The sequence below is a fragment of the Jiangella aurantiaca genome, from assembly GCF_004349105.1.
GTDB lineage: Bacteria > Actinomycetota > Actinomycetes > Jiangellales > Jiangellaceae > Jiangella > Jiangella aurantiaca.
The window spans coordinates 1-57,671 of the sequence record NZ_SMLB01000008.1; the positions used below are offsets into that span (position 1 = coordinate 1).

Sequence of the window (57,671 nt, forward strand, 5' to 3'; positions counted from 1 at the left end):
CGAGAGGCACGCCATCTTCAGGGGGTGAGCGGCGATGCCCACATTCATCAGCTTGATCAGCTGGACCGATCAAGGAGTCCGCAAGTCCAAGGAGTCGCTCGACCGAGCCAAGGCCGCCAGCGAGTTGGCGGAGCGCATGGGCGGCAACCTCAAGGAGGTCTACTGGACCGTGGGCCCGTACGACATCGTCTCGATCGCTGAGTTCCCCGACGACGAGACCGGGACCGCCTTCCTGCTGGCCATCGCCGCGCAAGGCAATATCCGGACGACGACCCTTCGCGCTTTCAACGCCGAGGAGATGAACGGCATCGTCGGAAAGCTCAGCTGACCTCGGGACGTCGTCGGTGTCACGTCTCAGGACGCGCCGCCCGTAGGCGCGGGCCTGATGTTGTGGTTGCCGCGGAAGAGGTTGTCCGGGTCGTAGCGTGTCTTGATCGTCGTAAGGCGCTCGTACTTGTGCTCGCCGAACGCCGCTCGCACGCCTGACTCGCCTTCGTCCTCGGCGACGAAGTTCAGGTAGAGCCCGCCGGAGGCGTGGCGACGGATGTCGTCGCGGAAGCCGCGCGCCCAGGCGACGGCCCCATCGACCTCGTCCTCGTTCGCCACAGAGGCGTAGGGGTGCACCACCCAGGATGCGTCACGCTGCGTCATCGGGGTGTCGTCCTCGCCCACGCGGGCGACCGCGCCACCCCAGGGCACCATGAACGACATCGAGGGGGTCGGGGTCGGGGCCTTGAGCGACCAGGTGTGGAGGACGTCGATGGCCTCGTCGGAGACGACGTGCAGGTACTCCGCCGTCCACCAGTTGCGATAGCCGGGCGGATCGTCCAGCGCGCACTGCCAGTCCGCGTAAGCGACCGGCCCCACGAGATCGGCCACCGGGCCGAGGTCGCGGAATGGCTCGATCAGCTTCTCTCCCTCGGCCGCCGGCCCCGTGTGGCACAGAGCGATCGCCGAGACGAATTTGCCGTGTAGCTCGGTCGGCAGCTCGTCGTCCGCCGGAACCGTGAGGTAGGCGAGGGCGGGCCCGAACTCGTCGGGGGCATCGACCATGAAGTCTCGCGTCAGCCGCAGAAGCTCGCGACCCTGCTCAGGCTCGTACAGCAGGAGTCCGGCCAGCACCTCGGGCCCGACCGGGTGGAGCCGGAAGGTGAGCGCCGTCGCGACCCCGAAGTTGCCGCCGCCGCCGTGGAGCGCCCAGAAGAGGTCGGGGTGCTCGTCATCGCTCGCAGTGATCAGCCGACCATCGGCGGTCACCAGCTCGACCGAAATCAGGTTGTCGCAGGCGAGCCCGTGCATGCGCTCGAGCCAGCCCGAGCCACCGCCGAGAGTCAGACCGGGGACGCCGGTCGTCGACACTCGCCCCCCGGTTGTCGCGAGGCCATGCTCCTGCGTGGCGCGATCGAGCTCGCTCCAGGTGCAGCCCGCGCCCACCCGCACGGTTCGGCGCTCGGGGTCGACCTCGATGTGCTTCATCGGCCTCACGTCGATCACGAGTCCGTCGTCGCAGAGCGAGACGCCCGAGACCGAGTGGCCACCGGAGCGCACGGCGATCTCGAGACCGCGCTCGCGGCCGAAGCGCAGGGCCGCGGCCACATCGTCGGGCGTGGAGCATTGGGCGATCAGCGCCGGCCGCTTGTCGATCATCCCGTTGAAGATCGTGCGAGCCTGGTCGTACTGGCGATCAGTTGGCCGGATCACCTCGCCGGCGAACGAGCCGTCGAACTCGCGAATCGCCTCGTCGAGGCTCACATCGAGCGTGCCAGTCATCGGAAGCCTCCTCCTCGCGGACAGCTCAACTGTGACCGGCGGTCGCCGGCGTCACTTCGCCCTTTCCCGCCAACTTTCGTCGCGGCAGGCGAATGGCGTGATCCCGCCATCCGCACGAGCGACCGCTAGATCAGTTCGCGCCGGAGCGCCTCCGCGACCGCGGCCGACCTCGACGCGGAACCGAGCTTGGCGAGGATGTTGGTCACATGCCGGTTCACCGTGTGCTCGCTGAGCACGAGCCGCGCGGCGATCTCCCGGTTGGTCCTTCCCTCAGCAACCATGAGCAGGACCTCGCGCTCTCGCTTCGTGAGCGCCGAGGCTCCAGTGACGGATCTTCCCCGGAGCTCGCTCGCCAACGCGTCAGCGCGCCCGGCCTCCCTCTTGGCACCGAGCCGACGCAGTGAAGCCTCCGAGCCGCTCGCCTCCCGGACCGCATCCGTGGTGCGGCCGAGTCCCGCAAGCGCCCGCGCCAGTTCCATGCGGGCCCGCGCCGCCTCGAACGGCGCGCCGCTGCGGTTGTAGAGCCGCGTCGCATCCTCGAACGCCGTCCGTGCCCGCTCCCCATCGCCGGCGGCCGTCGCAACGATTCCCGCCGCGGAGCTGGCGGCGGCTCGCAGCGGATCCGTCGCCACGCTGCTCGCCATCGACTCGAGTTCCTCCAATGTGGAGGTCGTCTCGTCACCGTGACCGAGCGCCACCTGCGCTCGAACCAACAGCTCGAGCGCCGCGGCACGCAGCGTGCCGGCATCGGCCGGCACCTCGCGCAGGTACTGCTCGGCGCGGTCGCGGGCGCCAGCGGGCTCCCCTCGGTCGAGGCAGAGCTCACCGAGGCCGAGCAGTGCCAGCGGGTGCTCGACGACTCGCCCGAACAGCTCGGCCGCCTTGTCGAGGCGGCCTTGGCGGCGCCGCAGCTCGGCCAGGCGCACGATGGCTTCCGCCGCTACCGGTGGCCTGATCTCGGCAAGACGCTGCGCGGATTCGGTGAGCTCCTTCTCGGCTTCCGTCCAGGTGCCGCGCCAGACCAGCACACCGGCATAGTGTGCGCGGCAGACGGGCGCCATCAGCGCCATGTGCCTGTGCTCGGCCCACTCCTCGGCCCGTTTGCACCACTGTCCCGCGCGCTCGTAGTCGCGCACGCGCTCGCAGGCGTAGATCATGTAGCACAAGCACCACCCGCTGGCCCACACATCGCCGAACTCCCCGCCAAGAGCAGCGGCGGCGGCCTCGTCGAGTCGTGCTATCCCTGCGTCCACTTTGCCCCGTGTCACCTGTGCCAGGCCCTCGGTTGCGAGGCCCATCATCTGCAGATCGACGACGCCGAGGCGGCGCCCGAGCACCGAAGCTCGCTTCGCCAACTGGAGGGCGCGCTCGATGTCGTTCGAATAGAGCAGCAGCTTCTCGGCCTCGTGGACCCATAGCCAGCCGTGCTCGAGACCGGGCTCGAGATCCTTCAACAGCCGCCTGGCGCGTCCGAGCCAACCCTGGCACACCGCCGGCTCGCCGCGGAAGTCGACGTGGTCAGTGCCGAGCCAGGTGGCCATCCGTGCGGCGCCCGGCAGATCTCCTACCGAGCGGTACTTGATGTAGGCGCGCTTGCGCGCATCGAACAACGCCTCAGCATCGTTGAGCCACCAGGCCGCCCAGCTCAGGCCCTCCAGCGCCTCCGGCGTCTCCTGGGCCGACAGGGCGGCCTCGAACGTCGCACGAGCATCTCCCCAGGCACCACGCGTCAGGGCTGCCCATCCGGCCTCGATCAGCTCTGTGACCGCCGCATCGCTGTTAGCGGACATGCGCATATCGCCATCATCGACGATCCGCGGCCATCCGGACGGCCACGAGCGCCCGTGAACCTGATGATCTCTCTGTCAGGATCCTGCGTGCCGGGGTGCTGCTCGACGGAGTGGTGTCCGGGTCGTCAAGATCCAGGAAGTACTGCCGACACACGTCGACCCGACGGAACTGGGACCGTGAGACGGCCGCCGCGCGCTACCGGCGATGCGCAGCCCGTACTGGTCGACGACGTAGGTCGTGTAGTCCTTGTCGTCGCGCGGTGAGGCGCTCGAAAACCTGTGGAGCAGCGCCGCGGCGCGCCATTATCGTGCTGCCGAACCAAGTCGTCTAGTCAAGGACGTGCCGTTGTACACCCTGTGAGACCTCCCGAGCGCTGACTTGTTGCGCGTCGCGCATGTGCGCCGCGCTCCTTTTTGCTGCGGACTTCTCACGGAAACCGGTGTACTTCTGTGCTCAAAAACTGGGTGGTCGTGCCCACCTGCCTGCCGCTCGTTCACCGCCGTTGCCACGCGTGCGCGTCCGAGCGCTTCGGGGCAAGTGGCAAATTCCGCGTCAATGCAAACCACAAGCTCATCGACGCCTGGCTCCTCGCGCTCTGTACCGGTTGCGGGGATACTGCAAAGCTCACGGTCCTGGAGCGGATGAATGTGCGCTCCATACGACCTGAGCTGCTGGACCGGCTGCACGAGAACGACCCTGGCCTGACAGCTGAGCTGCTCCAGGATCCGGTCGTGCAGCGCCGTAATCGCATCGCCCTCGACTGGCACAACGCCTGGCGCCTCGATACCGGCGGATCGAATCACCTGGACCGCGAGGTGATCGACGTCGCGGTCCGCTTTGCGGCGCGGATCCCTGTCCGGCCGGTGCGATTGATCGCTGAAGGTTGCGGTCTTTCGCGGGCCGAGGTCGAGAGACTGATCACGGAGGGGAAGCTCGTCTCGGCAGTCCGGCTGAGCGGCAAGCTCTCAGGCGACTTCACCTTCACGCTCAAGCGCTGAGCCAACCTCGGGACCTAGGGCCTGTCCGGCGTGATCCGCCGGACAGGCCCTAGGGCTCCAGTCGTAGATCGTTATGTGCCTTGGACTTGGGGCTGTCTGCGGCTGGCGGAAACCAATTGGCCTACGCTGAGACGCTGCTCAGCCGTCGTACCGTCAAAGCTGGGAGGCGACCGATGATCACCGCTCCGACTCCGGAGATGCTCTGGGAGAGTTCGGATCCGGACGCGGAGCTGCGCCGCCGGTTCGGCTTCGATAGCGCGGCCGCGGCGGTCGGCTGGACAGCCGACTTGATCGCCGGCGAGTACGGGATCGAGGTCCGCGCCGTCGATCGGGTGGTGATCAGCGCGCAGAACCTGATGGTCTGGGTGACCACCCCCGACCAGCCGTTGATGATCAAGGTCTGCCGGCTCGCGGTGGCGCACGACTGGCTCACATCCCGCGCTGCCTTGGTCGACTGGCTCGCCGATCGCGGCCAGCCAGTGGCCCGTCCGCTGGTGTCCGTCGGTGGTCATCGACAACTGCTGCGGGACGACAAATCCGTCGGGATCCAGCCGGTATTGTCCGGAAACCTGCTGGACGCGACCGACCATGACCAGGTCCGGGCCGCCGGTCACACCCTGGCGGCACTGCACGAAGATCTCGCGGCTTGGCCGGACGCGTCCTGGCTCGAGAACGTCGGACCGGTGGCCGGCGGACGGGGCAAGCCGTGGGTCCTGCCGGACGGGCGAGACGAGACCGTACCGCGGGAGCTGCTCGATCGCCTCGACCGGCGGATCACCGAGCTGCCCGAGCTGCCCGACCGGCAGCCGGTGCACACCGACTTCCGCGGCGCCAACCTGCTCTGGCAGGGCACGGAGATCAGCGGCGTGCTCGATTTCGAAGAGGCCCGCCTCGACCCGGCGGTGGTCGACCTGGCCCACACCGTCTGCCTGCTCGGCACCTGGTATCACAACTGGCAGCCGATCTCGCCCCAGGCGCAGCAACTCCTGATCGACACCTACACCGATCGCCGCCCCCTCACCGATGCCGAGCAAGCCTGGCTCCCGCCCCTGATCGCCTGGGGCATGCTCGGCTTCGGCTGGCATGTGAGCCGCCATTGAAACTGCCGATGATGGCGTCACTGATCATGAGGATCTGGCGGTCACGGGCGAGGCCGGGTGATCGGCACGGCGTCGGCCGCGCCCGCGCGCCTGGCCGACCCGGCCAGGGCACCGAACACGACCCGGGCGTGTTGACACCAGCGCCAACAATTGGCGCTCATGTCACCACCCGCGACCATGACCGGCCCCCGGGCACGGACACCCGGCCGCCGCAGCGGGCAGCACCTGGATGAACCACCCCCATGGCGGCTCACACCGCCGCCACCGAGTTGATCATGGAAGAGGGTCGGGTTTCCCGCGACTGCAGAGCCGACCTTCTCCATGATCAAGCCGTACCCGGTCGTCGTTGCCGTGCGCGCCAGCCCCGTACGACGCCACGCTGACGGCGCAGACGACTCACCGACAACGGCGGCTAACACTGGCACCCCGAAGCCGACCGCTGGCTCTGAGACTCACGCGCAGCCGAGGTCCCGCACGGGGCCATCGGCTGGAGGTAACTGAGGAGACCGGCCGCGACGCGGTGGTCGAACGCCTACTGGGCGTGGACTCGAGGGTGATTCCGGAACACAGGACCGGGATGTCGACGTCACGGCTACTCGCACACTTCTATTGGCGCAGCGGGAGTATGAACCGCCGCGGGATGTCCAAAGTGTCCGGAAATCCCGGGATGCTTCTGTTCGGCGATCGCCGTGTTCGAAACGCCCTCACCGGCCAGCAACACGATCCGGGCCCGCTGCGCCAGCCAGGCCGGCACGCTCGGCGAACGCGTCAGCGCCGCAGCTCGGCCCGACCCGCATCGGCAATCCAGGAGCAGGACGATTTGCCACACGCCAATATGCAAGCCCACCAACCGTCAAATCAAATAATCACGCAGGGCGCTAGTTCATCGTCTCGCTTGTACGGTTGCCGCACGTACGGTCAGCGGTCCTGGGGTAGCTGGAGCGAAGCGACTATGTGGAGGAACAGGGGTATGCGATGCCACTTGTCCGCTGTGTCGGCACTGGTCTGTTCGCGGAGCCGGTTGATCACAAGGCCAGCGTCGGACAGAGCCTCCGTATAAGCCTGGAGTGGCCGGTGTTCGCCGTGGTACGTCATCGTCAGGCCTTTGCGGGAGCGCATGGTGACGTAGTGCTTGGAGTGCGTGTAAGACTCGTCGATGACGAACGGTCGGGTCGCGTCGTCTTTGTCCCCGACGAAGTGGCCTGCCGAATTGATCGGGTGCACGATCGCCATAACCAGATGCCCGCCGATGGTGAGGATTCGTGCGATTTCCTTGACGGCCGCCGGCATGTTGTCGATGTCCTGCAACGACAGGAACGCCACCGCGCAATCAGCGGCACCGGTGGCCAGCGGGAGCTCGGTGGCATCGGCGACGATGGCCGGGACCGGGTCGACCGGGTCTGCCGCAGCTGAGCGGCTCATGGCGAACGAGGTGTATATCGGCGCGTGAGCTGCATGTGTTTTACACGCCGGCGGGGCGTCGGCGATGCTGTGGGCGTGGAGTACGTGTCCAGAGTGCCGCGACCGCCGCTGGACGGGCTGATCGACGACCTTTACTACCTGGAGGGTGCGTCGCCGTACGCCCGGCTGACGCTGCCGCCGGCGCCGGCGGCGTTGCTCATCGTCAACCTCGGGGCGCCGTTCCGCATCCGCGCCGGCACCGACATCGAGACGGCCGAGTACGCCGACGGCTGCGTGGTCACCATGCCCACCCGCGCGTGGGAGTTCGGCTACCCACTCCGCACCCGGTCCGTTGGCGTGCACTTCAAGCCGTGGGGGCTGGCGCCGTTCCTGCCGATGCCCGCGGCCGAGCTGTGTGACCGGCCGGTGACGGTAGAGCAGGTTTGGGGCCGGCCCGCGATTGCTGAGCTGCGGGACCGGCTGGCCACGGCGGACGGACCGCACGAGATGCTGACGCTGCTCGAGGAAGAGCTGACGCGACGGCTGTGCGAGACCGCCGGCCTGGGGCTGGTCCGCCATACGAGCAGCGTCATCGCGGCGACCAGCGGCGCGGTGGCGATCGGCGACCTGAGGGTGGCAGCCGGTGTCAGCAGCACTCATCTGGCACAGCGGTTCAAGGAGCTCATCGGCGTCACGCCGAAGCGGCTGGCCCGCACCTACCGCTTCGCCGCCACGGTGTTCGCGATCAACCCCGCCGAACCGATCGACTGGGGCGACCTCGCCGGTGCCGCAGGCTATTTCGACCAGGCCCACTTCGGCCACGAGTTCCGGGCGTTCACCGGGCTCACGCCGACCCGGTACGTCGAGGTCCGGCGGCAGTTCCTGCGCGAGTATCCCGGCCACGTGCTGGACGGCTGGCCGTTGCCGGCCGATTGATTTCTTACAAGAGCGACAGCTCACGAAAACGCTAATTTTGGGGCACCCCAGAGCAGAGGAGCGCCCCATGGGCAAGGTAGTCATGTACGGCTCGGTGTCGGTGGACGGCTTCATCGCGGACGAGAACGACCAGCCCGGACCCCTGTTCGACTGGTTGTCCAGCGGTGACGTCCCGTTGGACGAGAGTGGCGAGCTGAACGTGTCGCAGACGTCCTACGACTACACCCGGCCGTACTGGGACCAGATCGGGGCGACAATCGCCGGTCGCCACGTCTTCGACATGACGGACGGCTGGGACGGGAAGCCTCCGAGCGGGATCGACCACGTCGTCGTCGTGACCCACCGGGACAGGCCCGAGGGCTGGCACCCCGAGGCGCCGTTTCACTTCGTCGACGGCGTCGAGGCAGCCGTGGCCAAGGCGCAGGAGCTTGCGGGTGACCGCATGGTCGAGGTCGCCGCTGGCGACGTCGGTGGCCAGGTGCTTGCCGCGGGCCTGATCGACGAGGTGCGCATGGACGTCGTACCCGTCGTGTTCGGGTCCGGCAAGCGCTACTTCGGGTCGGTCCACGAGCAGCACCTGTTGGAGGATCCTGACGTGGTGCTTCAGGGCAACCGGGTGCTTCACCTGCGCTATCGGGTGCGCCGTTCACCGATCTGAGCGGGTACGCGAAGAAGTCCACTGCGAACGGTGACACAAGATCGGGCCTCCGGCTGCGTTTGCGCATCGCTGTCCCTGGTCGGGCAGCCGACGCCGAGCCGCCCCGGCACCTCACCTGCGGCAAGTTCAACTCAAGATCGATTTTGCTCGGGAGTGCGCCCACTTCACGCCACCTCGCCGAGGACCATCCACAGGTTTTGATCATTGCTCCCAAGAGGCGTGCTCGGTGAGCTGTCGCATGAGTCCGGTCATGTGATGAGTGGGTGCGATGTCGAGCTCGCGACGTAGGAGCGCCCGGAACCGCTCATACTCGCGTACCGCGTCGGCAGTGTTGCCCTCGGCCAGATGCACCCGGATCACCGAGCGACGGGCGCTTTCCCTGAGCGGATCGATCTCCACGGCCGTCAGCGCCACCTGTAAGGCGTCAGCATAGGCGCCACGCTCGACGAGAGAGCTGGCCAGTGCTTCGAGAACATGCAGGCGCGTCTGCTGGATTCGCTCACGCTCGACGAGCACCCAGTCGTCGTACCACCCGGGAAGCAGTTCGCCACCGACAACCGTGGGCTGGTTGATGGTCACCGACAAGTCCGAATGGTGCCGTGACAGTACCTGACGCGCATGGGTGCGGAACTCGTCTACGTCGACGCACACCCCGTCGGCCAGCTGTACTTCGCCGTGGTCCTTCTCGACCAGTCCCATGACCCTACGATGGAGCACCGAGACAGCTGCGCGCAGGCTCACCAATGCCCGCTGCTCGTCCACGTCCGGCCACAGGGTTCCAGCGAGCGACCAGCGTGTCTGGCGGCCGCGAAGTGCGAGCAGCGCGACCAGCCGCTGGCTGCGGGCCGGCACATACACCACCTGCCGGCCTGCGACAAGCCGCCAGCGATCGAACAACATCAACCGCAGGGCTGCGGTCTCCTGCGGCCCGGCACTTCCATGCATGGCCACAGCTCAGGTAGACGACTGCGGGCAGTTGCCCAGGGAATAAGGACCTTTTGTGACCTATTACCCAATATGGTGCGAAGGAAACGCTCCAACGTTCGGCCGGCGTTGTCGTACGCTCACGACCAGGGGGCCGCGCGTATCGCGCGCCAAACGTCCGGGTCCTCGCCGCCCAGCCGCCACACGAAGGCGCCGCCGAGACCGTACCGCGAGACGAGCTCCAGTTTCTCGCCGGCGCTCTTGGCGTCCTCGTACCACACCTCGTGGCGGTTGCCCGATGGGTCCCGATAGCGGTACCACGGTGTCCCGTCGTCGGATCGTCGGATGGTGGCTCCATGCGCCTGCGCCGTGGATCGTGCTTGCTCATAGTCGACGGTGACACCTCCTCCGTCCGTCCAGTCGTAACCGAGCACGACGACGCCGAGGATGACCTTGTCGGGCGGCACCTGGCTCACCGTCCAAGCGATCACCTGCTCGACCCAACGGGCGGGGGCCTGGGGTCCAGCTGGCGATGACTCCCATGAGTAGTCGTAGGTCATCACCCGAACCTGGTCGGCCGCTGCACCGATGGCCCGGTAGTCCTGGGCGAGGTTGCGCTCGTCGTAGCCGGCATCGGATGTCTTGGGGTGGACAGCCACTGTGAGCAGCTTGCCTTCAGCGCGAAGAGCCGCGCCGAGTTCGGCCACGAACCTCGAGAAGGCGGACCGGTCGGCCGCACGCAGATCCTCGTAGTCGATGTCGATGCCGTCGTAGCCTTCGGTGACAGCCAGCTCCACGAGCGCGTTGACATGGGTGGTCATGGCCGTGGGATCGTGCAGCACGGTCCGCACCACCAGGGGATCCCACTCCCCGTCGCGCAGGTTGGTGACGGTGGGGATGACCCGAATGCCGTGCTCCCGCAGAGCTTGCACCGTCGACCGGTCGACGGTGGTGTTCTCCGCGTCTGCCAGAACAACGTGGCCTCTGGAGTCGAGGGAGTACCAGACCGGGCTGACCTCGTCGAGCAGGTCGAGGTTCTGCCGAACGACCTCGAAGGCTCGGTCCTGGTCCCAGTAGGGCACGTAGGCGATCCGCCTGGGCATCGGCACCTCCGTGGGTGAGGGACTGTCGTGACCGGGCGGGTCCCCGCCGGACAGGGCCGCGACCAGCGCCATGACGACGATCGCGAGCGACGCCCCGACGCCGGCGGCGCCGGCGGCGCGCCAGCGCCTCAGCAGTCGTCGTCGGCGTTGCGCCGCCGGTTGGGTCATGGGCGCCGACCTCGCTCGGATGATGAAGGAGCTCCAGCTGCCGGGCGTCTGGTGGGGCTGGTCCAGCGGCCATCGGAGCGTGTGTGCCAGGCCTGCGGAATCGCACGCAGGACTGCGGTGGCGTCGACGAACCGGAGGGCGAGGAAGCCGACGCCGTAGAGCAGCATGCTCGGACGCCGGAGGGCCAGCGCTGTAAGGCAGGTGAGGAGGTAGTCCAGTGCGGCGACGAGCAGCAGCACGCCACTCAGTAGGAGATAGAGGTCGAGCAGGCCTGACATCTCGGCGGGCCGACCGGCCGCCGGCACGGCTTGCGCACTGACGATGACCGGGGTGAGAAACACGAGCATCCCCACCAGCAGGACGATTCCGACCGAGGCGGTGAGCACCTCGATGAGGAACAGTATGAGCGCAGCGGAGAAGCCGCTGGGCCAGAAGCCGTGCCTGCGGAGGGTCTGCCAGAACCCGAGGTGCCACCGCAGCACCTGGCGGTAGTAGTCGCGAAAGTTGTCCGGATCCTGGGTCGTCGCGTACACACCCGGCCGGAAGGCGATCTTCCCGAGACGCTTGCGGTGGAGCTCGAATGTCATGTTGAAGTCTTCGATCACCAGGCCAGGCGGGTTGAGTTCCATCCGTTCGAGGATGCTGGTCCGATACATGCTGGCGAACCCGGGGACGATCGACGTGACGTTGGTCCAGCGCCAGGTCTGCCCGTACTTGAGCCATTGCATGACCGCGTAGAGCCGGGCGCGGTAGGAGACGAGGAACCGGCCGACCGGCGACAGTTGCGCTGGATACCAGCCCGCCCTCGCGTACCCGGCGAGAGCGACGACTCCAGGCTGTTCGAGCAGTGGCAGCCCGCGCGTCAGGTACTCCTGGTCGAGTTCCGTGTCGGCATCGACGATGAGCAGCACGGCGAGCCGGCGCGGGATGTCGAAGTGCTCGACGGCGGCTTCGATGCCGCCCGCCTTCCCGCGCCCGGGATTCAGCTCGAGTGTGTGCACCCCGGTCGATCGGGCGATCTCGGCGGTGCGGTCGTCGCACCCGTCCGCGATGACATGGACGTTCGTGACGGGTACCAGGCGGAGAGCTGACCTGATCGTCGCGGCGATGACGGGTTCTTCGTTGTGGGCGGGGATCAGCACGGCTACGTCGGCCGGTGAGAGGCGCTCCGACGATTCCACGCTCGTCCGGCCCATGTTCGCGACACTCTCGGAGGTGAGCCGGAGCCCTCCGATCAGCGTCCAGATCGTGAAGTTGACGCCCAGGACGATGACGACCAGCACCGCTTCCATCGACGGTGGACCTATCCGTGTGGCGCGTCCTCGAGAACCGGGCTGACGGGGACCAGCCGCCGGCGGCTCGCCAGGATCTCGCGAGTCTCGCGCCCGCAGGAGAACAGCATGTCGACCGCCGCAAGGCCGGCAATGAAGCCAGCGCCGATCTGGTCGTACGTCGGATGTTCGAACTGCTGCGAGCGTACGGCCAGCCCAGCGTGGTGGAACCGCCACCAGTCGACGTCCTGGTGATCTGCGCCGAACGTGCTCGTCAGGTGTTCGGAACCGCCGGCGTTCCTGACCAGCTGGGCCAACCGATCGGTCCGGTCGCCTTCGTGCGCCAGCGTGGTGGCCCGGACGATCCGTACGGAGACCTCCAGGTACGAGCAGAGCGACGCGATCAGGTCCACGTTCAGGTCCACCAGGCGCTCGTGGCCGCGCGCGTATGTCTGCTCGAGGATCGCGTACACCTCATCGAAGTAGGTCGCGCCGCCATAGGACATGTGCAGCACTTTGAGATGCCGGCGCCGGAACGGCTGGCTGTTGTCGATGCGGATGTCTTTGATGAGCTGGTGGGTGCCGCGCACGTGGCGCACCGGCACCGTCAGCCAGACGGGCCCGGAGTGGGTCTTGACCTTCTGGCGGGCGTGGTACTCGGTCTTGGTGAACTGCACTGTGTCGTAGGCGACGTACACGTCACTGGCGAGGATCTTGTCCAGCAGCTTGAGCCAGGGCAGGAAGTTCGGCTGATGCACCGATACCGTGAGCTCGCTCATTGCGGCAGATCCTTACAGCAGGGCACGGAGGACCTCGAAGCCCTCCGCGGCTTCTACACTCACCTCGCGTCCGCGAAGCCTGGTCGCCAGCTCCAGGGACTCTGGGCTGCCGTGGTAGATCGGCGGACGCACCTGTGATGCGTGTAGGCGCATCGCCTGGATCTTGAGGTCCAGGTACGCGGAGATGTCGATGTAGCAGGTGGGACGGAAACGGTCCTGACCGAACGACCAGAACAGCGACGTGTTGTCGTAGGTCAGCACCAGCGGGACGAGATGTCGCTGGCTGGGGACGCCGGGTCGGGTGGCCGTGACGCACGCCCGGAACAGCGCCTCGTGATCTTGGTTGTAGCTGGGCGCGGGGATCATCACCATGGTCGGGCGGACACGGTCGATCGACAGTCTTCCGTCGGCCTCCAAGACCCGGACGAGCTCTTTGCGCGGCATCATGTCGAGTGTGAGATGCGTCTTGGCATCTGTGAACAACACCTCCCAGTCGTCGACTTTCAGCAACCGCATCACAGACTCGAACTCGCCGAGCCTGGTTTCGTGGGTGACCAGCTTGGTGGCGCCGTCCTCGTAGTGGGCCAGGTCACCCGCGGTGACAAGCACGACGTACACCTCTCCACCGAGCGCCTTGATGCGCGCAATGCTGCCCGCGCAGCCATAGGTCTCGTCGTCGGCATGAGGGGTGATGACCAGCAGCCGCTGCGTAGAAAGGAACTCGTCACCGAACACGTTCAGCCTCCTTTGCGCGCACTCCAGTCCGCACCCGCGACCGTGGCCCTGGCGAGCCGGTCCTCGATGACGCTCAGGATGATGTCGTCGAGGCCGAGCTTCGGGTCGAAACCAGTCAACGCTCGAGCCCGCGCGATGTCAGGGACACGCCGCCGGGTGTCTTCATAGCCGTCGCCGTATGCTCCGTCATAGGAAATGTGCCGAATCTCGCTGGTCGAGCCCGACAGTGCGATCACTCGTTCGGCCAGCTGCCGGATGGATATCTCCTCGGGTCGCCCGATGTTGAAGACGCTGCCGTACGCAGCGGGATGGTCCACCAGGGCGATGATGCCGTCCACCGCGTCCCGGACGTGGCAGAAGCAGCGGGTCTGCTGCCCGTCACCGAAGACTGTCAGCGGCTCTCCGCGCAGCGCCTGATCCACGAACCTGGGTATCACCATGCCGTAGCGACCGGTCTGCCGCGGCCCAGCGACATTGAACAGACGGGTGATCACGGTGGGCACGGCCCAATCACGCCAGTAGAGATACGCGAGTGTCTCGTCCAGAGCCTTCGCCTCCGCGTAGGACCAGCGCGTGGTCAGCGGCGAACCGACGACGCGATCCTCATCCTCGGCAAGCGGGGCGGCGGGACTCTTGCCGTACACCTCGCTGGTGGAGGCGAAAAGTGCGCGGGCACCGTGGCGATAGACGCAGTCGAGAACGATCTCGGCCCCGTGGACATTGGTACGGAGACCGTCGAGAGACCGGTCCAGAATGTGCCGAACGCCGACCGCAGCAGCCAGGTGGAAGACCGTGTCCACCCGCCCCACTAGATCGTCCATCAGAGCCGCGTCGAGCACCGAACCAGCTACGAACTCGTAACCCCGGCTCCCGATCAAGTGCGCCACGTTGTCCAGGTCGCCGGTCGACAGATTGTCGACGGCGAGAATCTCGTGCCCCCTCGCGAGCAGCGACTCCGACAGATGTCCCCCGATGAACCCGGCGCCGCCAGTCACGAGCGCCTTCATCACCACCACCTCGGCCGGCGGCGGAGGCTTACAACACGTGCACGCCCGACGGTCGGTCGAGGAGCAACCCCTGGCTCGTCGTCGCCCAGAAGCGTCAACCCATGGGTGTCCATGGAGCCAGTAAGCCAGTTCCAACGTGACGACGCCGTGACCGTGGCGTGACCGGCGCGCACCGGGTCCTCCCGAGCGCCCTCGAGCGCGGGCCGCGGACCTCGGCACGGCGGACGAGGTCCGCGATGTCGGAGTAGGGCCGGCCGTCGGCGATGCGCTCGGCGACGTCGGCACACCCCCGGCATCAGCCGATCGCGCAGGTTCGCGATGATGAGCGCGATCTCGACGACGAGGTCGAGAAGGTCCGTGGACGCAATCGGGGCAGGGCGGCCATCTGAGCGCTGGACTCGATCTGGAATGTTCCGACGGTGTGCAGGGCCATCACGACGTCGTGATGATCCCGTAGCAGGTCGAATGATCCGCGCAGTGCGCTGAGCATCCCGAGGCCCAGAAGGTCGAACTTCACCAGGCAGCGGCTGCGAAGGCTGAGAGAACTGCAGCGGATCGAGCGCAGAGCATTTCCATCGTCGCTTCCCGGTCGTAGCGTGGGAATTGTTGCCGTGCCCCGGACGACGACTCTCGAGAGGCACGCCATCTTCAGGGGGTGAGCGGCGATGCCCACATTCATCAGCTTGATCAGCTGGACCGATCAAGGAGTCCGCAAGTCCAAGGAGTCGCTCGACCGAGCCAAGGCCGCCAGCGAGTTGGCGGAGCGCATGGGCGGCAACCTCAAGGAGGTCTACTGGACCGTGGGCCCGTACGACATCGTCTCGATCGCTGAGTTCCCCGACGACGAGACCGGGACCGCCTTCCTGCTGGCCATCGCCGCGCAAGGCAATATCCGTACGACGACCCTTCGCGCTTTCAACGCCGAGGAGATGAACGGCATCGTCGGAAAGCTCAGCTGACCTCTCTGACGACGCGATCAGCGCGGGCGAGTCGCTCGGCGCGCTGTGGGATGCCTGACTTCGGATCCGGTGTCAGGCGCCGTTGACGATGCCGGGGATGGCGGTAACGATGTCGCTCGACTCCTGAACGTCTCGCCAGCCACCGGCGGCGGCGACTCGCCGCGCTCAGCGATCCCGAGGCGGTCGGAGGTGCCCTTGGCATGGGCATGTCGTATTCGGCTGCGCCGGCGTCGTGGCCTTCTTCTTCGTCGCCCTGACGGCCGGCCGATCTCGTGGCCTGGGTATGGGCCACCTCGGCGCGAAATGGCTGTGCGCGACTGGGATCCTCTTCGTGCCGGCGTCGGTCTTGGGGTCAGGTTCCGCTGCCGTAGGCGCGGGTGATGAGCTCCAGGAGGCGGCCGCTGAGTCTTCACGGCACACGCCGCGGCCACCGTCGTTGGTATTGATCTCGCCCTGGTGGCGCCGGAACGGGTCCACCCGGTGGATCAGGCCGCGTTCGCGGATGCGACGGAAGATCTCGTCGAACCGGTCCTCGTCAGTCCGGTCAACTCGAACGCGGCGGGTGGGCGCGGCAGAATTTCCGCACGGCCTCATTCACCTGCTCGGGCCGCTCGAGGTTGCTGACGTGGCCGGCGCCCTCGATCACGACGAGCTCGGCGCCCGGGATCGCCTCCTCGAACTGGTGCGCGACGCTCAGCGGCGAGCGCACGTCCAGCTCCCCCCAGATCAGCAGGGTCGGGACGGCGATGCGAGGTAGCAGGTCGCGCTGGTCGGCCTCAGCCATGATGGTGAGCTGGTGCCCGAGGGTCGCGGGGCGGACGTCGGCGGCGATGGCGGCGAGCAGCGGGACGAACTTCGTCGGCGGGTCGCTGGCGAAGAGGCCGGGAAGTGTGGGATCGAAGTCCTCGGGCGGCGCGGCGAGCATCTGGCGGGCGCCGGCGACCCGCTTTCGCACCTCGTCTGCGGGCAGGGAGCCCTTCCAGCCGGCGTAGGTGTCGATCATGATCAGGGTCGCAACCAGCCCGGGATGACGGCGGTAGAGCTCAAGCACCACGGTGCCGCCCCAGGAGAGGCCGGCGATGTGCGCGGGCCCGAGATCAAGCGTCTCGATCAGCGCCGCGAGGCAGTCGGCGAAGTCTGTGAGGCCGAAGCCCTCGGGCAGATCGGAGGACCGGCCAGCCCCCGGCTCGTCCCAGGCGACAACCGTCAACTCGTCGGCCAGGCCAGCAAGCTGGGGTTGCCAAATGCGGCTGTCCTCGGCCGCACCGTGGACAAAGACCACGGGCGGCCCCTCCCCGGCCCGCTCGTAGGCGATATCGAGCCCTCTGGCCTCGATGACCTCCACCGTCGCAGCCTACTCGAGTCAAGCCCCGAGCCCCCTTCTTGCACCCGCCGAGGTCATGCCCGGCCCCGTCACGGCTACACCACCCGACCGGACAACCCTGACCGCCACAATGGCCGCGCGCCGCCGGTCACTGCAGCGGGATCTCGCGGCCGAATTCGTCCTCTGCGCGTGGGCCGAACCAGCGGCGCTCATCCTCGGTGATGGCGAGGTCGTTGATCGAGGCCTCGCGGCGCCGCATGAGGCCGTTCTCGTCGAACTCCCACAGTTCGTTGCCGTAACTTCGGAACCACTCTCCGCCGGCGTTGTGCCATTCGTACTGGAAGCGGACGGCGATGCGATTGCGGCGGAAGCCCCAGAGGCTCTTGCGCAGTACGTAGTCCAGCTCGCGCTCCCACTTGGCCGTGAGGAAGTCGACGATCTGCTCGCGGCCGGTGACGAAGGTGTCACGGTTACGCCACGCCGAGTCGGGTGTGTACGCGAGGCTCACGCGGTGCGGGTCGCGTGTGTTCCACGTGTCCTCGGCGGCCTGTACCTTCTGCGGCGCCGATTCTTCATCGAAGGGCGGGAACGGTGGGCGGCTCTCAGCCATCTCTTATTCCATTAGCCCTAGTGGTGCGTGCTGTGTGCTGGTCGAGCCGTAGGCGGGTTGCGGGGGAGTAGCCCAGGGTTCGCGGGCGCGTAGGGGAAAGCGTGCGCCGGTCTTAGCGTCGAGGTGGAATCGGACGCGCCGGCCGGTGTGGCCGTCGTCGCCGGCGACGCCCGACGCGGTCGTCTCCAGGACGGCCTGTCCGGCCAGGTGCAGGGTGCGGCCGGTGGTGAAGTCGACGAAGAGGAGCGCGGCGGCGGGGTCGACGGCGAGGTTGCCGAGGCTGTTGAACATATTGTTGCCCGGGAAGTCGGGCCACCACAGTGTCTGGTGGTCGTCGACGCGTACGAAGCCCGCCGGACCGCCGCGGTGGGAGGCGTCGTTGCCGCGGCTGGGGTGGGTGGTGCCGAGGAAGAAGGTGTCTGCCGACCGGATCTGGGTGATGTCCTCCTCGGAGAGACGATCCGTGACGGTGCGAGTGCCGGGATCGGGCGTCGCCTCGTCACCATCCTCGCCGGCGGCTGCAGGCGCCGCGAGGATGCGCTGCTGGATGTGCTGAGGGCAGTTGCCGTAGGCCTGCTCGACCTCGACGTTCAGGTCCGTGCGTCCGGCGCCGGCCAGATGGCCGTTGAGGCGGCAGCGGCGTCGTTTGGCGAAGTCGATGGTGATGAGTCCGATGTCCTGTCCGGCGGGCAGACCGAAGAGCGGATCACCGGGCTGCGGCCCTGCGGCGATGTGCAGGTCGCTGCGTCCGGTGACCTCGAGGAACCCTTCGGGACCGGTCACCGGCGTGACCCACAAGTTGCCGATGGCATCGCGGGCGGTCATGACGAGAAACGTCCGCTGTGCGAGGAAGCCGACGATCCCGCCGACGAGTTCGACCGGTTCAAGCATCCGGACCAGGTGACGAGCCTCGGCTCGGACGCCTGCTTGCTGCTGAACCGCGACCTCGCCCTCGTGGTAGCCCGGCGCCGGGCGGCCATCGGTCCGACGTGGCATGCGCCCCTCCTTGACGTTGAGATGAGACGTGCAGAGTGCTCGTCGGGTACTGAGCGGACCTGTCCGAGCGGCCCGGTGACGAACGCGACCCCGTTGTCTGTTGTGTCGGTTCGTCGCCGGACCGTCTCGGGGCCGGGTTGTCTGCTCAGGCGGCGAGGGTGCGCGGGGTCACGACCGGCCAGTCGTTGTCGACCTGGGACAGGATGTTGAAGTAGTTCGTCAGGACGTTGAGCGCGATGTGGCCCACGACCTCACCGATCTCGGCATCGGTGACGCCGGCAGCGCGGGCGGCGGTAAGGGCGGCATCGTCGACGTCGCCCGCGTTCTGCAGGATCGCGTTGGACAGGGCAAGCAGGGCCGCGGTGTGCGGGTCGGCCGACTCCGCCGAGCGGGCTCGGTCGAGCTCGTCGGCGTCGACCTTCGCGATGTTGGCGCCGACGTAGGTGTGGGCCGAGAGGCAGTACTCACAGCCGTTGGCCTCGGCGGTCGCCAGGGCGAGGCGCTCACGCACCGGCGCGGGAATCACGCCACCCCCAAGCGCGCCGTACAGGGCGAGGTAGCCCTGAAGCAATGCCGGGCTGCTGGCCATCACCTTGGTCATGTTCGGCGTCACGCCAAGTGCCCTCTGGACCTCGGCGAGCAGGCCGGCGGCGGCACCGGTGGCGTTCTCGGGCTCGATCTGGGCAATGCGGGGCATGGCTACCTCTCCTCTGACTCTAACGGTTAGAAGCACTTGCTTCCGTTAGACATAGTGCAAGGTGCACTCCGCGATGTCAAACGGCTGAATGAGGCTCGTTCCGTTAGAAGCGGTAGGATGCGGGCATGCCGACCGACACCGCTACGCGCGCGCCGCTCCTGGGCGAGCCCCTGGCGGTGGAGTTCATGAACACCATCTGGGCCGACCGTTCCGGGGTCCACGACGCCCTCACCACCGCCGACGAGGTCGCCGCCTGGCTTCGCGCCTCCCCACAGATTCCCGGTTGCGCGGATGGCGAGCTGCGCCACTGGCTGGCGGCTGCGTCGACACGCGACCTGGAGGAGACCGGGGAACGTCTGCGCGAGCTGCGCGACTCCGTACGGCGCCTCGCCGCGGCCCAAACCTCGGATCGGCGAGAGCGTGCCGCATCGCCAATCGCGGACATCCTTCGAGCCGTCAGCATCGTCAACCACGCCACGGCGCAAGCCCCTCACTGGAGCCGACTCGACTGGCACGACGGCGTCGAGCCCAGTCACGACATCCAGACCGGGTCGAAGACCAGCACGGCGATCACAGCCGGTATCGCAGAGCAGGCGATCCACCTGTTCACCAGCGAGCAGCGTCACGACCTGCGCGCATGCATGGCCCCAGGCTGCGTCCTCTACTTCATCAAGCAGCACCCGCGACGGGAGTGGTGCTCAGCAGCGTGCGGCAACCGCGCCAGAGCCGCACGCCACTACCAACGACACAAGGCAGGCGACCGCACACATTGACACCTCATGCGAGGTCCGCCTTCGGCAGGCCTCCCCACGTGCCGGTCGCCAAGGGTTGGTGGGGCGCGGCGCGCCGAACGCCGCACCCCACAGGTCGTCAGAACCGCTGCCAGGTCTCGCTGGGGTCGCGCTGTCCCACGCCGGGTTTCGAGTAGTCGCACACCCCTAGGTCGAAGGTCTCGAGCAGCCTTGCCCATTGCTCGTCCGACCAGTCCACGTCGTAGTCGTCGCGGCGTGGGAGGGCCAGCCGGCACTTGATCACGTCTGCCGCCACTGACTCGCCGGCCACCTCGCGGGGGAAGGCGGCCGTCGGGTAGAGCTGTTCGCATCGGCTGGCCGGATCTCGGTCCAGTTCCTGGGCGATGAACGCCGGCTGCTGATCACGCGTCCGGCATCCCTCCCGCAACGCGGCGGGCCGGGCGTCCTCGATCTGCTCGATGCGCGAACGACGGGCTTCGGGCAGTCCTGCGAGGTTGGTCAGCCAGTGGTCCATCTGGACGACCGCGTGGCGCACCAACGGGCTGTCGGTGCTGAACAGCCCGTACCGTGCGTCCTCCAGCAGGCTGACGTGGTTGGCCGCCGTCCCGTTCGCCTTCAGCAGCCGCTCCCGCATGGAGAACGTGTGGTAGCGGACGTGGATGTCGCCCCACGAGACGTCGTCGTAGTAGGCGCGGTAGTCGATGATCGGGATGTCGGCCAGACCATCTCCGCCGTTCGTGAGCCGGCCGGTGCGATAGGCGGTCCTGATCGCTCGCAGGTCGCCCTCGGTGCGCTCTGGCACCGCGTTCGCGTCGGCGTCCAGGCCACCGATGCGTTCGTTGAGGTCGAGGAACTGCTCGGGCGTGATGGCGCCGTCGTTCAACGCGTCCAGGCCGTACTGGATGCCGACGTTGTCAAGCGGCCTGCGCGCGAAGCCGGTCGCGGAGTCGGTGCCGTAGACGTTGACGGCGTGGTCGAAGACGCCGCACCGCACGCCCGCCGGGTTGTCCTCCGGGTGGTAACGCAGCGCCGCCGGCACGATGTCACAGTTCTGCCGGGGGTCGATGCGAGCCGCGCCCCGTGACATCGCGGAAACCATCGCGTAGGTCGCGAAGCCGGATGCCGCCCGCTTTTGCTCCTGCGTCCACTCGACGGTGGCGTTCCTCGTGAAGTAGGTCTCCAGTAGTCGGGCGTCGGTGAGGAAGCTGACAGTCGCGAAGCCGACCTCCGGGAACGAGCAGCCGACGACGACGCCGTCGAAGATGCCCGGGTAGTTGTCGGCGATCTGGTGCGCCTGGTAGGAGCCACCCGAGCAGCCGTACCCGATGGTGTGGTCGACCGGGCCGTAGCGCTCGACGAACGTCTCCTTCGTCATCATCGCCGACTCCGCGGCGAGGACGTCGTTGCAGTTGTTCCCGAACACGTTGAGCGACGACGACATGAGCGCGAAACCCCGGCCGAGCAGGAAGTCGTTCGTCACCGTGCCGGTGCTGCTTCCCGAGCGGTACCACCCGCCCGCACACCCGCCGCCCAGCGTGAAGATCGCCCGGCCGTTCCAACCCGCGGGTTGGGCGGTCGGCGCCGGCTCCGGCTCGACCAGCGGGTCGTGCAGGATGGTCGTCTGCACGACAGCCCGGTTGGCGCTCGTCGTCTCCATCCTCACGATGAACGGCACGTCGACTCCCAGCGACGTCGTCGTCCTGGCAAGATCGGACGGGTAGGCGGTAGCGCCGGCAACCCAGCGCCGGTACGTGCCCGTGGTGGTGCGGTAGAAGTAGTCGACCCGCGGTTCGATGGTGCAGTTCTCGTCCAAGGGCTCACCCAACGTGCCGCCGACGACCGGCATGGTGAACGACGCGGTCTCGCACACGAACGGCTGCTGGTGCGGTCCCGAGAGCACCGGCCCTTCCTGCGGGTGGTTCACCAGCGTAAGTGCGGCGCGGGGCCGGTCAGGGACGTCGGCCAGGACCTCGATCTGGTTCTCGCCCAGCTCCAGGTTGCTGACCAGGCCGACGAGTTGCCGCTCGTCGGTCGCCCCGAAAGCGGCGGTGACGTCCTGCTTCTGGTTGAGCCGGACGGTGAGCCGGTCCGGCGGGACGTCCGCGGGTACACCGATGCGTAGGAGGACATCGCCGCCGGTCACCGTGTCGGCGCGGGTGGAGACCGCGCTGATCTCCAGCTCGTCCGGCCCGGCCAGGTCGGGTGCTGCCTCGACAGTGAGGGTCGCGGTCGCCGCACTGCTGCGTTCGCCGTCGCTGACGACGTAGGTGAATGTGTCGACGCCGACGTAGCTCGCCTCGGGCGTGTAGACGAACGAGCCGTCCGGCTCCACCACCACCGTTCCGCGCGCCGGTGGCGCCACAAGACTCGCCGTCAGCGCGCGGCCGCCGGCCGAGGTGTCGTTGGCCAGCAGCCCGGGCGCCTCGACCGGCAAGGCCGTGTCCTGTTCCAGCGTGTAGAAGTCGTCCGTCGCCTCGGGCGCCGGCATCGGCGGACCCTCACCGGGTGCTCGCACGGCCACTTCGTACACCCGGGCCACGTCGAGGCTGTGCTGAGACTTGCCGGTGATGACCAGCCGCACCTTGCTCGCCAGCACGCCACCGTCGGCGGCGACGGCGACGACGGCGTCGGTGTTGCCCGTCACGGCGCCGACCTCGATCCAGGCGTCGTCGGTGTACGCCTCCACGGTGAAGTCGACCAGCACGGTGCCGGCGTAGGGCGTGGGCCAACCGGACCCGCTGTACACGTAGACGGTGCCGATCTCGGTCGGCTCGCCGAAATCGATCGTCAGCGTGGGCGTCTCATCACCGGCCGCCGAGAGCCAACGCGAGCTCTCCGAACACTCACCGTCCACGGCGTTCCCGGCCGCGTAATGCGCCGCGTACGTCGACGATGCCGCCACCGTCGCGCCGACCGCGAGGTGCCCCGTGCACTCGGCGGCCGTGAGAGCCGCCGCCTCGGCGACCGGCGGGGTCACCGGGGTGAGGACCGTCGCGGCCAGGGCTCCGGCGCACACGGCGGCAAGAGAGGGCCTTCGCACATGTTCTCCTTTCATCGTCGGACGGCGAGGACGGCCGCTTGCGTCCTGCGGGGCGCGCCCGCGGACGGCCCGCAGGACGCAGGCGGGTCACGGTCCGGCGGGGTAGGCCAGGTGGACCCTGATGTTGGTCCAGTTGTGCGGACAGGTGGCGTCCTGGCACGTCGACGGGTCATGGGTCCCGACGAGCACCGGGCTCAGATGCCAGGTCTCCCCGTAGTCGTAAGACACCTCGAAGTACGTCGATTCGTCGAGGTTGTCGGCGTCGAACGTGGTCCGGGCGTACATGCCGAAGACGGGCGCGATCGCCTCCCAGCCCGGGCTGAACGACAGCTCGCCGTCGATGATGTACCGCCGGTCATACAGCACCGACGGGTCGGCGCCGACCGGGCCGACGATCAACCACTGAGGGCGCCCGATGAACGAGTTCTGCCCGAGGTCGTTGCTGAGGAACTTCACGTGGTTGGCGGGAACGATTTGGAAGCCGCCGCGGAGGTTCTGGTCCCAGGTGAAGCCCACGTAGGGAGACGTGGAGAAGGTCAGCGCGCCCGGGTGGTTGGTGTCCATCTGCCCGACCTGAGCGAACTCGGTCCCGCCGAATCGGCCGGCGCCCGCCACCCGCTGTACGACGTCCGCGACGTGGCGGGGGGCGCCGTTCTCGTACCCGACCAGGATGCGCCCGTTGCGGGTGTGGGTACGACCGGCGACCGTGTCCCCCGCGGCCCAGTTCTCGAACTCCAGGTAGCTCGGTGATTCTTCGCCGCGGGACACCGGCCGGTTGGCGGTGAAGCGCAGCCGCTGGGGAGGCGCCTTCGTGGGGTCGTCGCGGAAGTGCTCGGCGATCGGTCGCCAACTGCCCTGCTCCTCGTCGTAATACGAGAGCGGGGAGCCGGTGGGCAGAGCGCTGTCACCACCGAAGATCGCAGAACCGCCGGGGATGTCGGTGTAGATCGTGTCGGCCAGCCAATGGCCGTGATCGGCGCCGAGATACCGGTCGGGGCGGATGTTGAGCAGGCTGGTCGTCCAGTCGCGCTGGTCCTCGGCCGGGTCGAAGTCCTCGTAATACGACGGATCGTAGGACTCTTCGGGCCACACCTTGGAGCGCAGGACGTAGACGGAGGTGGCGAGGAGGTGGCCGGCCGTTCCGTCGACAGCGCGCGAGTACCTCGAGGCCCAGAACCCGTCGTTCGCCGCGACGGTGGACGTCGCCGCCCGCTGGACGTTGCCCAGATGGGTGCGAGTGCCGTCGAGCGCCACGTGCTCGATCGCTCCGCCGGTGACGTTCTCGATCTCCACATGGAACTGTTCGATCAGCCTGGGGTGGTTCTCCGGCCAGGCGTGCGGCGGGATGGGGGAGCCGACGACGTTGCTGATGCCAGCCGAGACCCGGCCGGACTGCGCCGGAGCCGCTTCGTCGGCTGGCGACGCCTGTGCCGCGGCCATCGGCACGAGCAACCCGGCGACGGCCGGTGCGATCCACCACCGCCGCGGCCGCCGATGTAGCAGCTGTCTGCCCATAGGATCCTCCTCGATAATGCGCATTATCGCGCGGGCGAATGTCGCCAGTGTTCCGGGGCGAGCAGAAACCTGTCAATAGGTCGGGCTTGACAAATAATGCGCATGACCACGATGGTGTTGCGCATTATCAGCGCCCAGACCCCTCCCGGCGCCATCGACGAACGGAGAAGAGCATGAGGCGACGCGTCACCCTGTGCGTGATGAGCGGTATCGCCGCAGCCACCATGGTGCTGACCGCCTGTGGGTCCGGCGACGGCGCGGCCGGCGGCAATGCGCCCGGCGGTGAGACACTGCGAGTCTGGTTCCCGGGCAACCTCAGCAACGAGATCGAATGGGTGGAGAACGAGCTCGTGCCCGCCTTCGAGGGCGAGCACGACATCGACGTTCAGGTCGAGTTCGTCGACTGGGGCGACCTGTCCACCCGCCTCTCGACCGCGTTCGCCGGTGGGACCGCTCCCGACGTGTTCGGTCACGGCACCGCCGCCACAGCGGGCTTCGCGGCCAACGGCCGGGTGATCGCGCTCGACGACTACCTCGCCGACCTGCCCGCCGAGGACATCGCCGACATGACCTTCCTCGACCACGGGAAGATCGACGGCCAGCAGTTCATCATGCCGCTGCGCGGGTTCGGGTACCTCCTGGCCTACCGCACCGACCTGTTCGAGGAGGCGGGGCTCGATCCGTTCGCCTCCCCGCAGACATGGGACGACCTGCGAGCCGCCGCCGAGCAGCTGACCGTCCGCGACGGCGACCGCATCGAGCGGGCCGGAGTGATCCTGCCGGCCGACAACCCCACGAGCATGACCCAGGCGTTCGCCACCTTCCTGTTCCAGGCCGGCGGCAGCTTTCTCGACGAGAGCGGCGCGAAGGTCACCTGGAACTCCCCGGAAGGCAAGGAGGCGCTGAACTTCCTCACGGAACTCTATGCGGGACCGGACGCCGTCGCCGACGGGCTCGGCGAGCCGACCAGCGGCGCGGGCGCGCAGCATCCCCTGGTCACCGGCCGCGCGGCGATGTCCCTGATCGACGACGCGACCCTCAAGAGCATCTACGAGCAGGCGCCTGACGTCGCCGAGTCGATCCAGGTGAGCGCACCGCTGGGCGAGGCCGTCACCGCGTCGTTCGGTGGAGCCGGCAACGGACTGTTCATCAGCGCCGACTCCAAGATGCAGGACGAGGCCTGGGCGTTCATCGAGTTCCTGCTCGAGCCGGAGAACGCCAAGGCCTACGTCGAGGTCGTCGGCGGTATTCCGGCGAGGTCGTCTCTCGCCGAAGACCCCGACATCGCCGCCACGCCGTACCTCAAGCCGTACGTCGACGCCGTCGCACAGTTCCGGGGCAACCCCAATGTCGAACTCTGGACGCAACTGCGTGACATCCTGTCCGCGCAGGTCGAGCGCGCACTTCGCGGGGTGACGTCGGCTGACGAGGCCCTCGACGCCTCGGCGGCCGAAGCCACCGCCCTGCTCGAGCAGGGCTGACCGGGCCGACGGGACAGCAGACGCCCATGGTCACGCAGACCCGACAGAGACCGGTGACACGCGCACCCGCGGCGCCCGGCAGGCGACAGAGCTTGCGCTCCGCGCAGCGGACATCGGGGTGGATCCTCGTGCTCCCCGCCGTGGCAGCGCTCGTCGTCGTCACCCTCCTCCCGATCGCGTACGGCTTCTACCTCAGCCTCACCTCGTACAACCCGGTCGAGCGTGGCGGGCCGAGGTTCCACGGCCTGGACGGCTACGTCGCCGTCCTGTCGTCCGGCCAGTTCTGGCAGGCGGTTCTGGTCACCATCCAGTACGCCGCCGGGACGCTCATCCTCACCGTGCCGGCCGCGCTCGGCTTGGCGTTGCTGGTGAACGGCCGGTTTCCGGGCGTCGCCCTGTTCCGGTCGATGCTGTTCCTGCCGCGTGTGGTCTCGCTGGTCGCGGTGAGCATGATCTGGCTGTGGCTGTACTCGCGGGACGGGCTGTTCAACTACGTGCTCGATCTCGTCGGGCTTCCCCCGGTGAGCTTCCTGACCGACGAGGACACCGCGCTGCTTTCGTTGATCCTCATGCGGGCGTGGAAGGCACTCGGCGGGGGGATGATCATCTTCTTGGCCGGCCTGCAGGCGATCCCGAAGGATCTCCTCGAGGCCGCCGCCGTGGACGGCTGCGGGCGGTGGCGGCAGTTCCGGCACGTCACCCTGCCGCTCCTGGTGCCCATCACCATCTACGTCGTCGTCGTGGACGTGATCTACCTGGCCCAGTCGTTCTCCGAGATCTACATCCTGACCTCAGGTGGCCCACTGTCGTCCACGACGGTCGTCAACATGCTCATCTACAAGGAGGCGTTCGAGAACTACCGGCTCGGCCATGCGAGCGCGATGGCGTTCCTGTTGTTCTGCCTCATCTTCGCCCTCGCCTACCTCAACATCCGCGTGCTCTCCCGAGGAGGCCGCCGATGAGTCTCGCAACGGCCGGTCGCGACCGGATGGTCGCCGATCGGGCTAGGCCGCATCGCGGCCCCGCCCGCTGGCGGCGTACCGCGCTCACCGGGATGGCGACACTGCTGGTGGTCACGCCGTTCCTGTGGATGCTGTCGCTGGCGTTCAAGCCGCCGACGGAGGTGTTCACCTATCCGCCCCGGCTGCTTCCGCAGCAGCCGACCCTGGACAACTTCGTGTACGTCTGGGAGACCACCAACATCCCGGTGGCGCTGACGAACAGCCTGGTGGTGTCGTTCCTCACCGTCCTCGTGAACTGCCTCGTCGCGACGGCGGCGGGGTACGCCTTCGCGCGGGTCGACTTCGGCGGATCGAAGCTGCTCTTCATCCTCGTGCTGGGCAGCGCGATGGTACCCGCCGTCGTCCAGCTCATCCCGTTGTTCCTCGTCACCCGGCACTTCCCACTTGCCGGTGGGAACGACATCCTCGGTCAGGGCGGAACGGGTCTGCTCGACACGCATGCCGGGCTGCTCCTGCCTCTGCTGGTGCAACCGCTGAACGTCTTCCTGGCGCGCCAGTACTTCCTCGACATGCCGGATGAGCTGGCCGATGCCGCACGCGTCGACGGTGCCGGGGAGCTTCGGATCTTCTGGCGCATCTACCTGCCATTGGGCAAACCGATCGTGGCGACCATCGCCGTACTGTCGTTCACCGGCGCGTGGGAGGACTTCCTCTGGCCATTGGTGGTCGTGTCCTCACCCGACATGCAGACGTTGCCGCTGGCCCTGAGCTCGTTCGCCGCCAGCGGAGTCGTCCAGTACGGCCCGCTGATGGCGAGCACCGTCATCGCCATCGTGCCGGCCCTGCTGATCTTCCTCGCCGGGCAGCGACACTTCGTGCACGGGCTGGGCTCTGGTGGGGTGAAGGGATGACGCGCAACACGACGTTCACCGTCGCCCTGCTTCCCCTCGACGACCGGCCGGTCAACACGAGTCACGTCGCCGCCCTCGTCCGGGCGGGCGGTGCCCGCCTCCTCCTCCCGCCGGCGGCGTTGCTACCGAGCAAGGGCGTGCCCGGCGACACCGACCGCCTGGCCGGCTGGCTCGTGGACGCCGCGGGTGAGAGCGATGCCCTGGTGGTCAGCGTCAACCAGCTCGCGTACGGCGGCTACGTCGCCTCGCGGCGTACCACGCACCGGGTGGATCACGCTTTCGCCGCACTCGACATCCTCAGGGGCATCCGAGCGGACCATCGACAGCTCCCCATCGCCGCGTACGTCACCGTCATGCGAACCAAGGACGCCGATGACGCCGGGGCGGAGCCGGAGTACTGGGCACGGCACGGACGGCAGTTCTTCACGCTCTCCGGGGAGCTCTGGCGCGCCGAGCACGGCCAGGAGTCAAGGGTCGAGCAGGCCGTGGCGCCGATCCCCCGCGCACATGTCACGGACTTCTTCGCGCGGCGGCTGCGCCAGCACGCTCTCCACCTCGGCTGTCTGGACCTGGTGGTCGACGGCGTCGTGGATCGGATGGCGATCGCCGTGGAGGACAGCGCCGTCGAAGGGGTGTCGACCAGTGAACGGGAATGGCTGCAGGCATGGGTCCGGCGGCTCGGGCTGGGCGACCGGGTCCGGTGCTACCCGGGCGCCGACGAGGTGGCGGCAGTCCTCACCACGCGTGCTCTGCTGGAGCATGCCGGTCGGCAACCCAATGTCGCCGTGGTCTGCGCCGACGAGAGTGGCCTCGACCGCGTGGCCCGGTACGAGGACGTGCCTGTCCGGCAGACGATCGCCGACCAGCTCAGCATGGCGGGCGTGGCGGTGACCGGCGACGTCGCCGCGGCCGACCTGGTCCTCGCCGTGCATCCACCGCACCACGACGCGCGGGACTGGTACCGCTGGCCGCTGCCGGACGGTCAGCCGGAAACTGCCGGTGCCGCTCGGCTCGCGGCACGGGTGCACGAGTTGGTGACGGCCGGCCGCCCGGTGACCGTCGCCGACGTCGCCGACGCGAACGGCGCCGATCCCAGCCTCGTCGCGGCCCTCCGAAGCCGGGGCGTGCTGGACCGGCTGGCCGGCTACGCGGGATGGAACACGGCCGGCAACACGATCGGCAGCGCGATCGCCCAGGGCAGCATGCGGCTGCTCACGACCTGCCCCGAGCAACTGGCCGAGCATTCCAGGACCGTGGCCCATCGCTTCCTGGAGGACTGGGGCTACCAGTCGTCCGCGCGCGGGACGGTCCTTGCCTCCGCCAACGCCGCCGACACGGCCGACCCGCTCCAGGCCGCGATGGTCCCGCTGCAGGCTGCGACCGTCGCCGGACTGCTCGCCGACCGGCTGGCCGACCTCGGCCCGCTGGCCCGCCGTTTCCGTCTCGTGCCGCACAGCGTGCGCTTCCCATGGGATCGTCCCTTCGAGATCGACTTCGAGTTGAAACAGCGGGCAGATTGGGTTGATCCTCAGTGACCGAGCAGTACAGACGGCGGATACGCCAGTCGGACATCGCGAAGCTGGCGGGTGTCTCGCAGACCACCGTCTCCCTGGTCATCAACGGCAGAGAGTCGGAGACTGTCCGCATCCCGGCCGAGACCAGAGAGCGCGTGCTCGAGGTGGCGCGGATGCTCGGCTACGTCGCCGATCCAGTGGCGCGCAGTCTTGCCGGCGGGGTGAACCGGCTGATCGGCGTCTACACGTTCGAGTCGATGTTCCCGATGGACCACCACGACTTCTACCACCCGTTCCTCGTCGGCATCGAGGCACAGGCCGAGACCCGTGGCTACGACCTGGTGCTGTTCACCAGCGCGACGGGTACCGACGGCGGCAGATCCATCTACCGCGACGGCGTCAACCGGCTCCGGCTCGCCGACGGCTGCGTGCTGCTGGGCAAGGAGACCAACCGAGACGACATCGCCCACCTACGCGACGAGGGATTCAGCTTCACGCTCGTCGGACGCCGCGATATCCCCGGTGACGACATCAGCTACGTCACAGCCGACTACGCGGCGGCGACCGAGCAGGTGGTGGACCACCTGGTCGAGCTGGGGCACCGGCGCATCGCCTACCTTCCCGCCGCGGTTCCGAGCGAGCCGGCGGACGACCGCGACCACGGTTTCCACGCCGCTCGCGCCCGCCACGATCTGGAGGTGGCGGACCTCGTCGGGCCGGTGACCAAGGAGGTCGGGATCTCCACCGGCGAGGTGCGGGCACTGCTCGATGCGGGTGCGTCCGCCTTCCTCGCCCACGAGTCGGTGGTCGCGCTGCAGGTGATCCAGATCCTCCAGGAGCTTGGGCTGGACGTGCCGGGCGATCGTTCGGTGGCGGCACTCAACGACCCGCCCGACGGCGTGCCCGGCCCGTCGCTGACCTGCTTTCGCATTCCCCGCCGTGAGCTCGGATCGCTCGCCGTCGATCTGCTGATCAGCCAGATCGAGGCACCGGATGCGGCCGAACCGCGGACCGTGACCTTGCCGTGCACGTTCGTCGCTGGACAGACCAGCGGCCCACATTCAGAGAACAGGAGTCGTCAGTGACGATTGGCCGGGTGGACGTCTTGGTGGCCGGTGGCGGGCTGGGTGGGGTCGCCGCCGCACTCGCAGCCGCACGCAGCGGCGCGAATGTGCTCCTGCTCGAGGAGACACCGTGGTTGGGCGGCCAGCTCACCACGCAGCTCGTGCCGCCGGACGAACACCCGTGGATCGAGTCGTTCGGCTGCACGGCGAGCTACCGGAGTCTGCGCGACGGCATCCGTGACTACTACCGCCGCTGGTATCCGCTCCGGTCGGCGTCGCGAGACGCCCGCCATCTCAACCCCGGCGCTGGGCGCGTGGGCCCGCTGTGCCACGAGCCGCGGGTGGCGCTGGCCGTCATCGACGGTCTCCTCGCGCCGTGGCAGGCCTCTGGGACGGTCACGGTGCTGCGCCGGCACATCGTCGTGGGTGCGCATACCAGCGGGGACCACGTCGACGCCGTCGATGTCCGCGACCTGGAGACCGGACGGGAGTTCAGCGTGACCGCCCGCTTCGTGCTCGACGCCACGGAGACCGGCGACCTGCTGCCGTTGACCGGGACCGAACACGTCATGGGGACGGAGTCGCGGTCCGACACCGGCGAGCCGCACGCCGCCGACGAGGCACGCCCGCTCAACCAGCAGGCGGTATCGGTGTGCTTCGCCGTCTCCCACCACGAGGGCGAGGACCACACCATCGACAAGCCGGACGACTACGCCGCCTGGCGCGACCACGCGCCTCCGTTCTGGCACGGGGCCCAGTTCGGGTGGGTGGCCCCGCACCCGCACACACTGGAGCCACGCCGCTACGCCTTCGCGCCGAACCCCGACGACGAGCCGGCGGCCATCGTCGCCGACCAGAGCAAGGACCCCGGCTCGGACGAGCTGTGGACGTTCCGGCGCATCCTGGCCAGGAACCACTTCCAGCCGGGCGCCTTCGGCAGCGACATCACCGCCGTCAACTGGCCGATGATCGACTACCTCGGTGGTCCGATCATCGGCGGCACGCAGGAGCGGAACGCGGCGCACGTGGCCGCGGCACGCGCCCAGAGCCTGAGCTTCCTGTACTGGCTGCAGGTCGAGGCGCCGCGCCCGGACGGCGGAACGGGATGGCCCGGCCTGAAGCTGCGGCCCGACGTCGCCGGGACCGCCGACGGCCTGGCGATGAAGCCGTACGTGCGCGAGTCCCGGCGCATCCGGGGACAGTACCGAATCGTCGAGCAGGACCTGGCTGTCGCGGTCCGCGACGCAGGACCGGTGAGCTACGCCGACAGCGTGGGCGTCGGCTCCTATCGGATCGACCTGCACCCCTCCACCGGAGGCGACAACTACATCGACATCCCCGCGTGGCCGTTCCAGATACCGCTACGGGCGCTGGTGCCTCAGCGGATTCGCAATCTGCTCGCGGCCGGGAAGAGCGTCAGCACCACCCACATCACCAACGGCTGCTATCGCCTGCACCCGGTGGAATGGACCGTCGGCGAGGCGGCCGGACTGCTCGCCGCGTTCTGTGTCCACCGACGCCTGGAACCGCACCAGGTCACGGGCACCCCCGACCTGGTCGCGCAGCTGCAGGACCGGATGCTCGCCGATGGCATGGAACTGGCCTGGCCGGACGTCGGCTACTACTGACCGCCACGCACGCTGAAATGAGACGCCGCATGAAGCTGCCCGAATCGCGTCCAGCGATCTTCATCAGCCTCCCCCGCAACGAACGCCGGCTGGCCGAACAGGCGCGCCAGGCCGGCGCCGACGGGTTGAAGGTCCACATCAATGTCCGGCACCGTGCTTCCGGGACCACCTTCGGCTCCCTCGCCGACGAGCGGTCGCGGCTCGAGGAGATTCTCGCCGTCGGGCTGCCGACCGGACTGGTCACCGGTGCCGGCGGCACCGTGTCCGCCGACGAGACCGTGGCCGCGACAGCGATGGGGTTCGACTACTTCGACGTGTACGCCGACGACGCCCCACCCGACTATGTGCGTGCATGCGGCGCCGTCACTCCGATGGTCGCCCTGGGGCCGGGCGACGGGAAGGAGCAGGCGCGCGCTCTGGTGGAGCGGGGCGTCCGCGCCCTGGAACTGTCGACGTTGGAACCGGAGCGCTACCGCAGCCGACTGTCGCTGGCGACGCTGGCGCGACTCGAGTCGGTCACGGCAGCCGTGGACGTGCCGGTCGTGGTGCCGAGCCAGCATGCGCTCGTCCCGTCGGACGTGGCGCTACTCGCGGACGCCGGCGCCGCCGCGGTGCTTCTGGGCGCGGTCGTGGTCGGCGACGATCTCGACGACTTCGCTCGGCGTATCGCTCCCTTCGTCGCCTCGGCGCGCGGCCACGGCTGATTACCATCAGCGGTCCGCCCAGACCTGGGTGCCGGATCCCCAGGACGTATACCCGGGCCGCGGGATAGCCTCCGCGGCTGCGGCCAGCGTCCTCGAACGCTGGAAATGAATCATGGTCGTAGGGTGGTTCTTCGACCTCGTTCCGACGATCGGCACGCTGACTGACCTGCTGGTGCCGCGGTGGTGTCCTGGCTCAACACATCGGAACGGGGTGTCTCACGACATCGGAATGGGATGTGTCGGATCATCGGCATGGCGTGATCCCTGCCGGGCCCTCGGGTCGGACTCTGGCCGGTGTCGAAGCGCGGACTGGTCATCACCGCCGTCCTCGCAGGATGCTCACAGAGCGAGGTTGCCCGCACCTACGGCGTCTCCCAGGGCTGGATGAGCAGGCTCATGGCTCCTGGTACCGCGTCACTGAAAGTCCGATCCGCCACGGGCGTGTCTGTGCCGGTAGGACGGGTGGGACTCGAACCCACGACACAGGTGTTGGCCGCCGTTGTCGATGACGATGGGTCGTCGTTGACGTTGACGACCAGGTGTGGACAATCGGTCCGGTGTCGGATGGGTCGCACACTGCGACGACGACCGGCACGCTTGATCATGGAGAAGGTCGCCTTTGGAGTCGCGGGAAGCCCGACCTTCTCCATGATCAACTCGGTGAGGGAGGGTGTGAGCCGGCCATGGGGGGCAGGTCATTCCAGGCGCTGCCCGCCGGGGCGGCTCGCATCCCTGCCGGCGCCGGTGATGGCCGCGGAGGTGTTGACATGAGCGCCAACAGTTGGCGCTGGTGTCAACACGCCCGTTGTGATCGGTGCCCGGCCCGGGCCGGCCCAGCGTCGCGGGGGCGGCCGACGCCGTGACGACGGCGATGTCGCCGCGCCGATCACACGACCGCGCCCGTGACCGCCAGATCCTCGTGATCAGTGACGCCATCATCGGCGTTTTCAATGGCGGCTAACACCCAGGGATTATGAGAAGTCCCGACTGGGGCCCACCTGGCCACTACCAGCAACTATGTCATCGGCTCCCGTTGCCTTGGCAGCTCTGAGCAACACCATCCACACCATTTCGTGTCACGAACCGTGCCACGGCCCCACTGGCCCCTGAACTGGGCACATGCGACCGCGAGCGCTGTCTGCAACAGCACGGCGCGGAGGTCGGCCCGTTCCCTTCAGCCTGGCTGTGTACCGTCCTCCAGGAAGGGCAGGTCAATGTCTCATGGCTCACGCTGCGCCGCAGCGGCAATGGCTGGTCGATCGGCCCGACAGGGCTCGACCTCTATGACGGAGTCGCGGGGATTGCTCTGTTCCTTGCGCACTACGGCCGGCTCACCGGCGACCAATTGGCATTGGAACTGGCCGCGCGAGGCGCCAGCAGCGTGCTGAGCGGCCTCGGTGCCGGCGCCGTCCGTTCGTTAGGCGGGTTCGAGGGTTGGGGCGGAGCTCTCTACGCGCTGTCGAGCATGTCGACCCTGCTCCAGGATCCGAGCATTCTGCAGCGGCTGGACGACCTGGTGCGGGGCACCGAATTCGATGTCGAGAGCGACGTGGCTTACGACATCATCGGTGGTGCAACTGGTCTCATCGCCGGTTTGCTCGCTCGGCACGGCATCGAGCCGTCTGACGAGGCTGTGCGTCTGGCAGTGCGATGCGGCGAGCACCTGGTTCGGAGCGCGACGCGCCAGGCGGTGGGTGCAGGCTGGGTCAACCGCCGGATAGGGACGACACCACTGACCGGGTTCGCGCACGGCGCAGCCGGCGCTTCGTGGGCGCTCTCGCGACTGTCGGCTGTGACGGGCTTGGAGTCGTTCGGCGCCGCAACGCAGGATGCGCTCGCGTTCGAGCGGTCGGTGTTTGCGCCGACCGCCAGCAACTGGCCCGACCTGCGAGATTCCGCGCGAGCGAGCGACGGCAAGACGAGGTTCTCGGTGTCGTGGTGCCACGGCGCGCCCGGCGTCGGCATCGCCCGCCTCGGCATGCGGATGAGCGGCGACCTCGACCCCGTCCTCGATACGGAGATCCGCGCCGCGGTCGCTGCCACCGTCCGTGCCGGCTTGCACGGCAACCACTCGCTGTGCCACGGCGCGCTCGGGAACGCCGAGTTCCTCAGGCTCGCGGCGATGCACCTCAGCGACCCCGCACTCGCGCAGCGCTGCGAGGACGCGGCAACAGTTGTCGCGCGCATGGCGCTCGCCGGCCGGGTGCGAACGGGAGTCTCGCGGGAGGTGGGAGTCCCCGGGCTGATGACCGGTCTAGCGGGCATCGGCCTGGCGCTGCTGCGCCACGCCGAGCCCTTGGCGGTGCCCTGCGTGCTGACGCTCGAGCCGCCGCGACCGCGGGCGTGACCACGTACTCCACCACCGCGTTGACGTCTTTGCTGGTAGGGCGGGCGGGACTCGAACCCACGACCCAGGGATCATGAGAAGTCCGACGCGAGTCCCTGACGCATCTGCCAGCAACTTTGTCCCCATGTCGTCGATCTTGGCGTTTACCGGGCAACAGATGCGCCACCATCCCGCCCACCGATTCGTCGACGAACGGCGCACGAGTGATGATCTCTCGCTTGTGACTCGGGTGCCTTCACCATGGGTCTCTCCTGCTAGGTCAGGTTGGGATCAAGTCCGAGCAACCCGAATCGGCATCGCCGCTGTCGGCCTCCAGCGACACATGATGGGCCGAGGTGTGTTTGCGCCCGGGGTTGGACGTGGCGTCAGTCTCGAGGGCAACTGTCCACGTGCAGGAACTGCCGGCATTCGTCGTCGGTGAGAGTCCGGGTGACCCGACTGCGGGCGAGCTCGACGAACTCGTCGATGGGCAGCAGATGAACGGCCACCGTCCCGTCCGGACTGGCGGACGCTAGCAACCGGCCGTCCGGGCTGAAGTCGACACCGAAGACGAGCCTGTCGTGGCCGTGCAGCGTGAGCAATTCCTGACCCGTCGCCAGGTCCCAGAGCTTCGTCGTGCCGTCGTCGCTGGTCGTGGCGGCCCGGGTCTCGTCCTGGCTGACGGCTATCTGACTCACCACGACGTCGTGGCCGCGCAGGGTGAGCAGTTCCGCGCCTGTTTCGGCGTCCCACACCCTGGCGCTGCCGTCGGTGCCCGCCGTGTACAGCCGGCCGCTCGGGCCGAAGGTGACTCCCTCGATGGGTCCCTGGTCGGTGGTTATCGTCCGGACGTGCCGCAGGGTAGCCGCGTCCCATATGGTGACCGCGCCGTTCTGCTCACCCGCTGCCAGGTAGCGGCCGTCCGCGCTGAAGGCGACGGTCCACGAGGTACCGCCGGCCAGCCGCAGTGTGTCCTGCGGCTCACCGGTGGCGGCGTCCCAGAGCCGGACGGTGCCATCCTCGCTGGCCGTTGCCAGTTGCCGGCCGTCCGGGCTGAAGGTCACCGTGCGAGCCGATCCCTCATGGCCGGCAAGCGTGAAGAGCAACTCACCGGTGCGCAGATCCCACACCGGCTGGGTCAAGGAAGCGTCGGACGCGGCTGCCAGCAGCGTGCCGTCGGGGCTGAAGGCCACCGTCGTCAGGGCGGGCTCGTGGCCAGTCAGCGTGATGATCTTCTCGCCGGTCGCCGCGTCCCAGACGTTCACGCCGGACGGTTCGGCGGGGGCGGCGAAGGTCGTGCCGTCCGGGCTGAATGCCACCCCCGCGAAGATCTCCTCGACGCCGGGAACCGTGAACAGGTCCCGGCCACCACCCACGCTGACGTCCCACACCCGCGTGGTGTCGTCGAAACCCGTCGTCACCAGCTTCGTGCCGTCCGGCGCGAAGGCGAGGTCACGGATACCGACCGAGTGGCCGGCGAGCGCCAGGAGCTGGCGTCCGGTATCGACGTCCCACACGCGGGCGATGGCATCGCTGCCCCCGGTGGCTACTCGCCTGCCGTCCGGACTGAACGCAACGGTCCAGAGCGGTGACGGGGTCGCCAGGATCCCCACCTGTGTGCCGGAGCGCGCATCCCACAGCCGGGCCGTGCCGTCCACGCCGGCGGTGCCGAGGGTGGCGCCGTCCGGGCTGAAGACGACGCGTTCCACGCCCCAGTGGTAGCCCTCGAGGGTTACCTCCACCTCGCCCGAAGCCAGGTCCCAGACCTGCGCCACCCCGGCACTGTTGATGCTCCCGAGCCGGCTTCCATCCGGGCTGAAGGCCGCGCGGAAGACATCCGGCTCGGTGCCGTTCAGCTGACTGAGCTCCTGGCCGGTGGCGGGGTCCCAGATCCGGATGGTCCCGTCCGCGCCGCCTGTCGCAAGCTGCTGGCCGTCCGGACTGAAGGCCGGGTGATTCGCACCGCCGGAGTGGCCGTGGATGGTCCGGAGCTCCGCAGCGGTGATCGCGTCCCAGACCCGCACCGTGCCGTCGTCGTGAGTGGTGGCGACCGTCATGTCGTCCGGGCTGAAGGCGACGCCCGATGCTCCCTGGGTGTCGGGGAAGGAGAGCAACTCCTCGCCGGTCCGGAGATCCCACACCGTGACGGGCTGGTCGAATCCACCGACCACGACTCGGGAGCCGTCACTGCTGACAGCCATGACGAAGCCGCCCTGCGGGACCGTGTGCACGATCCGGGTCGACTTCACGGCCCGGCGCAACGCCTCCTCGGCTTCCCGCAGCACGGTGCCGTCCGCGTCCCGCGTGACGTCGACCGCCTCGAGGGCGAGCAGGATGCTGCGCTCCGGATCCTCCGCGAGGTTGGCCACGGCGGCGGCAGCGAGCTCGCGGGCGCCGGCGACCCGTGCTTCGCGGTCCGAACTTCGCCATTGGACCATCGCGACCGCGGCGGCCACGGCAAACGCGATCAGGCCGGCGACCATCACGAGGCGCAGCCGTCCTCGGCGCCGGCGCGACGCCGCGGCCTGGGCGTCACGCAGGTCCCGGCTGGCGGCCAGGTACTCCTGCTCCTCAGCGGACAGCGCGATGCCGGTACGTCCCTGCCAGGCCAGCGCCTGCTCGAGCCGGGAGCCATGCAGCGCGAAGCTCGAGTCACGATCGGACTCGAGCCAGTCGCGGGTGGCCGTGTTGACCCGCCGGTGGAGCAGAAGGTCCTCTCGCTGCTCGTCGATCCAGTCACGCAGCCGGGGCCACTCCCGGAGCAGGGCCTCGTGGGCCACCTCGACCGTTGGTCCTCGGGTGACCGGGTCGTTGTCGAACGACAGCAGCCGGAACGTGCCGTACTGGTTGACGGCGAGCTCCAGCGCCGGCTGGTCGACGGCGAGGCTGGAGAGCTCCGACTGCCGCACCCTGCGCCGGGTGTCGCCCGCGGCCTCCTCGTCGACCGTGACCAGCCGGAGAAAGAGCTGCCGGGCGACCTCCTGCCCGCTGGGAGCCAGTTCCGAGTAGAGCGCCTCAGCGCGCCGGCCCAGCGCACCGACGACTCCTCCGGTGGCCTCGTACCCAGCGATGGTCAGCTGGTCATCGTCGCGGGCCGAGAACAGTTCGGTCAGGGCGTACTGCAGGAGCGGCAGGCCGCCGGGCTGGTTCTCCACGTCGGCGATGACCCGGCCAACCAGGCCTGGCTCGACCTCGACGCCGACGGCACGTGCGGGCGCCGCGATGGCCTGAGCCAAGCCTTCGGCAGCCATCGGGGCCACCGTGACCAAGCCGTCGGTGAGGACCGAGGCGAACTCGGGGTACTCGAGCGGCCGGTGGAAGTAGTCGGCTCGCATGGTCAGGACGACTCGGATCCGGCTGCGCTGGTCTGCGGCGACCGCCACGAGGTTCTCCAGGAACAGCCGCCGGGTCGACTCCGACGCCACCGCGGAGAACAGTTCCTCGAATTGGTCGATGACCAGAACCAGCCGGCTGTCGTCAGCGGGCAGGATCTGCTTGGTGACTCGAAGCAACCCGTGGTCGTCCGAGCTGAGGTCGTCCACCAGCCCGGGCGGGTGATCGACGGCGACCCGCAGGAGCGCCGCGGCCAGTTCCTCGAACGGGTAGGACCCCGGGAACATGTTGGTCACCAGCCATGCGCGCGAGCCGGGCAGCCCACCGGCTCTCAGCCGCGGGACGAGGCCGGCCCGGACGGCTGACGACTTGCCGCTGCCCGATGGGCCTACGACGGACACGACCGAGCTGGAGCGCACCGCCTTCAGCAGCTCGTCGATCAGGGAGTCACGCCCGTGGAAGTCCAGCGCGTCGGACTCGAGAAAGGCGCGCAGCCCTTTGTACGGGTTACGGATCGGCTCGGCGGAGCGCCGCCGATCCGCTGGCGCGGCGGCCGCGACGATGTCGGCCCCGAGCGCCTGTCGGACCGCACGCAGCAGATCGTCGATCCGCGGATACCGGTTGGCAGGCTGGTCGTCGGTCGCTCGCCTCAGTACGTCGTCCAACTCGTTGGGCAGGCCGGCCCGGACGGATGCGATCGATGGCAGCGGCCGCCTCGCTGGTGGCCGTTCGCCGGTGAGTAGCTCGAAGATCAAGACTCCGAGGCTGAACACATCGGAGACCGGACCGTGCGGCTCGCCTCTGACCTCCTCCGGCGGTACGTAGGACAACGAGGTCGTCATCGGTGCACCCGCGTCGTCGGTCAGCCGGGCGGCGATGCCGAAGTCGGACAGATACGCGTTGCCGTCGTCGTCGAGCAGGATGTTGGCCGGCTTGACGTCGCGGTGGACGACGCCATGCCGGTGGGCATAGGAGAGTGCATCCCCCACCTGGTCCAGAAGCCGTAGCGCGGGTGGCAGGTTCCAGCCTCCTCTGCGCAGTGCCTCGGACAGGCTGCCGCCCCGCATCAGCGGCGTGACGAGGTACGCCCCGCTGGGATCGCGGAAGTAGTCGAACAGCGGGACCACGTGGGGGTGCTCCAGCTGGGCGACGGTGCGCGCCTCGGACTCGAAGCGGCGCACGAAGTCGGGACGGTTGGCGTACTCGGGACGGACCATCTTGACCGCCACCTCGCGCCCCACGGAGGGCTGGTATGCGCGGTGGACGACACCGAAGTCACCTTGTCCCAGCGGTTCGCGAAGCTCGTAGCCACGCACCATCCAAGCACCGGCGTCGCCTGCCGTCCGTTCGGCACCCGGCGCGATTCGAGCCGCCAGCTCGGGATCCTGCTCGAGGATCCGCTGCTGCAGGTCGCGTAGTTCGGACGACGGGTCGATGCCCAGCTCGTCATGGAGAAATGTGCGGGTCTGCTGGTAGACGCCGAGTGCCTCCGCCTGCCGGCCCGAGCGGTAGAGAGCCAGCATCTGCTGGGCCCGGAAGCGCTCGCGCACGGGATTGTCCCTCGCCAGGGTCTCCAGTTCACCGATCACTTGCGCATGGTTGCCCGTGGCCAGATCCGCGTCGATGCGGTACTCGACCGCCGTCAACCGCAGTTCCGTGATGCGCGCCACCTCGGGGACCAGCGCCGGAGTGCTGCCGAGATCTCCGTACGCCGCTCCTCGCCACAACCCGAGCGCCCGTGCGAGCGCTGAGCGGGCGGCGACCGGGTCGGCCGGCAGCAGCCGGCGACCCTCCGCCGTGAAATGCTCGAAGGCCAGGACGTCGAACGACTCCGCTGTGACATCGACGCGATAGCCGTCGCCACGGCGCGTGATCTGCTCGCTCCCGAGTTCCTTACGCAGGGTGGAGATGTACACGTGGAGCGAGCTGCGGGCTCCCTCCGGCGGCGCTCCGGCCCAGACCGCGTCGATCAGGGCATCCTGCGACACGGTCTCGCCCGCGTGGGTCAGGAGCACGGCGAGCACCAGGCGTTGCCGCGGTCCACCAAGGACCAGCTCCGCCCCGTTGCGAAGAGCGGAGAGCGGACCCAACGCCCGGTACTCCACCGGTACCCCCCATTTTGTGGGCGTGCTACCCACCTACTCGAAGGTACCGGTGCCGGCCGGTGAAGTCCCGAGCTGACCGGCGCCAGGTTCCTTCGCTCCGATCACGTCAATGGGAACCGTGGGCTCCTGCTTCGACCTCGCAGTCGGCAGGCGCCGCCACGCCCTCGGTGATGGTCAGCGGTCCCTCCGCCGGGACATCGAAAAAGGTCGCCACGACGACCGTCACGCCCTCCGAGGCGGAGTTGAACGCCGTGTGCACGGTGCCGTTGCCCGGGTCGACGAAGGCGGTGCCGCTCGGATAAGGCCGCTCGACACAGTCAGTTCCCTGCACGTAGGTCAGCTCACCCTCGATGACGTTGACGATCACCGGGCCAGGGTGGGTGTGCCAGGGGAAGCGCGCACCGGGCTGCACCGTGATCTGCGCGGCCGCGGTACGAGACGGGTCGGGCATCTTGAGGACGTTGGTCGCCGTCCCGTCGAGCTTGACCTTGAACTGCCCGGTGACGTCGTCGGTGAACTCACTGCGCGGTGTCAGCATGACCACGTCGATGGACGGCTGAACCTCATGCGCGCCGCCGTGGCCGCCGGCCTTCTGTCCGGCCCGGGCCGTCAAGAATGCCACGTAGGCGTCTTGCTCGGCCGCGCTGGCCGCGCGCTCCTGTGCCGCCGCGGCCGGCGCCGTTTGCGGCTGTGTAGTGCTGGCATCGCCGCACCCGGCCAGTGCGAGTACTGCGATGGCCGCGACGCCGAGGATTGCTCGTCGCATGCTGTCTCCCTTGTCGAATTGGCGCCTCGCGCCGTGGTCTGGATGCGCTCCAGCCTCGGGCGGCGCGCTTGGCATCGAGCAGAAGTGCGCTTGGTGCCCGCTTAAGGCACTGAGTGCGACCGCCTCTTGCAGTCCCATGTGCGAGGCCTGCGTCGGCATTGCTGCACATACATGCGTTAACGCCCGCCCGACCCGCAGGAGGTGATGTTCTCGGCCCAGCTCCGCCGCCGCGAGTCGGCCTGACGACGAGCCGGAGCCGTCACGGCGCGGCGAGGCCGGCGTCGGGCCCGCGCACGCCGGTCAGCTCGGCCTCGGTGAACGACGTGGCCAGCTCGCCGACGGCGAGCGGTACCGGCGCGGGCCGCCCGCACCTCCGGCAGCCGACCGGCCCCACCGGAACCCTCGGACCGCCCGCTCCCGCAGCTCGGACGCACTCGAGGTCAACGCTCGCCCCGTCACTCCTGAGCAGGAAGGAACGCCGCGGTATCGAAGTAGGTGGCGAACCGGCGCACCTTGGCCTCGTCGTCGAATGTCAGCACCGAAACACCGTCGTACTCGATCGACCGGCCAGCATCCAACCGACCACGAGTGCGCCACTCGAGCACTGCGAGGTCGCCGCCTTCCTGGATCGTCGTGAAATCGGTGCGCACCTGCGAGAACTGGTTGCGGTAGCTGCTCCAGAACTCGGTCACGCCCTGCGGAGTGGACCGGTTGCTCTCGGATCGGACCAGCTCGGGCGACTCGGCGAAGCAAGCGACGAGCTCGTCTGGGTCGCCGCTCTCCTCGAACCGTTTCAAAGCATCGGCGAAGGCCTGCGCGCGGCCATCTGTGTTCATGCACGAAACGGTGCCCGAGTCGCCGCTTCCTAAACAGGCCCCGGAGCCCACGCGATGCATCCAGTGCCGATCCGTTGGATCCGCAGCACCGTCGTCGTCCTTCGCCGGCTGGGTCGCGACTGTCGCCGCGTGAAACGGAATGACGCAGGTGTGTCTGTCCGGAAAAGAGTGGGGTATGGGAAGGCCCCTGTCCGCTGGTTCGTCATGGACACCCGCTGACGGCACCAACGAGCAGGCGGAACCTGGGAAGTCGGCCCATCCGAACCCGTCGCGGCACGAGCGCGACCGTGCGAACGGCGAGATGGAGCGAACCGCCGCCGCGTGCTGCCAGTTTCCGCCGGAAGGGACCGCCGGCATGCATCGGCGGCAGGCCACGGAGGTTCACCATGAGAATCGTCATCACTGGCGCGACCGGCAACATCGGCACCGCGCTGCTGCGTCGGCTCATACGGGCCGGCGGTCACCAGATCGTCGGTCTGGCCCGTCGACTGCCGGACGACCCCGAGGTCGTGCCGGGCGGCGGCGCGGTCGAGTGGCGCGCGGTCGACCTCAGCCTCGACGAGGCCGTGCACACACTCGTCGAGGCATGCCGTGGGGCCGACGCAGTCGTCCACCTGGCGTGGGGCTTTCAACCCTCCCATGACCTGAAGTACCTCGAGGAACTCGGGGTCGGCGGCACCCGGCGGGTCCTGGAGGCAGCCACCGCATCCGACGTACCGCACCTCGTGCACATGTCCTCGGTCGCCGCCTACTCCCCCAAGTCCGACGACGTGCACGTCGACGAGTCCTGGCCGACCGGCGGGGTGCCCAGCTCGCGCTACAGCGTCCACAAGGCCGCGGCCGAGCGGCTCCTCGACCGGCACGAGGCGACCGGCCACAGCACTTTGATCAGCCGGATGCGACCCGGCATCGTCGGGCAGAGGACGGCGGGGAGCGCGCTGCTGCGTTACGGCCTACCGGCGATCGTCCCCGCGAAGTTGCTCGACCACATCCCTGTCGTCCCGCTCGACCGAGGCCTTCGTTTCCCGGTGGTTCACGCCGATGACGTGGCCGACGCGATCGCCCAAGAGCTGGACCGGATGGTCGGCGGCGCGTTCAACCTGTCCGCTGAGCCGCCGATCAGGACCGACCGGATCGCCGAGGTGCTCGGAGCCCGCCCGATCCACGTGCCGTCGTTCGTCGTGCGCACGGTGATGTCCGCGGCCTGGCACGCCCGGCTCCAGCCGGTGGACACCGGGTGGTTGGACATGGGGTTCGCGCTGCCGCTGCTCGACTGCTCGCGGGCTTCCCGTGAGCTCGGCTGGTCGCCTAGCGTCGATGCCATGACGGTCTTGCGCGAGATCATCGATGGAATGCGTGAGGCCGCCGCGGCCCCGACCCCCGTGCTGCGGCGCCGCAGCGTCCCGCGTGCCCTGCGCGACTTCGTCCGGCGGGGGTCAGTGGGCCAGCGGAACCAACCCTGACCACCACCACCGGTGCCAGCGTGCGCTCCAGCGGGTCGTACCGCAATCGCTCGCCGGCATCCAGCGTGTTCGGTTGCTGGCGGGCCTGGGTGGTGCCATGAGCCGACTCGAATGGAACGCTCCATTTGGAGGCCTACCAGTGCGAGCGATCGCGTGCACCGCGGCCCAGTTCGCCGCCCACTGCCGATGACGCCCAGAGTGGGGTCACGCGGTCAGCGCCCTGAGCGGATGGCGATTCCCAGGAAGATGCCGACCACGAAACCAACGCCGCCGGCGACCATCGTGGCCATGTTGCCGGCCTGCATGGCCGCCATCGTGGCGCTGGAACCGGCATGCGCGGCGGCCTGAGTGGCCTGAGCACCTGTCAGCGCTGCTGCACCGGCCGCCTGTGCGGTCTCCACGGCACGTAGCCGCTTCTCGATCTCTCGGTCGTCCACGGTCGCTCCCTTGTTGTCATCGTCGATGGACATCAACTGCTGCCTCCCCGTCCTGCCCCGGCTCCTGGAACCGCCGGTCCACATTCGCTGGTGATCGGTCGTACGACTGACGGCGCACCCCGAGAAGCTCTGCCACGGGCGGCTACGCGGACCGCGCAGCGCTCAATACCCTGCGCCGCAACAGCTATGCACATGTGCCGGCCCGTCACACCACCATGAGCGGGCGACCCCGCGGCTGCGCATGAACGCGGCGGGGTTGGGCATTGCTTCGGCACATCCGGATCGACTCTCTGAGAGGGGAACATTGTGCGTGCCCTACGACTGGCCGCAGCCGGCGCCGGGGCGCTCGTGTTGAGCGTCGTCCCGCTGTCCGCGCAGGCACAACAGCAGCTGTCCGAACAGGACCAGGCCTTCCTCGTGCAGGCCCACCAGAACAACCTGGCCGAGATCGCCGCCGGTGAAGCTGCGGTGAACCAGGCGGCGACCGAGCTGGTCCGCGCCCAAGGTCAGATGCTGATCACCGACCACACCACGCTCGACGAGTCCGTGCGCCATGTCGCCGACGCTCACGGCGTCGAGCTGCCAGCCGAGCCGACCGCGGAGCAGCAGGCCCAACTGGCCGAGGTCACCGCCCAGCAGGGCGCCGCGTTCGACCAGGCGTGGACGCAGCTGCAGATCGCCGGCCACCAGGCCGCCCTCGCGTTGGGCGAGCAGGAGATCCAGAACGGCAGCAACGCGGAGGTCATCGCGCTGGCCGAGAACGCCGCCCCGGTCATCCAGAAGCACCTCACGATGCTCGAGTCCGGGGAGGCCCCCGCACCGGACGGCGTCAATGCCGGCACCGGCGGGCAGGCCGCCTGGCAGAACGGCGCCGGGCCGTTGCCGTGGATCGTGGCCGGCTGCGGTCTGGTCGTCATCGCCGTCAGCGTGGCCGCGTTGCGCCGCCGAGCATGACCCGCCACCCCGGCCGGGTCGACGCTCGGCGGGTCGTTGCCGCGGGCGGGCTCGCGCTGGGGACCACGCTGCTGGCCGTCGCGGCGAACCTCGCCGCGACGGCCGATCCGGTTCCTGACGGCGACACGCCGACGGTGGGCGCGGACACGGCAGATCTCGGCACACGTGCGGGCCGCACCGCCGCCGCGGCCGCTGAGGCGGCGTCATCGGGTCCGACGGCGACCCGGCCGGTCGCCTCGCCCACGCCGCGGGCCGCAAGCGCCGCACCCGTGCGACTGTCGCTGCTGGGCCAGGATGTCCCGTTGGAACCGGTCGGCATCCTGGCCGACGGCAGCATGGAGCTCCCGCGGACCCCGGACGCCGGCGGCTGGTGGGCACCCGGACCGGCGCCCGGCAGCCCGTCCGGGACCGTCGTCATCGCCGGTCACGTCGACACCGCCGAACACGGCGCCGGGATCTTCGCCGAACTGGCCTCGATACCGCCGAAGACACCGATCACCGTCACGACCGCGGACGGGCGCGTCCACCACTACGTCGTCATCGGTCTGAGCCGTCATGACAAGGACGGTCTCCCGGCCGGCCTGTTCACCAGCACCGGCCCCCCACGGCTCGCGCTCATCACCTGCACCGGCGCCTTCGACCCCGACGCAGGCGGCTACCAGCAGAATCTCATCGTCATCGCCGAGTCCAGCTGAGCTCAGACCCCACCACTCATCGATGGCGGCGGGTCAGGGGGCCGGAGGACCAGCCGTCGCCTCGGATTCGTGGAGGTGCTGTTGTCGTCGCCGGATGCGGGCAACGGCTAGGTGACGCGATCCGGAGCGACGGAGGAGCCGTCATGAGGCGATCGTGCGGCAACTCGCACCACAAGAGGCACCACGACGCGACATGCTGCACTAGCGTGCGGCAAAGAGCACGCTCTGAGCTGGGCGAACTGTGTAGGGCGGGTGGGACTCGAACCCACGACCCAGGGATTATGAGTCCCCTGCTCTAACCGGCTGAGCTACCGCCCCGGGAGCGGCGAGCGAACTGCTCGCGCCCGAGAACCTTACCTCGACGGCGGCGTGGCACCGGCCACCCGGACCGGCTGACGGGGACAGGCGGACGCCCCGGGGCTGCGGTCCCCGGGGCGTCCGTGGTCATCCTCCTAGTGGTGTCCGGCGTGGTGCGCGGGCGCGTCCTCGGCGGACGGCTCGGCGGCCGCCGACGAGCTGGCCTTCGCCGCGGCCGGCTCGGCGGGCGGCGTCGTGCCGACGTCGGACGCGGCCGCGGTGCGGGTCAGCATGCCCCGCTCCCGGCTGGTGATGACGCCCTCGGCGACCAGCTCGTTCGCGACCTCGGTGACGTGCCGGACGAACGCGCCGTGGTTCGGCCACTCGCCCTCGTCGTCGATGAGGTCGTTGATCGTGCAGCCGTCGCCGCTGTCGACGTTGGCCACGAGCGAGTCGAGGTCGCCGATGACCACCGTCGGGCGGGTGTCGGAGTCGGGGCAGGCGTCGCCGTCGCGCTCGACGACGGTGAACGTCACCGCACCCACCTCCGACGCGTTGCCCGCGTTGTCCGTCGCCCGGTACCGGACGGTGTGCTCGCCGACGGACGAGACGACGACCGGCCCGGTGTACGGCACGAACGCGCCGTCATCGAGCGAGTAGACCACCGACGCCACGCCGGACTGGGTGTCCGTCGCGGTGACGGTCACGGTCGCCGAGTCGACGTACGCACCGTCCGGGTTCTGCTCGCCGGACACCGTCCCGGCCACCGCCGGCGGCGTGGTGTCGTCCGGCTCCGGCGCGACCACGGCGAACGTGACGGACTCGACCGGCGCGACGTTGCCGGCGTTGTCCGTCGCCCGGTACTGCACCGTGTGGGTGCCGACGGCAGAGACGACGACCGGTGCGGTGTAGGCCACGAACCCGGCGCCGTCCAGGTTGTACTCGATCGACGCCACGCCGGACTGGGTGTCCGACGCGGTGACGGTCACCGTCGCCGATCCGATGTAGTCGCCCGCGGGGTTCTGCGATCCCGCGACCGACGCCGACGTGTCCGGCGCGGTGGTGTCGTCGGGCTCCGGCTCGACGACGGCGAAGGCCACCGACTCGACCGGCGAGGTGTTGCCGGCGTTGTCGGTCGCGCGGTACTGGACGACGTGGTCGCCGGTGGCGGTCACGACGACCGGTGCGGTGTACGGCTGGAACGAGCCGCCGTCCAGCGCGTAGGCGATCGAGGCGACGCCTGACCCCGCGTCCGACGCCGTCACCGTGACGGTCGCCGACCCGACGTACTCGCCGTCCTCGTTCTGGTCACCGGCCACGGCCGCGGACACGTCCGGCGGGGTCGTGTCGTCGGGTTCCGGCTCGACGACGGTGAACGACACCGACTCGACCGGTGCGACGTTGCCCGCGTTATCGGTCGCGCGGTACTGCACCGTGTGGTCGCCGAACGCGGTCACCACCAGCGGCGCCGTGTACGCCGTGAAGCCTGCCCCGTCGAGGTTGTACTCCACCGACGCCACGCCCGAGCCCGCATCGGTCGCGGTCACCGTGACGGTCGCGGACCCGACGTAGTCGCCGTCCTCGTTCTGGTCACCTGCCACCGCGGCGGACACGTCCGGCGGGGTGGTGTCGTCGGGTTCCGGCTCGACGACGGTGAACTGCACCGACTCGACCGGCGAGGTGTTGCCGGCGTTGTCCGTGGCGCGGTACTGCACGGTGTGGTCGCCCAGCGCCGTCACGACCACGGGGGCCGTGTACGGCTGGAACGCGCCGCCGTCCAGCGCGTAGGCGATCGAGGCGACGCCCGACTCCGCGTCGGTGGCGGTGATCGTCACGGTCGCCGACGCCACGTAGTCGCCCTCGTCGTTCTGCTCGCCGGTCACGGCCGCCGAGACGTCCGGCGGCGTCGTGTCGTCCGGCTCCGGCTCGACGACGGTGAACTGCACCGACTCCACGGGCGCCAGGTTCCCGGCGTTGTCGGTCGCGCGGAACTGGACGACGTGGTCGCCGACCGACGAGACCACCACCGGCGCGGTGTACGCGGCGAACGCGGCTCCGTTCAGGCTGTACTCGACCGACGCGACACCCGAGCCCGCATCGGACGCGCTGATCGTCACCGTGGCCGACCCGACGTAGTCGCCCTCGGGGTTCTGGTCACCAGAGACCGCGGCGGAGATGTCCGGCGGGGTGGTGTCGTCCGGCTCCGGCTCGACGACGGTGAACGACACCGACTCGACCGGCGCCACGTTCCCGGCGTTGTCCGTCGCCCGGTACTGCACCGTGTGCGTGCCGATCGCCGTCACCTGGACCGGCGCCGTGTAGGGCTGGTACGCGCCGCCGTCCAGCGCGTACTCCACCGACGCGACCCCGGACTCCGCGTCCGTCGCCGTGACGGTCACCGTCGCCGAGCCGACGTAGTTGCCCTCGTCGTCGCGCTCGCCGGCCACCGACGCGGAGATGTCCGGCGGGGTTGTGTCCTCCGGCTCCGGCTCGACGACGGTGAACGACACCGACTCCACCGGCGCCACGTTCCCGGCGTTGTCCGTCGCCCGGTACTGCACCGTGTGCGTGCCGATCGCCGTCACCTGCAGCGGTGCGGCGTACGCCTGCCAGCCGCCGTTGTCCAGGTTGTACTCGACGGTGTCGACGCCCGACCCGCTGTCGGTCGCGCTGACCGTGACGGTGGCCGAGCCGATGTAGTCGCCCTCGGCGTTCTGATCGCCCGCCACGGACGCGGACACGTCCGGCGGGGTGGTGTCCTCGGCGCCGCTGACGACCAGTAGGCCGGTCATCGAGCCGTGGCCGGGGAACGCGCAGAAGTACCGGTAGACACCGGGGGTGAGAGTGACCTCTGCCTGGTGGCGCCCACCGTTCGCGTCGAACGGGTTCGCGGTGATGTCGAGGTTCACGTCCTGGTTGTACTGCGGGTCGCTGGTGTCGAACGTCAGCGTGTGCGGCATGCCGCTGGTGTTGCCGGTGGCCACGCTGTTCTCGAAGACGATCGTCGTCGGCCCGGCGACCGCCGTGGCCGGCGCCGACGCGTATGCCGTCACGCTGTTGTTGGCGGTCCAGGTCAGCGTCTGCGCGGCCGCGGTCTCGGCCGCCTCCGCGCCCGCGTCCGCCGAAGCCGCGGATGAAGCCTGCGACGGCGTCGACGCGGCCGCCGGCGCGCCGCGCAGGGCGGCGGCCGCCGGCACGAGGCCGACCGCCATGAGGGCCACGGTCAGCACCGCGACGACGACGCCCTGGGGCGTCACCCGCCGGCGGCCGGACCGGCCCGTCGAGGGATGGCGGCCGGTGAGGTCCGCCCAGAGTCGTTGAAGCATCAAGTGCCGCACCTCTTTCGTGAATCCGCGAGACGCCGAGCGTCCCGGCGGCCGAGGCCCGCCGGGTCCTACAGCTCCCGGACTCGGATGTTGCGGAACTCGATCAGGTCGTTGTTGCCGTGGTTCTGCAACCCGATGTATCCGCTGAGGAACTGCCGCAGGTCGGTCGGCGGGTCACCCGCACGAGACGACTGCTTGCCGGGCGTGTTGTCGAACTCGTTGATCACCACGCCGTTGCGGATGATCGTGTAGTGCTGACCCTCGACCCGGATCTCGTAGTCGTTCCACTCGCCCTTGGGCGTGGCGCCGGAGCCGGGCAGCGCGATCGGGTCGAAGTTGTAGACCGACCCGGTCTTCTGCGGTTCGCCGGTGGTGCCGTCGTAGATCTGGATCTCCTGGCCGCAGTAGATCGCGACCCAGGCCGGCGACGTCGCCGCGGCGCCGATCCGGCCGCACTCGGGCCGCTCCGCCAGCGGGGTGTTCGGGTTCGGGAACCGGATGAACACACCACTGTTGGCCCGGGTGTTGCCGGCGGAGACGTCGCGGAACTGCAGCCGGACGGAGTAGTCGGCGAACTCCCGTTCGGCGTACCAGAGCATGCCCAGTCCGCCGCGGCTGATGATCGTCCCGTCGTCCTGCAGCTCGAAGAAGCCGCCCGGCGCCTGGGACCACCCCTCGAGGGACTCGGCGGTCCCGTCGAAGATGGCGTCCCAGCCGGTGTCGCCCGGCGTGCCGATCTCGGACGCCGCGGCCAGCCGGGTCAGCGTCGCCTTCTCGCGCGCCGTGATGACACCGTCCGCCGCCAGGCCGTTCGCGGTGTCGGTGACGTGCCGGACGAACTGGCCGTGGTTCGGCCAGCTGCTCTCGTCGTCGATGAGGTCGTTGATGGTGCAGCCCTCGCCGACGACGTCGTTCGCCACGCCGGTGTCGGTGTCGCGCAGCCAGACGGTGTCGCGGTCGTCCGGCACGGCGCACCCGACGGTGACGTCGATCTCGGTGGTCATGGTCTCGCCGTCCGCGTACGTGACGGTGAGCGTCGCGGTGTAGGTGCCCACCGCGCCGTAGGTGTGCCGCGGGTTGGCCTCGTCAGACGTCCCGCCGTCGCCGAAGTCCCACGCGTAGGACACGCCGCCGGAGCGGGCGCCGGTGAAGGCGATGGTCAGCGGCTTGTTCTGCACGGCCGTCGCCGACGCCGTGGCCACGGGGGTGGCCGGGCCGCCGTTGTAGACGACGCGGATCAGCTTCTGGTTGGGCGTGAGGCTGAAGAAGCCGCTGCTGTAGTCGGACATGTACAGCGCGCCGTCCGGACCGAACCGCGAGGTCATCATCCAGCTCTGCAGCCGGTCGTTCGCTCCGCCCTGCGGGATGATCGACAGCAGACTCTCCGCGAACAGCGGCGGGGCCTGTTCCTCTATGCCCTCGGGGTCGACGGTGACGGCGACCCGGTTGTTGGCGCCGCACTCGTCACCGAGGATCCACTTGCCCTCCCAGTAGGACGGCCACGAGATCTCGCTGTCCGGGTCGACCAGCGACTCACGGAACGTCGGCCCCGTCATGATGGCCTGGCAGCCACCACGCAGGTACGGGAACGTGTACTCGGCGGTCGCGTTGGTGTACGTCGGGATGCCGTTGCCACGGTCCGGGAAGACCGGGTTACCGCCGCTCGGCGAGTACCAGATCATGTTGTCGCGGGCGTCCGGGATGTCCACCAGGCCGGTGTTGCGCGGCGAGGTGTTCAGCAGGTTGCCCTTGCAGTCGTACCAGCCGGTGAACACCGACGCGTCGGTGTTGCTGCGATCGCGGTACGGCTGCCGGTTGCCCATGCAGAACGGCCAGCCCTGATTGCCTGCCGACGTGATGATCGTCGCCGTCTCGTACTTCGCCGGGCCCAGGTCCGGGCTCGGGTTGGAGGCGTCCGGGCCGACCCACGCGGCGTGCAGATAGTCCGTCACCGGGTCGACGTAGAGGGTCGAGATGTTGCGCACGCCCATGACGTAGATCTCCGGGCGGGTCTTGCCGCCGCCCTCCTCCTGACCGGTGAACAGGTTGCCCTCGGGAATGGTGTACGTGCCGTCGGGCTCCGGGTGGATCCGCAGGATCTTGCCGTTCAGGTCGTTCGTGTTGCCCGACGTGCGGCGGGCGTCCTGGAACGAGATGCCGGCGAACTCGCGGGTCCAGTCGTTGCCCGAGTAGCCGCGCAGCGGGCTCCCCGAAGGGGCGGTGTTCTCCGACGAGTTGCTGTCGCCGACGCCGATGTACAGGTTGCCCTCGGAGTCGAAGTCCATGCCGCCGCCGGCGTGGCAGCAGCTGTGGATCTGGGTCTCCCAGGACAGCAGGTCCTTGCGGCTGTCGAGGTCGATCTCCGCGGTCTCGTGGTCGTACGTGAACCGCGACACCGTCCGATCGCCGACGCGGCGCACCTTGTCGATCGACTCGTACGGCATCCAGTAGACGTACATCCAGCCGTTGTCCATGAAGGCCGGGTCGAGCGCGATGCCGACCAGACCCTCCTCGGTCTTGATCAGCTCGCCGCCGCTGCCGCGGTTGCCGAAGACGTCGAGCGAGGTCAGCTGCTTCACATCACCCGTCTCCGGGTCCCACTGGTGGATCGTGCCGCAGCCGCGGCCGACGTTCGGGTTCTCCCACGGGACGACGGGACCGGTGGCGCAGGACGCCTTGCCGATGTAGAAGACGGTGCCGTCGGCGGCGACGTCCAGGCCGTGCGGCTCGCCGTTCTGGTCCAGCTGGCCGGGCTGGTTGGGTGCCGACAGGCGCTCGATGTCGTAGTTGGCGCCGATGGTGGCCTGGCAGTCGCCGCGCACGAGGCCGGTGGTCCACTGCAGCGCGCCGGTCAGGTGACTGCGGAACTCCGCCTCGGACCAGCTCTCCGCCGTGCCGCCCATGCCGGTGTAGAAAGAGCGGCCGCCGTCGTAGTCACGGCACCACGACACCGGGTGGAACGCGCCGTTCGCGCCGTCACCGGGGTCGTAGGTGTGCTCCTGCACCTGCGCGACGGTGTGCACCGTGCCGACCGGGTTCGGCGACCAATTGGTCCAGCGGTCGGTGAGGGTCAGCGTCAGCGGCAGGCCGTCGTTGGCCGGGTGCTGGCGGTCGACGATGCTGACCGTCGCCTCCTGCGGCTGCACCGGCTCGGGCTCGACGACCTCGCCGGCGAACAGCTGCCACTCGGCCAGCTGGGTGATGCTGTCGCCGGAGTTGCGGGTGATGTCGAGCCGGAAGTACTCGTAGGCCGTGGTGTTCTCGAACGTGTACGCCTTGGTCTGGAACCGCTCCGGGAAGTCCTCGTTGGTGCGCCGGTCCAGGTCGGTCCAGGTCGTCCCGTCGTTCGAGCCCTGCAGCGTCCAGTCCTGCGGGTCGCGGCCGGCGGCGTCGTTGGCCGACGCCAGCGCGTACTGGTTCACCGCGGCCGGCGCGGTGAGCCGCACGGTGATCTGCGCCGTCCGCACGAAGCCGAGCCACTTGGTGTTGACGTCGCCGTCGACGACCTTGGGCGCGTCCTCGTTCGGCGGGTTGTTCGCGGTGGCGCTGACGGAGGCGACGTCGAGCGGGTCCGGCAGCGCGCCGACCGGCCGGGTGCCGATCAGCCCGGTGAACCACTCCGACCGCTCCTGCGCCCGCGACGCGTCGCCGATGCCGAGGAAGCCGCCGCCGTCCTCGATGTAGGCCTCGAGCGCGTCCTCCTGCGACGGCGTCAGCTCGGTGCCCATCGCGGACAGGAAGACGACGCCCCGGTACGCGCCGAGCGTCTCGGGGGAGAAGCTTGCCGGGTCGGAGGACACGTCGACGCCGATGCCGTTCGCGGCGCCCAGCTCCTGGATCGCCGCGACGGCCGCCGCGACCGGGTCGTCCTGCTCCTCGGCCGGGCCGTGGAAGACCAGCACCTTGACGGCACCGTCGGCGTTGTTCGCCTTCGCCGCGGTCAGGGCCTGACGGGTGGCCGGGCTGGCGCTGTCGGCGGCCTCGGGGGACTTCGCGGCCGGCGCGCTCGAGGCGCTGGCCGAGGGTTCGGGCGGCTCCGGCTGCCCCTGCGCGGGCAGCGCGCTCACGCTGAGCGCCAGGACCGCCGTACTCGCCAGGACGAACGTCCGGCGCCACCGTGCGGATCTCGCCGGTGGTCCTCCCTCCGGACGGACGAGGCTGGTGCGTCTCATCGTTGCTCCTTCGATCGATGTGCGCTCGTGCCTGTGCGTTCTCGGCCCTGATGGGTGTCAGTGGTGGTGCGGGCGCTCGCCGCGGCCTGGGCCTCGCGGTCGGCCTCGGGGGCTAGCCCCCGTGGCCCGAATGTCCTACGTGTCCTCCGTGTCCTGCGTGGTAGCGGTCGATGGCCTCCTGTGCGTGGTCGGGGATGCTGCCGTCCTCGTTGCGGACCAGGAAGACGCCGGACATGCCGCCGTCGGAGTGGAACTGCACGTGGCAGTGGTACATCCACGCGCCAGGGCCGACACCTTCGCCGGCGATCACCTGGAACCCGAACGAGCTGCCGGGGTTGAGGTCCTTGTTGTCGACGGCCAGGGTGGGGTCGTTGGGGCCGTCGAGGTAACCGGTCCGGTTGTCGGCCCACCGATGGGCGTGCAGGTGGAAGGTGTGATCCACGCTGCCGTGGCCGATGCACAGCCACTCGACCCGCTCGCCCAGGACGGCGTCGAACATCGGCGTCTCGGGCGCCATCTTGTTGTTGATCGTCATGTCGTTGAACACGACGACGAACGTCTTGTCCGGCAGCACGTCGCCCTTGCGGCGGACGATGAGACCGCCGTACAGGCCCTTCTGGAGGCCCTGGGTGCCGTGGTCGCCGTAGGCGTGGTCGTGGTAGTGCCAGTAGCCCGCGCTGCCCGGCAGCCACGCCCGCCCGGCGCTCGTGGTGCGCTCGCGGGTGTGCCACACGTACGTGCGCGTCTCGCCCGGCTCGTTGAAGGAGTCGTTGAACGCGGAGCCGTCGGAGAAGACGTCGTAGTCGACGCCGTGCGGGTGGATCGAGAGCCGCTGGTTGGTGGTGTTGACCAGCGTGATCTCCAGCGTGTCGCCCTCGACGATCTCCAGCAGCGGGCCGGGGATGGTCGCCTCGCCCGGCGCCAGTCCGTAGCCGTACAGGCCACCGGGCAGCGCCTCGGCGTACATCGTCACGCGGTGGGTGGTGCCAGTGGCCCGGGCGGTGCGCAGCCCGGGAACGGCGGCGGAGCTCGGTGTCGCGAGAGCAGCGGTGGAGCCGGCGGCAACGGCGGGGAGTGCAGCCGCTCCCGCGACCGCGCCGGCCAGCACCGATCGGCGGGTGAGGTGCCCTAACCAGCCGCGTCGGACGGGGTTGTCAGCCATGGGGTCTCCATTCCGTGAGTCCCGGGGCGCCTGCACCGGAGACCGGGGATCGGGCGGACACCACCGCAGGGCATGGACGACCCCCGACGGTCGCTGATCCGAACCGACCCGTACATGGGACCGCACAGTAAAGGGGCTTTTGCATGCACGTCAACGGAAAGTTTCACGTTCGTCGGCAAATGCTCGCTTGGTAACGCTTCGAGTCGACCGCGTTCCAGATCCGATTCGACCGAAAAGACGCAGGTGCCGCCTCTGGCGGAGTTCCGTGCAGACGTATCCCGCCTCGGGTGGGTGGGCCGCCGTCCCTGGCGCTACTTAGGTCGCCGGACGGAGGACTTTTGCAAGTTACCGCAAGGTAACGGTTGTGTCAGGAGCGAGCGCCTCGATAGCGTCCAGTCGTCAGTGGTGTGGGTCACCGCAGGGCAGGGCCGAGCCTGTGGCACGACAGCACGGACGAGCGCACGCCGGCGGGCCGCCACGGCCGCCGGTCGACGTCGTTCGTCCGAGGTGAGGTGGTCACATGCACCGGTACGCGCATACGTCACCGGGCCCTGCTCCGGCCACCCGCCCGCCACCGACTCGTCCGCCGCCCACCCGTCGATCGCGGGCCCGACGATGGCATCGTCGCCGGTGAGCGCCATGATCCGCGCCAGCCGCGGAGCGCGTCGCCGGCCGTACCGCAGCCGGCCGGCGAGGCGACACCTCGGGGCGACAGCGCCACCGGGTGCTCGTCAGCGGGCGCCGGCGAGGGCGAGCAGGGCCAGCATCGCGACCAGGCCGACGGACAGCCGCAAGCTCAGGTTCGGCTGCTCCGGACCGAGCAGCCAGCGGCGCAGGCGGGCGAGCGAACGCAGTCCGGTGAACGTGGGGATCACGGCACCCCTCCAGTCCGCGACCGGCACGGCCTCGTCCGCGAGGACCGAGCGTCGATGCCGGCCGCAGGTCGACCCAGACCGGGATTTGCTATGCGGCGCCGACGCGAATTGCCGGCCACCCAGCGGCCGGCGGTACTAGCGGCCGGAAGGGAGCCGCTGGGATCGGGGGCCGTACACATGAATTGGGGCAGACCCCCTCAGGATGGCGCACCGCGAAACGGCCGTCAATACCCCCTTTCGCGCGGTGACCAGGCCGGTCACCGCGCGCCGCCGGTGCGGGGTGCGCGGCGCGCGGCGGCCCTCAGACGACCCAGCCCCAGTGGCGCCGCTGGGCGTCGCCGGCTTACGCGGAGATGCGGTCGCGGTCGGCCTCGGGCAGCAGCGGCGAGCGGCCGTCGTACCGCTCGATCAGCTCGGGCCGGTTCGGCACCCGGTTCCCCTTCACCGCCGGCTTCAGGTACTTGCGCAGCGAGTAGAGGACGAGATCGGTGTCGCCGTGGCCGGAGCGCAAACCCTCAAGCTGGGTACGCCAGATGCAGTGCGGTCGTTCGGGTGGTCGCCGCCCCAACACGCGAACGCTTGTTGATCACGGAGAACTCCCCCTTTGGAGGAGCCGGAAAGGGCCTCTTCTCCATGATCAACGTCATGGTGTCTCTGGGTCCATACGGACCGTGACGCAGACTCGGTTCCAGGCGTTGATCGTCGTGATCACCATGACCAGCTGGGCCAGTCGTGCGTCGTCGTAGTGGGCGCTGGCCTGTGCCCAGACGTCGTCCGGCACCCGGGGCGCACCCTCGCTGAGCCGCGTCATCGACTCCGCCAGCGCGAACGCCGCCCGCTCGGCCGGGCTGAAGAACGGGCCCTCGTCCCAGGCCGCGACGGCGTAGACGCGAGCCGGGGTCTCGCCGCCCTTGACGGCGTCGTGGCTGTGCGAATCGACGCAGTAGGCGCAGCCGTTGACCTGGCTGACCCGCAGCTTCACCAGGTCGAGCAGGCCGGCCGGCAGGTCGCCCTTGTGGGCGCGACTGTCGAGGGCGATCAGTGCCTTGTAGGCCGCCGGTGCGAGGGCGGCGATGTCCATGCGCGTCATGTCGTCACCGTACGGCGCTACATTGGTCTCGCAGAAGTGACAATTCGTTTCTGATTGATTGGTCCAATGGAGTTCCACGTCAACCTCGACGGCCCGGGTGACCTCGCCACGCGCATCTACCGGTCCCTGCGCGACGGCGTCCGCGACGGCCGGCTGCGTCCCGGCGACCGGATGCCGCCGACGCGCGAGCTGGCCCGGACGCTGAACGTCTCGCGCGGCACGGTGGCGACGGCGTACGAGCGGCTGACGGCGGAGGGCTTCCTCGTCGGCCGAGTCGGCGCGGGGACATTCGTCGCGGCGACGGCCGTGGGCGCGTCGTCGTCGCCGCCGGCCGCGGGCGCGTTGCGGCCACGGGCCGGGTGGGACCGCGCGCCGTCGTCGCCGTCGGCGTTGCCGGCCGCGCGGTACGACTTCCAAGTCGGCGTCCCGGACGTCCGGCTGTTCCCGTACGACACCTGGCGGCGGCTGGTCGCGGCCGAGTGGCGGCCCCGTCGCGGCGCCGGCCGCGACCGCGAGCCCGCCGGCTACGCCGACCCGGCCGGACATCCCGGCCTGCGGGCGGCCGTCGCCCGGTACGTCGGCTACGCCCGGTCGGTGCGGGCCGGCGCCGAGGACGTCGTCGTCACCAACGGAGCCCAGCAGGCCCTCGATCTCCTCGCGCGCGTGCTGCTCGCGCCGGGCGACGTCGTCGCCGTCGAGGAGCCCGGGTATCCGCCGGCACGGGAGGTGTTCGCGGCGCACGGCGCGCCGGTCGTCGGGGTGCCGGTCGACGGCGACGGGCTGGTGGTGTCGCGGCTGCCGCGGGCGGCGCGGCTGGTGTACGTGACGCCGTCGCACCAGTTCCCGCTCGGCGTAGCGATGTCGCTGCATCGCCGGCTCGAGCTGCTGGCTTGGGCCGACGCGCACGATGCCGCCGTCGTCGAGGACGACTACGACAGCGAGTACCGGTTCGCCGACCGCCCGCTGGAGCCGCTGCACACGCTCGACGACGGCGGGCGGGTCGTCTACGTGGGGACGTTCTCGAAGACGCTGCTGC

General features: G+C 69.1%; 45 protein-coding genes, 1 tRNA gene and 1 pseudogene (1 of these 47 running past the window's edge). 19 read left to right on the forward strand and 28 right to left on the reverse strand.

Annotated elements, in window-relative coordinates:
• Nucleotides 1–34 precede the first annotated feature (34 nt).
• A complete protein-coding gene (locus E1262_RS08165; RefSeq protein ID WP_132102647.1) occupies nt 35–328 on the forward strand; it encodes a GYD domain-containing protein in 294 nt (97 codons plus the stop codon).
• A 26-nt stretch (nt 329–354) separates the two neighbouring features.
• Here E1262_RS08165 and E1262_RS08170 read toward each other — a convergent pair whose 3' ends face one another.
• A complete protein-coding gene (locus tag E1262_RS08170; protein WP_132102648.1) occupies nt 355–1,770 on the reverse strand; it encodes an FAD-binding oxidoreductase in 1,416 nt (471 codons plus the stop codon).
• Between the two features lie 125 nt (nt 1,771–1,895).
• Nucleotides 1,896–3,566 carry a LuxR family transcriptional regulator gene (locus E1262_RS31670; protein WP_275261654.1) on the reverse strand — a complete coding sequence of 557 codons (1,671 nt, stop codon included), beginning with the start codon at nt 3,564–3,566 and terminating at the stop codon, nt 1,896–1,898.
• Between the two features lie 444 nt (nt 3,567–4,010).
• Here E1262_RS31670 and E1262_RS08180 point away from each other — a divergent pair, with 444 nt between their 5' ends.
• Nucleotides 4,011–4,559, forward strand: coding sequence for a DUF1062 domain-containing protein (locus E1262_RS08180; protein WP_132102649.1), 549 nt, complete (start codon nt 4,011–4,013; stop codon nt 4,557–4,559).
• Between the two features lie 173 nt (nt 4,560–4,732).
• The gene (locus tag E1262_RS08185; RefSeq protein ID WP_132102650.1) at nt 4,733–5,659 is read left to right on the forward strand and encodes a phosphotransferase; all 927 of its coding nucleotides are present in this window, start codon (nt 4,733–4,735) and stop codon (nt 5,657–5,659) included.
• A gap of 918 nt (nt 5,660–6,577) precedes the next feature.
• Here E1262_RS08185 and E1262_RS08200 read toward each other — a convergent pair.
• Entirely contained in the window at nt 6,578–7,081 is a 504-nt protein-coding gene (locus E1262_RS08200) for a class I SAM-dependent methyltransferase (RefSeq protein WP_132102652.1), read from the reverse strand.
• Nucleotides 7,082–7,114: 33 nt separating this feature from the next.
• Here E1262_RS08200 and E1262_RS08205 point away from each other — a divergent pair, with 33 nt between their 5' ends.
• Both E1262_RS08205 and E1262_RS08210 read left to right on the forward strand, forming a co-directional pair.
• Nucleotides 7,115–7,996, forward strand: a complete 882-nt coding sequence (locus E1262_RS08205; RefSeq protein ID WP_132102792.1) for a helix-turn-helix domain-containing protein — start codon at nt 7,115–7,117, stop codon at nt 7,994–7,996.
• A gap of 67 nt (nt 7,997–8,063) precedes the next feature.
• Entirely contained in the window at nt 8,064–8,654 is a 591-nt protein-coding gene (locus tag E1262_RS08210; protein WP_132102653.1) for a dihydrofolate reductase family protein, read from the forward strand.
• Between the two features lie 201 nt (nt 8,655–8,855).
• Here E1262_RS08210 and E1262_RS08215 read toward each other — a convergent pair whose 3' ends face one another.
• The 7 genes and pseudogenes from E1262_RS08215 to E1262_RS30225 form a co-directional block, all read right to left on the reverse strand.
• Entirely contained in the window at nt 8,856–9,599 is a 744-nt protein-coding gene (locus E1262_RS08215; RefSeq protein WP_132102654.1) for an AfsR/SARP family transcriptional regulator, read from the reverse strand.
• Nucleotides 9,600–9,718: 119 nt separating this feature from the next.
• Complete coding sequence (locus E1262_RS08220; RefSeq protein WP_132102655.1) at nt 9,719–10,849, reverse strand: glycosyl hydrolase family 18 protein; 1,131 nt, start codon at nt 10,847–10,849, stop codon at nt 9,719–9,721.
• Nucleotides 10,846–12,141, reverse strand: a complete 1,296-nt coding sequence (locus E1262_RS08225) for a glycosyltransferase family 2 protein (RefSeq protein ID WP_132102656.1) — start codon at nt 12,139–12,141, stop codon at nt 10,846–10,848. Before E1262_RS08225 ends, E1262_RS08220 begins: the two co-directional genes overlap by 4 nt.
• Nucleotides 12,142–12,152: 11 nt before the next feature.
• The gene (locus E1262_RS08230; protein ID WP_132102657.1) at nt 12,153–12,899 is read right to left on the reverse strand and encodes a WbqC family protein; all 747 of its coding nucleotides are present in this window, start codon (nt 12,897–12,899) and stop codon (nt 12,153–12,155) included.
• Nucleotides 12,900–12,911: 12 nt separating this feature from the next.
• A complete protein-coding gene (locus E1262_RS08235) occupies nt 12,912–13,634 on the reverse strand; it encodes a PIG-L deacetylase family protein (RefSeq protein ID WP_162605815.1) in 723 nt (240 codons plus the stop codon).
• 2 nt (nt 13,635–13,636) lie between these two features.
• Nucleotides 13,637–14,641, reverse strand: a complete 1,005-nt coding sequence (locus E1262_RS08240; RefSeq protein WP_132102659.1) for an NAD-dependent epimerase/dehydratase family protein — start codon at nt 14,639–14,641, stop codon at nt 13,637–13,639.
• 320 nt (nt 14,642–14,961) lie between these two features.
• Nucleotides 14,962–15,161, reverse strand: a pseudogene (locus E1262_RS30225) (hypothetical protein); the annotation flags it as partial.
• A 145-nt stretch (nt 15,162–15,306) separates the two neighbouring features.
• Here E1262_RS30225 and E1262_RS08250 point away from each other — a divergent pair.
• The gene (locus E1262_RS08250) at nt 15,307–15,600 is read left to right on the forward strand and encodes a GYD domain-containing protein (protein ID WP_132102647.1); all 294 of its coding nucleotides are present in this window, start codon (nt 15,307–15,309) and stop codon (nt 15,598–15,600) included.
• Nucleotides 15,601–16,144: 544 nt separating this feature from the next.
• On the opposite strand, the gene E1262_RS08260 is transcribed toward E1262_RS08250, so the two are convergent.
• From E1262_RS08260 to E1262_RS08275, 4 genes are all read right to left on the reverse strand, one after another.
• Nucleotides 16,145–16,945: an alpha/beta fold hydrolase gene (locus tag E1262_RS08260; RefSeq protein ID WP_132102660.1), complete on the reverse strand. Its 801-nt coding sequence runs from the start codon at nt 16,943–16,945 to the stop codon at nt 16,145–16,147.
• Nucleotides 16,946–17,072: 127 nt separating this feature from the next.
• The gene (locus E1262_RS08265; RefSeq protein ID WP_132102661.1) at nt 17,073–17,534 is read right to left on the reverse strand and encodes a nuclear transport factor 2 family protein; all 462 of its coding nucleotides are present in this window, start codon (nt 17,532–17,534) and stop codon (nt 17,073–17,075) included.
• A 3-nt stretch (nt 17,535–17,537) separates the two neighbouring features.
• On the reverse strand, nt 17,538–18,530 hold the full coding sequence (locus E1262_RS08270) for a pyridoxamine 5'-phosphate oxidase family protein (RefSeq protein ID WP_132102662.1): 993 nt from the start codon (nt 18,528–18,530) through the stop codon (nt 17,538–17,540).
• 145 nt (nt 18,531–18,675) lie between these two features.
• The gene (locus E1262_RS08275; RefSeq protein WP_132102663.1) at nt 18,676–19,227 is read right to left on the reverse strand and encodes a carboxymuconolactone decarboxylase family protein; all 552 of its coding nucleotides are present in this window, start codon (nt 19,225–19,227) and stop codon (nt 18,676–18,678) included.
• A gap of 125 nt (nt 19,228–19,352) precedes the next feature.
• Between E1262_RS08275 and E1262_RS08280 the strand changes: the two genes are divergently transcribed.
• Complete coding sequence (locus E1262_RS08280) at nt 19,353–20,000, forward strand: CGNR zinc finger domain-containing protein (RefSeq protein WP_132102664.1); 648 nt, start codon at nt 19,353–19,355, stop codon at nt 19,998–20,000.
• A gap of 97 nt (nt 20,001–20,097) precedes the next feature.
• On the opposite strand, the gene E1262_RS08285 is transcribed toward E1262_RS08280, so the two are convergent.
• On the reverse strand, nt 20,098–23,019 hold the full coding sequence (locus tag E1262_RS08285) for a DUF6351 family protein (protein WP_162605816.1): 2,922 nt from the start codon (nt 23,017–23,019) through the stop codon (nt 20,098–20,100).
• 87 nt (nt 23,020–23,106) lie between these two features.
• Complete coding sequence (locus tag E1262_RS08290) at nt 23,107–24,534, reverse strand: hypothetical protein (protein WP_132102666.1); 1,428 nt, start codon at nt 24,532–24,534, stop codon at nt 23,107–23,109.
• Between the two features lie 173 nt (nt 24,535–24,707).
• Between E1262_RS08290 and E1262_RS08295 the strand changes: the two genes are divergently transcribed.
• The 8 genes from E1262_RS08295 (at nt 24,708) to lanM (ending at nt 35,145) form a co-directional block, all read left to right on the forward strand.
• Nucleotides 24,708–26,015, forward strand: coding sequence for an ABC transporter substrate-binding protein (locus E1262_RS08295; protein WP_162605817.1), 1,308 nt, complete (start codon nt 24,708–24,710; stop codon nt 26,013–26,015).
• Between the two features lie 128 nt (nt 26,016–26,143).
• Nucleotides 26,144–26,977 (forward strand): carbohydrate ABC transporter permease, encoded by an 834-nt coding sequence (locus E1262_RS08300; protein WP_162605818.1) that lies wholly within the window; start codon nt 26,144–26,146, stop codon nt 26,975–26,977.
• Entirely contained in the window at nt 26,974–27,888 is a 915-nt protein-coding gene (locus E1262_RS08305) for a carbohydrate ABC transporter permease (RefSeq protein ID WP_132102669.1), read from the forward strand. The genes E1262_RS08300 and E1262_RS08305 overlap by 4 nt, the downstream gene beginning before the upstream one ends.
• Entirely contained in the window at nt 27,885–29,423 is a 1,539-nt protein-coding gene (locus tag E1262_RS08310) for a DUF4127 family protein (protein ID WP_132102670.1), read from the forward strand. The genes E1262_RS08305 and E1262_RS08310 overlap by 4 nt, the downstream gene beginning before the upstream one ends.
• On the forward strand, nt 29,420–30,487 hold the full coding sequence (locus E1262_RS08315) for a LacI family DNA-binding transcriptional regulator (protein ID WP_132102671.1): 1,068 nt from the start codon (nt 29,420–29,422) through the stop codon (nt 30,485–30,487). The genes E1262_RS08310 and E1262_RS08315 overlap by 4 nt, the downstream gene beginning before the upstream one ends.
• Before the next feature lie 11 nt (nt 30,488–30,498).
• Nucleotides 30,499–32,094: an FAD-dependent oxidoreductase gene (locus tag E1262_RS08320; protein WP_203453682.1), complete on the forward strand. Its 1,596-nt coding sequence runs from the start codon at nt 30,499–30,501 to the stop codon at nt 32,092–32,094.
• A gap of 29 nt (nt 32,095–32,123) precedes the next feature.
• A complete protein-coding gene (locus E1262_RS08325; protein WP_132102673.1) occupies nt 32,124–32,798 on the forward strand; it encodes a beta/alpha barrel domain-containing protein in 675 nt (224 codons plus the stop codon).
• 1,183 nt (nt 32,799–33,981) lie between these two features.
• Entirely contained in the window at nt 33,982–35,145 is a 1,164-nt protein-coding gene (lanM, locus tag E1262_RS08335; protein WP_275261682.1) for a type 2 lanthipeptide synthetase LanM, read from the forward strand.
• Nucleotides 35,146–35,510: 365 nt separating this feature from the next.
• Here lanM and E1262_RS08340 read toward each other — a convergent pair whose 3' ends face one another.
• The 4 genes from E1262_RS08340 to E1262_RS08350 form a co-directional block, all read right to left on the reverse strand.
• Nucleotides 35,511–40,595, reverse strand: a complete 5,085-nt coding sequence (locus E1262_RS08340) for an nSTAND1 domain-containing NTPase (RefSeq protein ID WP_132102676.1) — start codon at nt 40,593–40,595, stop codon at nt 35,511–35,513.
• A 73-nt stretch (nt 40,596–40,668) separates the two neighbouring features.
• Nucleotides 40,669–41,487, reverse strand: coding sequence for a cupin domain-containing protein (locus E1262_RS08345; protein WP_132102677.1), 819 nt, complete (start codon nt 41,485–41,487; stop codon nt 40,669–40,671).
• Between the two features lie 100 nt (nt 41,488–41,587).
• Nucleotides 41,588–41,722: a hypothetical protein gene (locus E1262_RS31675; protein ID WP_275261657.1), complete on the reverse strand. Its 135-nt coding sequence runs from the start codon at nt 41,720–41,722 to the stop codon at nt 41,588–41,590.
• 61 nt (nt 41,723–41,783) lie between these two features.
• A complete protein-coding gene (locus E1262_RS08350; RefSeq protein WP_132102678.1) occupies nt 41,784–42,164 on the reverse strand; it encodes a nuclear transport factor 2 family protein in 381 nt (126 codons plus the stop codon).
• A 386-nt stretch (nt 42,165–42,550) separates the two neighbouring features.
• On the opposite strand from E1262_RS08350, the gene E1262_RS08355 reads away from it, so the two are divergent.
• Nucleotides 42,551–43,627: an NAD-dependent epimerase/dehydratase family protein gene (locus E1262_RS08355; protein WP_132102679.1), complete on the forward strand. Its 1,077-nt coding sequence runs from the start codon at nt 42,551–42,553 to the stop codon at nt 43,625–43,627.
• A 212-nt stretch (nt 43,628–43,839) separates the two neighbouring features.
• On the opposite strand, the gene E1262_RS08360 is transcribed toward E1262_RS08355, so the two are convergent.
• A complete protein-coding gene (locus E1262_RS08360; RefSeq protein WP_132102680.1) occupies nt 43,840–44,097 on the reverse strand; it encodes a hypothetical protein in 258 nt (85 codons plus the stop codon).
• Between the two features lie 273 nt (nt 44,098–44,370).
• Between E1262_RS08360 and E1262_RS08365 the strand changes: the two genes are divergently transcribed.
• Both E1262_RS08365 and E1262_RS08370 read left to right on the forward strand, forming a co-directional pair.
• The gene (locus tag E1262_RS08365) at nt 44,371–45,018 is read left to right on the forward strand and encodes a DUF4142 domain-containing protein (RefSeq protein WP_162605820.1); all 648 of its coding nucleotides are present in this window, start codon (nt 44,371–44,373) and stop codon (nt 45,016–45,018) included.
• Nucleotides 45,015–45,713 carry a class F sortase gene (locus E1262_RS08370; protein ID WP_132102682.1) on the forward strand — a complete coding sequence of 233 codons (699 nt, stop codon included), beginning with the start codon at nt 45,015–45,017 and terminating at the stop codon, nt 45,711–45,713. Before E1262_RS08365 ends, E1262_RS08370 begins: the two co-directional genes overlap by 4 nt.
• Before the next feature lie 244 nt (nt 45,714–45,957).
• On the opposite strand, the gene E1262_RS08375 is transcribed toward E1262_RS08370, so the two are convergent.
• The 7 genes from E1262_RS08375 to E1262_RS08400 all read right to left on the reverse strand — a co-directional run bounded on the left by E1262_RS08375 (nt 45,958) and on the right by E1262_RS08400 (nt 56,635).
• Nucleotides 45,958–46,031, reverse strand: a tRNA-Ile gene (locus E1262_RS08375).
• 134 nt (nt 46,032–46,165) lie between these two features.
• On the reverse strand, nt 46,166–49,336 hold the full coding sequence (locus E1262_RS08380; protein ID WP_203453683.1) for an OmpL47-type beta-barrel domain-containing protein: 3,171 nt from the start codon (nt 49,334–49,336) through the stop codon (nt 46,166–46,168).
• A 68-nt stretch (nt 49,337–49,404) separates the two neighbouring features.
• Nucleotides 49,405–53,508 carry a ThuA domain-containing protein gene (locus tag E1262_RS08385; protein WP_132102683.1) on the reverse strand — a complete coding sequence of 1,368 codons (4,104 nt, stop codon included), beginning with the start codon at nt 53,506–53,508 and terminating at the stop codon, nt 49,405–49,407.
• Nucleotides 53,509–53,620: 112 nt separating this feature from the next.
• Nucleotides 53,621–54,670 (reverse strand): multicopper oxidase domain-containing protein, encoded by a 1,050-nt coding sequence (locus E1262_RS08390; RefSeq protein WP_132102684.1) that lies wholly within the window; start codon nt 54,668–54,670, stop codon nt 53,621–53,623.
• 731 nt (nt 54,671–55,401) lie between these two features.
• Entirely contained in the window at nt 55,402–55,545 is a 144-nt protein-coding gene (locus E1262_RS30230) for a hypothetical protein (RefSeq protein ID WP_162605821.1), read from the reverse strand.
• A gap of 343 nt (nt 55,546–55,888) precedes the next feature.
• On the reverse strand, nt 55,889–56,056 hold the full coding sequence (locus E1262_RS08395; RefSeq protein ID WP_203453684.1) for a hypothetical protein: 168 nt from the start codon (nt 56,054–56,056) through the stop codon (nt 55,889–55,891).
• A 132-nt stretch (nt 56,057–56,188) separates the two neighbouring features.
• Nucleotides 56,189–56,635, reverse strand: coding sequence for a carboxymuconolactone decarboxylase family protein (locus E1262_RS08400; RefSeq protein ID WP_132102685.1), 447 nt, complete (start codon nt 56,633–56,635; stop codon nt 56,189–56,191).
• A gap of 66 nt (nt 56,636–56,701) precedes the next feature.
• On the opposite strand from E1262_RS08400, the gene pdxR reads away from it, so the two are divergent.
• Nucleotides 56,702–57,671: the 5' portion of a MocR-like pyridoxine biosynthesis transcription factor PdxR gene (gene pdxR, locus E1262_RS08405; RefSeq protein ID WP_132102686.1), read on the forward strand. The gene runs 494 nt beyond the window's last position; 970 of the gene's 1,464 nt are visible here — the first part of the coding sequence; its start codon is at nt 56,702–56,704; its stop codon lies off the right edge, out of view.

Bases quoted from the DNA above. Each gene is read 5' to 3' on its own strand.
- E1262_RS08165 (WP_132102647.1), top strand. From the start codon at position 35: ATGCCCACATTCATCAGCTTGATCAGCTGGACCGATCAAGGAGTCCGC.
- E1262_RS08170 (WP_132102648.1), bottom strand. From the start codon at position 1,770: ATGACTGGCACGCTCGATGTGAGCCTCGACGAGGCGATTCGCGAGTTC.
- E1262_RS31670 (WP_275261654.1), bottom strand. From the start codon at position 3,566: ATGCGCATGTCCGCTAACAGCGATGCGGCGGTCACAGAGCTGATCGAG.
- E1262_RS08185 (WP_132102650.1), top strand. From the start codon at position 4,733: ATGATCACCGCTCCGACTCCGGAGATGCTCTGGGAGAGTTCGGATCCG.
- E1262_RS08200 (WP_132102652.1), bottom strand. From the start codon at position 7,081: ATGAGCCGCTCAGCTGCGGCAGACCCGGTCGACCCGGTCCCGGCCATC.
- E1262_RS08205 (WP_132102792.1), top strand. From the start codon at position 7,115: ATGTGTTTTACACGCCGGCGGGGCGTCGGCGATGCTGTGGGCGTGGAG.
- E1262_RS08210 (WP_132102653.1), top strand. From the start codon at position 8,064: ATGGGCAAGGTAGTCATGTACGGCTCGGTGTCGGTGGACGGCTTCATC.
- E1262_RS08215 (WP_132102654.1), bottom strand. From the start codon at position 9,599: ATGCATGGAAGTGCCGGGCCGCAGGAGACCGCAGCCCTGCGGTTGATG.
- E1262_RS08220 (WP_132102655.1), bottom strand. From the start codon at position 10,849: ATGACCCAACCGGCGGCGCAACGCCGACGACGACTGCTGAGGCGCTGG.
- E1262_RS08225 (WP_132102656.1), bottom strand. From the start codon at position 12,141: ATGGAAGCGGTGCTGGTCGTCATCGTCCTGGGCGTCAACTTCACGATC.
- E1262_RS08230 (WP_132102657.1), bottom strand. From the start codon at position 12,899: ATGAGCGAGCTCACGGTATCGGTGCATCAGCCGAACTTCCTGCCCTGG.
- E1262_RS08240 (WP_132102659.1), bottom strand. From the start codon at position 14,641: ATGAAGGCGCTCGTGACTGGCGGCGCCGGGTTCATCGGGGGACATCTG.
- E1262_RS08250 (WP_132102647.1), top strand. From the start codon at position 15,307: ATGCCCACATTCATCAGCTTGATCAGCTGGACCGATCAAGGAGTCCGC.
- E1262_RS08265 (WP_132102661.1), bottom strand. From the start codon at position 17,534: ATGGCTGAGAGCCGCCCACCGTTCCCGCCCTTCGATGAAGAATCGGCG.
- E1262_RS08270 (WP_132102662.1), bottom strand. From the start codon at position 18,530: ATGCCACGTCGGACCGATGGCCGCCCGGCGCCGGGCTACCACGAGGGC.
- E1262_RS08275 (WP_132102663.1), bottom strand. From the start codon at position 19,227: ATGCCCCGCATTGCCCAGATCGAGCCCGAGAACGCCACCGGTGCCGCC.
- E1262_RS08280 (WP_132102664.1), top strand. From the start codon at position 19,353: ATGCCGACCGACACCGCTACGCGCGCGCCGCTCCTGGGCGAGCCCCTG.
- E1262_RS08290 (WP_132102666.1), bottom strand. From the start codon at position 24,534: ATGGGCAGACAGCTGCTACATCGGCGGCCGCGGCGGTGGTGGATCGCA.
- E1262_RS08295 (WP_162605817.1), top strand. From the start codon at position 24,708: ATGAGGCGACGCGTCACCCTGTGCGTGATGAGCGGTATCGCCGCAGCC.
- E1262_RS08305 (WP_132102669.1), top strand. From the start codon at position 26,974: ATGAGTCTCGCAACGGCCGGTCGCGACCGGATGGTCGCCGATCGGGCT.
- E1262_RS08310 (WP_132102670.1), top strand. From the start codon at position 27,885: ATGACGCGCAACACGACGTTCACCGTCGCCCTGCTTCCCCTCGACGAC.
- E1262_RS08325 (WP_132102673.1), top strand. From the start codon at position 32,124: ATGAAGCTGCCCGAATCGCGTCCAGCGATCTTCATCAGCCTCCCCCGC.
- E1262_RS08345 (WP_132102677.1), bottom strand. From the start codon at position 41,487: ATGCCGACGCAGGCCTCGCACATGGGACTGCAAGAGGCGGTCGCACTC.
- E1262_RS08350 (WP_132102678.1), bottom strand. From the start codon at position 42,164: ATGAACACAGATGGCCGCGCGCAGGCCTTCGCCGATGCTTTGAAACGG.
- E1262_RS08355 (WP_132102679.1), top strand. From the start codon at position 42,551: ATGAGAATCGTCATCACTGGCGCGACCGGCAACATCGGCACCGCGCTG.
- E1262_RS08360 (WP_132102680.1), bottom strand. From the start codon at position 44,097: ATGTCCATCGACGATGACAACAAGGGAGCGACCGTGGACGACCGAGAG.
- E1262_RS08370 (WP_132102682.1), top strand. From the start codon at position 45,015: ATGACCCGCCACCCCGGCCGGGTCGACGCTCGGCGGGTCGTTGCCGCG.
- E1262_RS08380 (WP_203453683.1), bottom strand. From the start codon at position 49,336: ATGCTTCAACGACTCTGGGCGGACCTCACCGGCCGCCATCCCTCGACG.
- E1262_RS08385 (WP_132102683.1), bottom strand. From the start codon at position 53,508: ATGAGACGCACCAGCCTCGTCCGTCCGGAGGGAGGACCACCGGCGAGA.
- E1262_RS08390 (WP_132102684.1), bottom strand. From the start codon at position 54,670: ATGGCTGACAACCCCGTCCGACGCGGCTGGTTAGGGCACCTCACCCGC.
- E1262_RS08400 (WP_132102685.1), bottom strand. From the start codon at position 56,635: ATGACGCGCATGGACATCGCCGCCCTCGCACCGGCGGCCTACAAGGCA.